Genomic DNA, 56,022 nt, shown 5'->3' on the forward strand with positions numbered 1-56,022 from the left:
AAACCATACACCGAAGCTACGGGTATCACTTAGGTGATGCGGTAGAGGAGCGTTCTGTAAGCCTGTGAAGGTGAGTTGAGAAGCTTGCTGGAGGTATCAGAAGTGCGAATGCTGACATGAGTAACGACAATGGGTGTGAAAAACACCCACGCCGAAAGACCAAGGTTTCCTGCGCAACGTTAATCGACGCAGGGTTAGTCGGTCCCTAAGGCGAGGCTGAAAAGCGTAGTCGATGGAAAACAGGTTAATATTCCTGTACTTCTGGTTATTGCGATGGAGGGACGGAGAAGGCTAGGCCAGCTTGGCGTTGGTTGTCCAAGTTTAAGGTGGTAGGCTGGAATCTTAGGTAAATCCGGGATTCCAAGGCCGAGAGCTGATGACGAGTTACCCTTTGGGTGACGAAGTGGTTGATGCCATGCTTCCAAGAAAAGCTTCTAAGCTTCAGGTAACCAGGAACCGTACCCCAAACCGACACAGGTGGTTGGGTAGAGAATACCAAGGCGCTTGAGAGAACTCGGGTGAAGGAACTAGGCAAAATGGCACCGTAACTTCGGGAGAAGGTGCGCCGGTGAGGGTGAAGCATTTACTGCGTAAGCCCATGCCGGTCGAAGATACCAGGCCGCTGCGACTGTTTATTAAAAACACAGCACTCTGCAAACACGAAAGTGGACGTATAGGGTGTGACGCCTGCCCGGTGCCGGAAGGTTAATTGATGGGGTTAGCTAACGCGAAGCTCTTGATCGAAGCCCCGGTAAACGGCGGCCGTAACTATAACGGTCCTAAGGTAGCGAAATTCCTTGTCGGGTAAGTTCCGACCTGCACGAATGGCGTAACGATGGCGGCGCTGTCTCCACCCGAGACTCAGTGAAATTGAAATCGCTGTGAAGATGCAGTGTATCCGCGGCTAGACGGAAAGACCCCGTGAACCTTTACTATAGCTTTGCACTGGACTTTGAATTTGCTTGTGTAGGATAGGTGGGAGGCTTTGAAGCGTGGACGCCAGTTCGCGTGGAGCCAACCTTGAAATACCACCCTGGCAACTTTGAGGTTCTAACTCAGGTCCGTTATCCGGATCGAGGACAGTGTATGGTGGGTAGTTTGACTGGGGCGGTCTCCTCCTAAAGAGTAACGGAGGAGTACGAAGGTGCGCTCAGACCGGTCGGAAATCGGTCGTAGAGTATAAAGGCAAAAGCGCGCTTGACTGCGAGACAGACACGTCGAGCAGGTACGAAAGTAGGTCTTAGTGATCCGGTGGTTCTGTATGGAAGGGCCATCGCTCAACGGATAAAAGGTACTCCGGGGATAACAGGCTGATACCGCCCAAGAGTTCATATCGACGGCGGTGTTTGGCACCTCGATGTCGGCTCATCACATCCTGGGGCTGAAGCCGGTCCCAAGGGTATGGCTGTTCGCCATTTAAAGTGGTACGCGAGCTGGGTTTAGAACGTCGTGAGACAGTTCGGTCCCTATCTGCCGTGGACGTTTGAGATTTGAGAGGGGCTGCTCCTAGTACGAGAGGACCGGAGTGGACGAACCTCTGGTGTTCCGGTTGTCACGCCAGTGGCATTGCCGGGTAGCTATGTTCGGAATAGATAACCGCTGAAAGCATCTAAGCGGGAAACTAGCCTCAAGATGAGATCTCACTGGGACCTTGAGTCCCCTGAAGGGCCGTCGAAGACTACGACGTTGATAGGTTGGGTGTGTAAGCGCTGTGAGGCGTTGAGCTAACCAATACTAATTGCCCGTGAGGCTTGACCATATAACACCCAAGCAATTTGTGAACTCGAAAGAGACCAGATTGCGGTGTGTGAAGACGAAACGAACCGAAAGTTCGAGATACTCACAAAACACCAGACTATCGCATACCCATTCGCTGGAGCGTGCGCCGCAAGGCAAACGACCTGGCTACCGAATTTCTTGACGACCATAGAGCATTGGAACCACCTGATCCCATCCCGAACTCAGCAGTGAAACGATGCATCGCCGATGGTAGTGTGGGGTTTCCCCATGTGAGAGTAGGTCATCGTCAAGATTAAATTCCGAAACCCCTATCTGCGTATGCAGGTAGGGGTTTTGTTTTGCCCGAAGGAAAGTGGCTTTCAGTTAAAGCACAAATTTGCACAGTTATTTTCGATCCATGACACTAGAATAGGTCCAACTTTTTCGGAGCCAGAGCCTTTATGCCAGATCCGGTTGACGCTTCAGGGCTGTCAGAATTACCGCTGGACGACTTGGTTGCGTGTCATGAGTGCGACTTGCTGATGCGCAAGCCCGAACTCGCCCATGGCGAGAAAGCGCTTTGTCCGCGCTGCGGTTACGAGCTCTACGCCCATCGGCATAACGTCGTACAGCGCAGTCTCGCCTTGGTTCTCGCCGCTCTATTGTTGTATATCCCGGCGAACTTTTTACCCATCATGCAGCTCCATCTACTTGGGCAGTCATCGCACGACACTGTCTGGACGGGCGTTGTTGGCCTGTTCGATACCGGCATGCAGGGCGTTGCAGTCGTGGTGTTTCTCTGCAGCATGGGAATCCCGCTGCTCAAGTTGCTTTGCCAACTGCTTGTACTGCTGAGTATTCGTTTTGATATCGGACGCAGTTACGGCCTGTTGCTCTACCGCATTTATCACCATTTACGCGATTGGGGGATGCTCGAGGTCTACCTCATGGGCGTACTGGTGGCGATCGTCAAACTGGCAGATATGGCAGCAATTACCGTCGGGCTTGGCCTGGCGTGCTTTATCGGTTTGTTGTTGGTCCAGGTCTGGTTGGAGGTTGTGATGTCGCCCCATCAGATCTGGCAGGCTTTATCAGGAGAGGATGCCCATGCGGGCGATTGATGCAGGCATTCTGATTTGCGCCGAATGCCATGAATTGAACAAGCAGGAAGCCGACACCGACGAACAGTTCTGCACCCGTTGCGGTGCGCTGGTTCACGCCCGTCGCCCGAACAGCGTGATGCGTACCTGGGCGTTGCTGGTTACCGCGGCGGTTCTCTACATCCCGGCCAACGTGCTGCCGATCATGACCGTCAGTTCATTGGGGCAGGGCGATCCCAGCACCATCATGTCCGGTGTAATCCAACTGGTTCAACACGGCATGATTCCAATCGCTGCCGTGGTTTTTATCGCCAGTATTCTGGTACCAACGTTCAAATTGGTGGGCATCGCACTGCTGCTGTTTTCCGTGCAGCGCCGCCAGCCACTCTCGGCTCGCCAGCGCATTTGGATGTACCGCTTTATTGAGTTCATTGGGCGCTGGTCAATGCTCGATATTTTTGTGATCGCCATCCTGGTGGCGGTTGTGAATTTCGGACGGCTTGCCAGCGTCGAAGCCAATCTTGGCGCCATCGCTTTCGCCAGTGTGGTGATTCTGACGATGCTTGCCGCAGTAACTTTCGATCCCCGACTGATTTGGGATAACACGGAGTCGGACGACGACCATGACTGATTTGCCTACCGCAAAAACCCGACCGGCCTCGAACTGGTCAGCTATTTGGGTGTTGCCCCTGATTGCCCTGATCATCGGCGGCTGGCTTGGCTGGCGTGCCTACAACGAGACCGGCATCGAGATTCAGGTGCGTTTCGAAAGTGGTGAAGGCATTCAGGCCAACAAGACCGAAGTCGTCTACAAAGGCATGTCGGTGGGTAAGGTGAAAGCCCTCAAACTCGATGACGAAGGCAACTCCAAAGGCGTGATCGCTACCATCGAAATGAACAAGGACGTGGAGCCATACCTGCGGACCAGCACCCGTTTCTGGCTGATCAAGCCGAGCGTGACGTTGGCCGGTATCACTGGCCTGGAGACACTGGTCTCGGGTAACTACGTGGCGATAAGCCCGGGCGAAGGTGAGCCGACGCGCAAGTTCAAAGCCTTGGCCGAAGAGCCGCCGCTATCGGACGCCAAGCCCGGTCTACACCTGACCATCAAGGCTGATCGTCTCGGTTCACTCAATCGCGGTAGCCCGGTGTTCTATAAGCAGATCAAGGTCGGCCAGATCAAAAGCTATCTGCTGTCCGAAGACCAAAGCACGGTTGAACTCAAAGTCTTCATCGAGCCGACTTACGCCAAACTGGTGCGCAAACACACGCGCTTCTGGAACGCCAGCGGCATCAGCATCGACGCCAACCTGTCGGGTGTGAAAGTGCGCAGCGAATCCCTGGCCAGCATCGTCGCCGGGGGTATCGCGTTTGCTACGCCGGAGAACCGTAAGGACAGCCCGCCCACCGATCCGAGTCTGCCGTTCCGTCTCTACGAAGATTTCGATGCAGCCGCCGCCGGTATTCGGGTCAAGGTCAAACTCAGCGACTTCGAAGGAATGCAAGCGGGTCGCACACCGGTTATGTACAAAGGCATCCAGGTCGGCACTCTGAAAGCGCTCAAGGTCGATCCTGATCTATCCAGTGCCACCGCCGAATTGACCCTCGATCCTCTGGCTGAAGATTACCTGGTCGAAGGCACCCAGTTCTGGGTGGTCAAACCGTCGATCTCGCTTGCCGGTATCACCGGGCTCGAAGCGTTGGTCAAAGGTAACTACATCGCCGTGCGTCCCGGAGACAAAGGCGCCGCACCGCAGCGCGAGTTTGTGGCACGGCCGAAGGCACCGCCGCTCGACTTGCGTGCGCCAGGATTGCACCTGGTGCTGTTCACTGAAAACCTCGGTTCGCTGGAGGTCGGCAGCCCGATTCTCTACAAGCAGGTCAAGGTCGGTTCGGTCCAGAGCTATCAGTTTTCACGCAAAAAAAAGCAGTTGGTGATTGGTGTACACATCGAGAAGGAATACGAAGGGCTGGTTAACGCCTCGACACGGTTCTGGAATGCCAGCGGCATTACGCTGACGGGTGGGCTGACCGGTGGAATCCAGGTCAAAAGCGAGTCGCTGCAAAGCCTGATGGCCGGCGGTATTGCCTTTGAAACCCCGGAAGCCAAGGCGCCGCTGCAGAAGCGGATTCCACGTTTTCGTCTGTTTGCCAGCCATGACGAGGCAAACCAGAAAGGTGCCGTGGTAACGATCAAGGTCGATCGCGCCGATGGTCTACGCACTGGGACACCGATCCGCTTCAAAGGTCTGGATGTCGGCAAAATTGAAGATGTAGACCTCACGGATGACCTGCAATCGGTGATGCTGACCGCAAGAATCACCGAAGTACCGGAGCGTATCGCTCGGGTGGGCAGTCAATTCTGGGTGGTCAAACCGGAACTGGGACTGATCAAGACATCCAACCTCGAAACGCTGGTCACTGGCCAATACATCGAAGTGCAACCGGCCGCGAAAAACCTCGGCCCGCAGAAGAACTTCGTGGCCCTGGCCAATCCGCCGGAAACCGCTAAACAGGAAGCCGGTTTGAGTCTGGTGTTGAGCGCTGCCCGCCGTGGTTCGCTGAAAACCGGTGTGCCGGTCACTTATCGCGAAATCACCGTGGGCAAGGTGACAGGCTATGAACTCGGCCAGACGGCGGACCGTGTGTTGGTGCATATCCTGATCGAGCCGAAGTACGCGCCGTTGGTGCGCAGCGGTACGCGTTTCTGGAACTCCAGTGGTTTTGGATTTGATTACGGCTTGTTCAAAGGTGCGACGATGCGTACCGAATCGCTGGAGACGCTGATTCAGGGCGGCATCGCTTTTGCCACACCGGACGGCGAGCGCATGGGCAGTCCGGCGCTGGCTGAGCAAACGTTCCCGCTGTTCGATAAGTTCGAAGACGAATGGCTGACCTGGGCGCCGAAGATTTCAATCGGCAAGTAAGCCCAAAACAGCAGGCATGAAAAAGGCCGCGATCCATTGGATCGCGGCCTTTTTTATGGCTGTCGATTAACGCAAATCAGACCGCATCCAGCTCCGGCTCATCCGCTTCAACGATAACGGCAGCCTTCACCTCATCGTGACGACGGATGTACTTCCAGTCCGCCTCGTCGATGTAGATCCCGTTCGGGCCGCTGCCGCCTTCCAGGTCGATGGCGACACTGGCGCAGACCTGCGGTTTCACACTCGCCAGGATCGGTACGAAGCCCAGTTGCAGGCTGGTTTCCAGCAACGCTGCCTGGTTCTTCTCATCGATGTCCGCTGCCTCGTCGAGGTAGTACGGCAGGCGCACGCGACCGGCCTGGTCGCGGTCCATCAAGTGCAGCAACAAGTACATGTTGGTCAGCGCCTTGATGGTCATGGTGGTGCCGTTGGATGCCGCGCCGTCGATGTCGGTGTGGATCACCGGCGATCCGTTGACCTTGGTGATCTCGAACGCCAGCTCGAACAAATCCTTGAGGCCGAGCTGGTTGTGGTTCGCCGCCACCAACCGCGCCAGATACTCCTTGGCTTCTTCGTTCTTGTTGTCCTGATCAGCGCTTTGGCTCAGGTCGAAGACCGAAAGGGTTTCGCCTTCTTCGTACTGACCGGCGCTGTGGATGATCTGGTCGATGTGCTTGAGCGCTTCCTTGTTCGGCGCGAGCACGATGCGGAAGCTTTGCAAGTTGGAGACCTGACGCTTGTTGATCTCGCGGTTGAACAACGCCAGTTGATGCTCGAGGCTGTCGTAGTCGCTGCGGATGTTGCGCAGGGTCCGGGCAATGTCGGTAACGGCCGCACGACGCGCCTTGCCGAGGGTCAGGGCTTCGTCGGTACGGTGCGCGTAAGCGTTGATCAGCAGTTGCAGGCGACGCTCCATATCGTCTTCGCTGTCGAACTTGGCCACACCCTTGAGGCGGACCTGAGCGTACAGCGCCTCGATCTGACCATCGCTGCGCTGCAAACCTTGCCAGCTGTCCTGATAGTCATTGAGCAGCGGTAGCAAGTTGTCCATGGAATCGTCGATCGGGTCCATGAATGGCGTGCCAAACGGCAAGTCTGCCGGCAACAGCTGACGGCGGCGCAGGGCATCGTCGAGGGTGCGTTGCTTGGCTTCCATATCACCGATCTGCCGGCCGACCAGTTGCAGTTTGGCCGACAGTTGCTGGACGCGCTCGGTGAAGGCGTCGCTGGAACGCTTCAACTCGTCCTGCGCCGCTTCCATCTGCGCCAGCTGTTCCAGCTTGTCGCCTTCCTCGGCGCTCAGGGTTTGCGCGCGGCGGAAATCTTCCAGCGCTTTCTGCGCATCCAGCACTTGCTGGTACAACGCTTCGGTCTGGGTTTTGCTCGCGGCGCGGTCGGCGGCCACGGCAGCTTGAGTTTTCAGTTGCTTGAGTTCTTTGTCCAGACGCTCTTTCTGATCGCGCAATGCCGCGCGGTCAGCCAGGGCTTGCAGGGCCGGCGGCTCGATGTGCGAGATGTCGATGGACAGGCCCGGCACTTCGAAGCGCTCGCCCTTGAAACCGTCGAGGATCAGTTCCATGGATTTGACCCACTGACCGTCCTCGTCCAGCGTAATGCCATGCTCGCCCAGCGGCAGACTGAACAGCGCGCTGTTGAACAAGCGCATCAGGCGCTCGACATCCTGTTGCGAGAATTCCTCGCGCAGACGGGCGTAGCTGTTGTTGTCGGCGTGATCGAGTTGCTGCTTGACCGACTTCAGGCGTTTTTCCAGATCCCGCAGACGCTCTTCCAGATCTTCGGCGCTGAACTGCCGCGACTGCGCCAGCGCACCGGCCAGTTCATCGTGCGCATCCTTGGCCGCGAGCAGTTGCTGCTCAAGCACTTTGACGTCATCGACCAGCGCGAAGCGATGCTTGAGCACCGACAGCTCGCCGAGCCAGCGCTGGATGCCGGAAATTTCCCGCTCCAGGCGCATCAGTTCCTGAGTGCCGCCGCGCTGATCGTTTTGCAGCGCGTCTTGCTCGTTGCGGTAGTGCTCGGCCTGAATCGTCAGTTCTTCCTTGCGCGCACTGGCGTAGTCCGACCAGGTGCCAAGCAGAGAGTCGAGCAACGGCGAAATGCGGTGCAGTTTGCCGCGCAGGATATTGCGCTGGGTCACGCCTGCCGCAAGGGCTTCAACCAATGGACCGGCAGTGACCAGCGAGTTGTAGTCCTGTTCCATGCGTCGTACATCGCGGAAGGCTTCTTCGCACGCGGCGATGTAGTCGACGCTGCCAGAACGCAGGCTGTGTTCGAACGCATCGAGGAACAACTGCTTGAGCTTGGCCGCGGTGATTTCGCGCATGTGCAGCAGGTTGATGAACAGGGCGCGGAAGGTCTTCAGGCTTTGCTCGCTGGTGGAGCGCAGCGGGATCAGCGTCAGGTCCAGCGGAATCGAGGTGTGACCGCCGACCAGCAAACGACGCAGCTCATCCGGCTTGAGCTCATAGGCTTTCAGGCCTTCGCGCTCAAGGTTGGTGAACAGTTCTTTCTGACGCAGGCAGGTGTCGTTTTTCTGGTAATGGGCCAGATCCAGCTTGCCGGCGTAGGCAAAGAACTGGTGACCGAAACCACCGCCCGGGCCGCGTCCGACCACGCCAATCACATGAGGACCGTGGGGCAGGGACACTTCGACCAGGATGTAACTGGTGTCCGAGGCGAAGTAGAAACGCCGGGATTGTTCCAGGCTGTACTTGCCGAAACTCATGTCCGACATGCGTGCCAGAATCGGGAACTGCAAGGCGTTGATCGAGGCGGATTTGCCGAGGTTGTTCGCGCCGTAGACCGACAACGGCTCTTCCAGCGGAAACAGGCCGAGGCTGTAACCAGCGGTGTTCAAAAGGGCAAAGCGGCGAATGCCGTAGCGTTCCTTGCTCATGCGTCGGTCTCCTGTTCTTCGGCAATGGCGCGGGCCATGGCGTCTTCTTCGCTTTCTTCAGCGAAGTCGCTGAGATCGAGCGGGTCATCGGTTTCCAAAAGCTTTTCGTCGCTGTCGTCATCGATCAGCACTGGCACCGGCAGAGGCAAGACGCTGTGCAAACTGGCCGCCAGATCGCGGTCTTGCTGGACCGACAAGCAAACATCGAGGAAGCGGTGCATCGGCGGCAGGAAACGGTAGATGCCGTTTTCTTCGCCGGCGAAACCGAGCTGGGTCATGCGGCGCATGATTTTTTCTTCGAGTTCTTCGACGGTCTGCACTTCGGCCTGGATAAACAGGTCGCGGTACTTTTCCAGCAGCGACGGCAATTCATCACGGCCGAGGCTGCCACCGTCGAGCACGGCGACCGGGTCGCGGCCCTGATCGGCCAGATGCTCGACGAGGATGAAGGTGAACAGCGCCAGACGTTGTGCGGTCTTGTTCACTGCCGCGGCGGCCAGGTCTGGGACGAAGTAGTAGAAACCACGGGTATCGCAGACCAGTTCAAAGCCCAATGCCTTGAACAGCGTGCGGTACTGGTCCTGGAAGTTCGACAGTTGCGCGTACAGCTCAGGGTCGCGGCGGCTGACGTGATAGCCCTTGAATAGCTCGCGAAAGATCGGCGCCAGCTGAGACAGTTCGTTTAGATCAAGATGCATGTGGGGTGCTCGCAGAATCCTCGGCGGCGGTGTCGCGGGCCGAGAGCAGGGCGAAGGAGCGCAGGCTGACCTGATGCTCGTGAGTGTGGTAATCGCGGCGTTCCAGACGCTCGCGGTTGAAGCGTTTCTCGCGAGACAGGCGCGAGAACCAGTAGAGCAATTCGTCGGTAGCGCCGTCCGGCTCCTGCTCCAGCAGCCAGCTCATCAGATCCGGCATCGGCAGGGCGTCTTCGCAACGTTCGAGCATTTCCCGAACCGTGCGTGGTGCGCGCGGCGCTTCGCCTTTCTGCGTTTTGTGGGCCTTGGGGAAGCGCGCCGGTTTCGGCTCGAAACGGGCCAACGCGTAAACGTAGGCTTCGACCTGACTGGCACTGCCCAAGAAGGTACTTTGCGGGCGGGTGAACATCGGCATCGCGGCTTGTGGCACCGCATCGATGCCTTTGCGACGGATGGCCGACAAGGCCAGCGCCGCGCCACGGGTCACGGCGTTGTGCCGACGGGCTTCTTCACGCAACGGCAGCAGCAGTTCGCGGGCGTGACGCAGCGTCAGCTGGGCGCTGGTCTGCATTTCGAGGATGCGCGCGTGGGTGCGCAGCAGCATGTCGTCATCGACCAGGTGGCCGAGGCGCTGCTGCTCGGTGAGCATCTTCAGCAGCACGTTCTCGACCTTGCGCACACCTTGTTCGAAGGCGCCGTCGGCGTTCACCAGCTGAATCATCGGCTCGACGTATTCGTCCCAGGTCGCCAACACTTCGGCGTAGCGCTGACGCAACGGAATCTGCCGGTCACTGGTCTTGGCGCGCTCGGCGACGGCCACCAGGGCCTGTTCGTCGTTGGCGAGTTTCTTCAATACGTCCCGTACGCGCATGTCGAGCAGGCGCAACTGGCGCGCCAGGTCGTGGCCGTCGCGGATGTCGAAGGCGTCCTGGATATAACCGGCCAGGCGCTCGAGGTGGCGCAAATAGGCTTCGATCTCCAGGCACAGGCCCAGACGGTGCTCACGGCGCAGGTAGGCGAGGAAGTCGTGGATCTGCGCGTTGAGCTCGAAACGGTTCGGGCTTTTCGCCACGGGAACCAGAATGTCGAGGCGGATCCACACGTCCAGCAGGCTGGTGATGTCCTGCGGCGTACTGTCCAGTTGCTGGGCGGCCAACTGTGAACGCAGTTCGTTGAGGCTCAAGGTGCCTTGGTCGAAGTGCTCGCACAGTGGCTCCAGAAGTGCCCAGTGTTCAGCGAGGGCGCGCAAGACGCGCTTGGGTTCGATCATCGGAATGGCCGGCTGGTTGGCGAATAAAAGTCGCGATTGTACTGCATCACGCCCGTTGCGATTCACTCTCGGGACGGACTGTTGGCTTTCTATCGATCAAGCGTGGGCGATCTTGAGCGAAGGGCGGTAGAATCACCGCACTTTAGTTATCCACAAGTGGCCGACCTTTGCTTATCGAGTCCCGTCGCCGCGCTTATTTGACCGCCATGCAGGTGGTCAACTGGCTGCCGCGCACCGAATTGCCCTTTGCTGCGCCCTCGCGCCCCGAACTGCTGGAGATGCCCGAGCCGTTGGTCGTCGCGCCGGTTGCTCCGGTTGCGCCCGCGCCTGTGGCTGATTCCCCCGTGGAACCGCTGGTCAAACCGGCCGAACGGGTGAAAATCGAGGTGCCACGGCCATCGCTGGCCAGCACGCGTACGAATGCCAAGGTTGAAGAAGAGGCCGCTCCGGTTGTGGCCAAGGCGCCAGTCGTGCCGCCACCGCGTTTCGCGCTGCAATTGCTGCGGGCCGGGCGTTGCCTGCTGCTGGTGGAGTTACCCACAGGCGAATCCTTCCAGACCCGCGACCCCGCCTATCTGTTGCTCAAAGACATGCTGCGCGCCGCCGGTCTGCCGGACAGCCCGCAGATCGTCGGCGAGCCGGTGCGGTGGCCGCTGTTGTCTCGAGGCACCATGGATCAAGGTCCGGAAGCGGCTCGCGACTTCGTGCAAGGTTTTCTCTCGGCCCGGCTGGAAGACGCACCGTGCGTCTGCGTGTGGCTGATCGGTCTGCCGGCGGTGCGTTTCGCCGGTGAGGCAAACGCCGAATCCTTCAACCGTGAACTCCAGGTCGACGGCCTGGGCTCGGTCTGGGCCCTGCCGGGCCTGGAATTATTAATGGAAGAGCCACAGCGTAAGGCTGATGTCTGGCAAGCCATGCGTCGGCTGATGGCGCGTTGGAAAGAATCGAATGAGTGACGCTGTATCGTTCCGCCCGATGACCGAGGCGGACATGGACGCTGTACTGAAAATCGAATACGCGGCTTACAGCCATCCCTGGACTCGCGGGATTTTTCTCGATGGGCTGGGTAAATATCAGATTTGGCTGATGTTTGAAGGCCAGCAGCAGGTCGGCCACGGGGTGGTGCAGATCATCCTTGATGAAGCGCATCTGCTGAACATCACCGTCAAACCGGAAAACCAGGGCCGTGGCCTGGGCTTGACGTTGCTGGAGCATTTGATGTCCCGGGCGTATGACGCCAAGGCGCGGGAGTGTTTTCTGGAAGTGCGCGACAGCAACCGTGGCGCGTTCAAGTTGTATGAGCGTTATGGGTTTAACGAGATTGGTCGGCGGCGCGATTACTACCCGGCAGTTGGCGGGCGGGAAGATGCGGTGGTGATGGCCTGCACTTTGGTCGATTGAGCCTTTTTAAAAGCTTCGCGGGCAAGCCTCGCTCCTACAAGATTAGTGGTGTTCACACATTTGTGTACGACACCAATCCTGTAGGAGCGAGGCTTGCCCGCGAAGGCGTCCTGGCTGACATCAACGATCAACGATCAACGATTACCGTCCATCGGATCCCGCCGCGCCAGTTCCTCTTCATCCAGCCCATTACCACCGCCAATGTCGTCTTCATCGACAATGCTCAAATCCCAATCGGCCTGGCCACCTTCACCCGCTTCGTGGGCGTCCCGTGCACCGTCTTCACGGATCAGGGTTTCCGGGCTCATGTCGTCGTCGGTAGACTCATGGTCCTCGGTCGAGGCCCCGGTCATACCGGCTTCCCGTACGCGTTCCCGAGGCATCAGGCGTTCACGCTCCGCTTGCGTCAGCTCGTCGCCGATTTTGGCGCTGGGTTCTTCCTCGTCGAAATCCAGCTCATGCATCGAGCCCATGCGGTCTTCGTCGTCATCGATGGGCTCGGGTTGAACCGCATCGTACGGACGTCGTGATTCAGTCATGGTAATTCCTCATACTGTAGGCCTTACTAGGGTGGACCCCCTGGGCTGCTGAGAATTCCTCCGGCATGGAAAACCGGGTATCTGCATTTGGCGCGTGACCCCGACAGATGGTTGTCTGTCATAGAAGCGCATCATTCTCGAGGCTTCATTGCATGAACGAATTACAAGATCTGATTGATAACAACGAGCGCTGGGCTGACGCGATCACCAAAGAAGATCCTGATTTCTTCGCCAAGCTGGCCCGTCAGCAAACCCCGGAATACCTGTGGATCGGTTGCTCCGACGCCCGGGTGCCGGCGAACGAGATCGTCGGCATGCTGCCCGGCGATCTGTTCGTACACCGCAACGTGGCCAACGTGGTGTTGCACACCGACCTTAACTGCCTGTCGGTGATTCAGTACGCGGTCGACGTGCTGAAGGTCAAACACATCCTCGTTACCGGCCACTATGGCTGCGGCGGTGTGCGCGCCTCGATGCAGGACCGTCAGTTGGGCCTGATCGACGGCTGGCTGCGCTCGATTCGCGATCTCTATTATGAAAAACGCGAAGAACTTGCCAAATTGCCCACTGAAGAAGAGCGGGTCGACCGCCTCTGCGAATACAACGTGATCCAGCAAGTGGCCAACGTCGGGCACACCAGCATTGTGCAAAATGCCTGGCACCGCGGGCAGAGCCTGTCTGTTCACGGCTGCATCTATGGCATCAAGGACGGTCGCTGGAAAAGCCTGAACGCCACCATCAGCGGTTTCGAGCAATTGCCGCCGCAATACCGTCTGCGTCCGGTCGAGACGTTGTAACGCCCTTCAGCATAGACTTCGCCGGCGCCAGTGCTGCAGAAACAACTGGCCGTCGGCGTTCGGCGGTTCATCGTAGCCGGTGATCCAGCCTCGGCAGTCGAACGAGCCGCACTGGCAGGCGAACTGACGCAGGAGTTTGTCTTCGGTGGAAGCGTAGTCCATCGTCAGTCGGTCGCCTTTTTTGATGTCCTTCAGCGCCCACAACCACAGCTCGCTCATGTCGAGAAATACGTTTGGGTCGCAGGAGTGTCGCAGCAGCCCGCAGAAGCGCGGGTCGTAGACATGGATGCCACGGGCCAGTTGCCGGGTATGCCGGCACCGATAAGGCAGCAGATGCCCCGAAGCCCGACAAATTCGGCTGATGCGTGGAAATTCCCGCAGTACTGCGACGGCTGCCGCCGATCCGTTGGTGTTGTCGATAATCTCGAAGTCGGCCCTGGAGGGGAATCCAAGGCGAACGGGCAGCTCCGCAAATGGATAAATCCCGTCGGGAGGTTTTACGAGCGTCTCGTGCAGGGCGTGGGTTTTCATAACGATCCTTGTTGGCTGGGTGCTGCGACCTCCATCAGCTGACGATCCTGTCAGCTCTGCAGCACATGGGTGCGATTCAAGCCTCTCGCAAATGAAACGGCGGGTCTACTGTCAGTTATGACAGTAGACCCGCCGTTCATCGTTTTACAGGGGCGGGACAGGAATCGCAGTCTCGGGGACCGGAGCTTTCAGCTGTTTGAGCTGAGTTTTGATCGGTGCCGTCGCGCACTTGGCCACGGCTTTTTCAGGCGTCAGGTTGCGGATCGAGGTATAGAACAGCTCGCAGGTTTTATCTGCCTGGGCCACTTGCCAGTTTTGGGTGCAGCTTCTCAGTTCAATGTCGGGATTACTGTCCGGTTGGCGGCCCATGGCGGCCTGCCAGCAGGCGGCACTCAAATCCTGACCCATGACTTTAAGGCCTGCCGCATCGGCCTTGGCCTGGGCATCTTTGCCGGTATAGCTTTCCGGGTCGGCGGCGTACCAAATGTAGCTTGGGTGGTTGGAACCCAGTACTGGCACTTTCACCCCGTCGCTCGGGCTGATGCTGACCAGGCCCAGCACGTTCACGGTCGGCCCATATTGCTGCTTGATCCAGTTACGCACCGGCGCGCCGAAGGCGACCATCGGCAACGCCTCACCACTGGCGTTCTGGCTGAGTTGCTTGACCATCGTGGTCTGGTAGTCCTTGAAGTAGTCGTAGACGCCCTCCAGATCCTTGCCGGCGTTGGACGGTGCGGCAATCGGTGCGATGTCGATGATGGTCTGGTAGCCCGGAGTCTGCTCGGCCGCAATTCCGTTGACAGTCAGCAGTGTGGCCCAGCGATCGGTGGTGGCGGATCGCAGGTAGTCCTGGGCCTGGGTCAACGAATAGTCGGGTGGGAAGTGCAACAGTTCAACGCTTTTGCGGTTTTCCAGAGCCATGCCCAGTGGCAGGAACAGATACCAGCTGTAAGCCCACTTGCCATCGGCATTCAGCTTGCTGGCGCCGGTATAGGCCAGATCACCGGCATCGAGTAACGCCGCCAACGGTTTTTCATAGCCTTTGGGTACGCCGGTGATTTCGGCGTAGAGCTGATGGTTATCGGTTTTCACCAGCACTTTCGCCGCGCTGTAACCATCGCGCTGCACGCTTTGGGTCAGGTAATGCTCGACCGTTTGCTCCAGCGTCCAGTTGCGAAAGCAGATCACGTTGCAGTTGTTGGGATAGGCGAACAGACGGGTGACGCGTTCGGTACTGCCCAGCTTCAGGTCGACATCGGCATGGGCGGCGGCACTCAGGGTGAGGGCCGCGAGGGTGAATGCTGCGAATTTGAACATGCTCAGATCCTTTTCAGCGTGGTCCCGTTGATTGGGGTTCGCTTCATACTGGATCAGCGGCGTTACACAGAACAGTGTGTGCGTGTAGTTTTTTTGCGTAGAGCCTGCGGTGTGTATGCCAGGAACGCTCGATTATGGAGTCCGGCCCGGGCTTGATGTCTATGGGCCGGACGGAGGTTGAAGCGTTACAACAGCTTTAGTGCCAGATGAGTACCGGCGCGCAAGTACTCGACCTGTGCCGATACGGCATCCTTGACGATGGCCTCTCCTGTATCGGTCAGTTTGGCTTTTTTGGCATCGATGATGGACGTTTGTGTTAATTGCATCACTACATCCATCGCTTTTTGAAGGGCGGTCAAATTGTTGTGCTGGCCGAATTCACGGACGACAGCGTCCATACGACGATCGGCATCATCACGCAGCTTTTTATACTCAACGACTGAAACCCTACCGTCCTGGTAAATCTCGTTAATCATCTCTTCCAGCGTTTTCGATATTAAAGACATGTGCTTGTTCATCCTTGGTCAGTGCGGTCTTGCTTTAAAAAGTTTGTGAGCTGTCGGAGTTTACTCAGCGATTTATAGGTTGGAGATAAGACCTCTCCGGGTTTCATGTCAGGCGCAATCGAGCCTGTATGTAGGATAAATCCAGGCGTTTGTTTCAGGCTCAAGCTGGGTGAACGGATTGCACCTGCCTGCAGCAGGTGCAATCAGTTACGTGTTACGGCATGACCGGTGCCGTATACGTCAGCGTCGTCCCCAGCGCCCACAGCAGAAACAGCACCAGCGGCGTGTGCACCAGCAGTTGCACGAACGAAAACCCGATCAAGTCCCGCGCCTTCAACCCGAGCACGCCCAGCAGCGGCAGCATGTAGAACGGGTTGATCAGGTTCGGCAGGGCTTCGGCGGCGTTGTAGATCTGTACGGCCCAGCCCAGGTGGTAGTTCAGGTCGGTGGCCACTTGCATGACGTACGGCGCTTCGATGATCCATTTACCTCCGCCGGACGGGATGAAGAAACCGAGGATCGCCGAGTACACGCCCATCAGCAGCGCGTAGGTGTCGTGGGACGCGATTTGTACGAAAAAGGTCGAGATATGGTGAGCCAGCGTCTGAGCGTCAGTCCCTTTGACGGTGGTCATCAGTGCCGCGATCGAGCCGTACAGCGGGAACTGAATCAGTACGCCCGTGGTGGTCGGTACCGCGCGGGACACCGCGTCAAGGAAGCTGCGCGGGCGCCAGTGCAGCAGGGCACCAAGCATGATGAACAGGAAGTTGTAGGTGTTCAGCCCGGAAATCGCGCTGATCGCCGGTTTGGTCGAAAACTCATGGAACAGCCATCCGGCCGCCAGCAGCACCAGCAAAATCGTCAGCAGCGGGCTGTGCTCCAGCCATTCGCCGGGGCGGGTGCGCGGTTGCAATGGCGGCAGGTTAAAGCTCGGATCGATGCCGCAGGCTTTGGCGTCACGGGCCGAGTTCGGGCCGGGTGCAGTGGCGTAGGCAATGATCAGCGAGATCACGATCAGCGCCAGCAACATCACGCCGGACTGCCAGAGAAAGATGGTTTGCGTGAAAGGAATCACCCCGGTGATCGACAGAATCGACGGCGGCAGGCTGGCCGGGTTGGCCTGCAATTGTGCGGCGGACGAGGACAGGCCCAAGGCCCACACCGCGCCAAGGCCGAGATAGGCGGCGGCACCGGCAGCGCGGTAGTCCATTTTCAGATCGGTACGGCGGGCGAGGGCGCGCACCAGCAAACCGCCAAACACCAGCGACAGCCCCCAGTTCAGCAGCGAAGCGACCATGGAGATCAACGCCACCCAGGCCACGGCTGAGCGGCCGTTTTTCGGGATTCGCGCCAGTCGGTCGATTAGTTTCACCGCCGGTGGCGAGCTGGCAACCACATAGCCGCCGATCACCACGAAAGCCATCTGCATGGTGAACGGGATCAGGCTCCAGAAGCCGTCACCGAAGGCCATGGCGGCGTCGGTGGGTTTGGCGCCCATGAACAGGGTGGCCACGGCAACGATAATCACCGCCAGTGCGGCAAACACCCAGGAGTCGGGGAACCAGCGTTCGGCAAAACTTGAGCAGCGCAGGGCAAAGCGGGCGGAGCGGGTATCTTCGATATCAGCAGCCACGGGTATACCTCGAATTTTTATGTTTATTGTGGTCTTCAGGACCGCAAGGGCCCGTCTAGACAGGTGGCAACAGTAAAACAATCGGTTCTATTTTGTGACGAAGTTTTACGCGTCTAGGACTTTGGTCTAACGGGTTGTCCGTTGGCGCGTTTGCGTAGACCATGGGCGCCTTGGTTTTTTGCCTATGCCAGAGTGCTTTTCATGACTGCCAACACCCACTCGCGCCCGGTGCCGTTCACTCGCTCGGATTACAAGACCCTCGGCCTTGCGGCCCTTGGCGGCGCGCTGGAAATCTACGATTTCATCATTTTCGTATTTTTCGCCCTGACCCTCAGCCAGCTGTTTTTCCCGCCGGAAATGCCTGAGTGGTTGCGACTGCTGCAAAGCTTCGGGATCTTCGCTACCGGTTATTTGGCGCGGCCGTTGGGCGGGATTCTGATGGCGCATTTCGCCGACCGATTGGGCCGCAAGAAGGTCTTCAGCCTGAGCATCCTGATGATGGCGCTGCCGTGCCTGTTGATCGGCATCATGCCGACCTACGCCCAAATCGGTTATTTCGCACCGCTGTTGCTGTTGGCCCTGCGAATCCTCCAGGGCGCGGCGGTGGGCGGCGAAGTGCCGAGCGCCTGGGTATTCGTCGCCGAGCATGCGCCCGTCGGGCATCGCGGTTATGCCCTCGGTTTCCTGCAGGCCGGGCTGACGTTTGGTTACCTGATCGGCGCACTGACGGCGACGTTTCTGGCTCAGGCGTTCACCCCGGCAGAAATCCTTGATTACGCCTGGCGTTACCCGTTCCTGCTGGGCGGCGTGTTTGGCGTAATCGGCGTCTGGCTACGCCGCTGGCTCAGCGAAACCCCGGTGTTCATGGCCATGCAGGCCCAACGTGATGCGGCCGTCGAATTGCCGCTGCGCACGGTTTTGCGTGAACACCGTCTGGCCATGTTGCCGGCGATGATCCTCACCTGCGTACTCACCTCGGCGGTGGTGGTGTTTGTGGTGATCACCCCGACCATGATGCAGAAAACCTTCGGTATGACCGCTAGTCACACCTTCGCCCTGAGTGCCTTGGGCATTGTTTTTCTGAATATCGGCTGCGTACTCGCCGGGCTGCTGGTCGACCGCATTGGCGCCTGGCGCACGGTGATGCTCTATAGCCTGCTCCTGCCATTGGGCATCGGCGTGCTCTATACCTGCCTGATCATCGGTGGCAGCTGGATCGGCCTGGCGTACGCGGTGGCCGGCCTTGGTTGTGGGGTGGTCGGCGCGGTGCCGTCGGTGATGGTCAGCCTGTTTCCGGCGCGGATTCGTGTCTCGGGGATTTCCTTCACCTACAACATTGCCTACGCCGTCTGGGCGAGTCTCACACCGTTGTTGCTGATCGGTCTGATGCCGTGGAGCCCATGGATCTGCGTGATGTTCTGCGCGGTGATGGGGGCTGTGGGTGTTAGCTGTGCCGCGTATTTTGGAGCGCGGATGCCTAATGTCGGGAGTCGCAGCGTGGCTTCAAGCCAGGGCAAATCGTTGAAAGACTGCGTTAATCCGTAACAGGCCTCCATATCCCGCGTAGCGGGGAGCGGAAAAAAGAATGGGCACGCCAACCAGGTTGGGTGCCCATTTTTTTATGGGGGTGGCGGATTAGATGACGCGGCTTTGTTGCTTGGCGAAAATCGCCGCTATCTCGGGTTCATCCAGATGATCCAGCATTCGCTCCACCAACAAATGCACCCCGTCAGCCATGCGGCTGAGCGCCAGGGCTACGGATCGGCGTGAGCCGTCTACATCGTCGGCGAGGTTGGCGGCGATGGCGCTGATGGACAGCAAATCTTCCGAGGCATTGGCGAGAAGGGTTTCAGGGTTGATACCCGGGCAGACGCTGAAGAGCTGGCCGTTGCGTTTCGGTGGTTTGGGGTCGGCTGGCGGAAAGTGATGGTCGAGGGCGCGCTCGGCGGCTTCGTTGAGTTTGTTTGAGTCAGGGCTTTCGTAGGGAGAGACCGGATTGGTGTCGGGTGGGTTGGGTGTGACCTTGAACATGATCTTCAATTCCTTGAATGATGCTGACAACACTTCGCCGACTAAACGAAGGGGTGGCAGCTGTACGCAGGTTAGTCGGACCGGGGAATTGAAGAAGCCGGCGCACCCGAAGGTGCCCTACGCACAGCCACCATCAAATGCAGGTAGGAAATACCTGTCTGACAGAAGCTTGTGCCACTTCAATTACCAGCGAGCGACTAAACCCGATCACTGATGGGCAGTGACAGGAACCAAGTTACCGACCGCCCCCAAGGCGCACAAGCCGGCGGATTCTGGCGTAGCCGTAGGCAACGACGCAAGGTGTTGTAGCTTGCAGGAAGTAACTTTGAGCCGTTTTCAACACGTGCTGTCGAGCGGTGTTTAATTTCCGGAAATGTTGGGAAGAAACGATGTTTCGACAACCATTCGGCTTCTGGCGACAAGACGCGTATCAAGATGCCTAACTATTTTTGTAGGACAACCCTGAAACACTCTTCAGAAATTATCCCCAAAGCCGATGGTTAGGCTACATGCCGCTTTCTATCACTGTCCATCGGTGCATCCCCATGTTCAACAAACGCTTGAAGCAAGAGCTGTCGGCTCTTCGCGAAGAACTCTCCAGCCTCCAGCAAGTGAAGGAGCGTCTGGAAAGCGAGATGCTGGTCCTGACCCTCGAAGCCGATGGGCGCATTCAGTCGGTCAACCAGATCTTCCTCGGCGAGATGCACTACAAAAGCAACGACCTGATGGGGCGACACATCGAAGACATCGTCCCGGCTCATGTGAAGTCGGACCAATTTCACCAGCGCTTCAAGGTCGCGTTGACCCGTGGCGAGCACTTTGCCGGCACGGTGCGTTTGTTGCGCGGCAATGGCCAGGAAGCCTGGCTGCGCTCGATTGTGCAGCCGGTTCGGTCCGCGGACGGCCGGATCAAATACTTCTCGATTTACTCCAGTGACCTGACCCGCACCATCGAGGCGTCTCGTGAACATGAGAACCTGATCGGCGCGCTCGTACGCTCCACGGCTGTGATCGAGTTCGACCTCAATGGCAATGTGCTGACTGCCAACGAGCGGTTCCTCAGTGGCATGGGTTACAGCCTGGCGCAGATCAAGGGCAAACATCACCGCACCTTTTGCGAGCCGGAGGAATACAACAGCACCCAGTACCAGGACTTCTGGCGCCGTTTGAATGCAGGCGAGTTCGTCGCCGGCCGTTTCAAACGCATCGACAGCCACGGCCGCATGGTCTGGCTGGAAGCGTCCTACAACCCGGTGGTCGATGCCAACAACAAGCTCTACAAAGTGGTGAAGTTCGCCACGGTGATCACCGATCAAGTCAATCAGGAGCAAGCCGTCGCCGAAGCGGCCAACATTGCCTATAGCACCTCGCAGCAAACCGACAGCAGCGCTCAGCGCGGTAACGCGGTGGTGACTCAGGCGGTCAACGTGATGCGTGACCTTGCCAAGCACATGCAGACCGCCAGCGAAGGCATCGAAGCGCTGAACGAGCAGTCGCTGGTGATCGGCACCATCGTTAAAACCATCAGCGGGATTGCCGAACAGACCAACCTGCTGGCGCTCAACGCAGCCATCGAGGCGGCTCGTGCCGGGGAGCAGGGGCGTGGTTTCGCGGTGGTGGCGGATGAGGTCCGGCAATTGGCGTCGCGTACCAGCCAGGCAACCGATGAGATTGTCGGCGTAGTGCGTCAGAACCAGGACATGGCGCGCAATGCCGTGGCCCTGATGACCGAGGGCAAATTCCAGGCTGAACAGGGGCTGGCGCTGGCGGCAGAGGCGGGGACGGTGATTGTCGAGATTCAGGACGGCGCACAGAAAGTGGTGAACGCGGTCGGGCAGTTTGCCAATCAGTTGACGACTTGATGCCTGCCATCCCGGTGGAAATCGCTACAATCGGCGTTTTCCCCAGGAGCAGCCAACATGAGCGTTTCTCACCGCCGTCCGGTTCCCTTGGCCAAGGCTTATCGTCTGCTCAATCACGGCCCGACCGTGTTGGTCAGCGCGGCCCATGACGGTCAGCGCAACATCATGGCGGCGGCCTGGGCGATGCCGCTGGATTTCGAGCCGCCGAAAATTGCCGTGGTGCTGGACAAGTCCACCTGGACACGGCAATTGCTGGAGGCTTCGGGCACGTTTGTGCTGAATGTTCCCTGCGCCGCCCAGGCCGATATCGTCCAGACCGTGGGTTCGACGTCCGGCCTGGAATTGACCCGGGACCAAGGCCGGGACAAGTTCCAGGTCTATGGCTTGCCGACCTTCAACGCTGAACTGATCGATGCGCCGATGCTCGAAGGCTGCGTCGCCTGGCTGGAGTGCCGACTGCTGCCGGAACCCGGCAATCACCAGCAGTACGATCTGTTCCTGGCCGAAGTGATTGCCGCTCAGTCAGACGAGCGGGTGTTCAGTGACGGTCGCTGGCACTTCGAAGGGCAAGACGCGTTGCGCACCTTGCACCATGTGGCTGGCGGGCATTTCCTGAAAATCGGCGATCCAGTGGACGGCAAGACCTTGCAGCCGTAAGCCGCCAGCCGTTCACACCCAGACGTCATTCTGCGCCGTGCGCTCGCCACCTTCGTTACCCGTGTTCAACACACCCTTGGGTTCGATCAGCAGGAGTTTCACCTCCTGCTCGGCGAACGGTTTGTGCTCGACACCTTTTGACACCACATACATTTCGCCGGCGTTCACCAGCACGTGGCCATCGCGAAAGTCGATGCGCAGTTGCCCTTCGAGGACGATGAACGTTTCGTCGGTATCAGGATGATCGTGCCAAATGAAATCCCCCAGCAGCTTCACCACCTTGAACTGGTAGTCGTTCATTTCAGCGATGACCCGAGGCGTCCAGTACGGGTCGATCCTGGCGATTTTTTCAGCGAAGTTCAGGCTTTCGTAAGCTTTCATGAAGCAGCTCTCGTGGTTGATCGTGCCTCCACGATAGCGGGCGCATCGGCGTGCTTCTTGAACGATTGTGCGTGGCTCAGCGGCGGTGCATTTTCATCCAGCGCGCTGGCGACAAGCCGTAGGTTTTACTGAACTGGCGGGTCATGTGGCTCTGATCGGTGAAGCCGGCGATCAGCGCAGCGCTGACCAATGACTGGCCCTGAATCAGCAGCGAGCGGACCAGGTCGAGGCGGCGCATGGTCAGGTATCGATAAGGGCTGGTGCCGAACAACAGGCGAAAATCCCGCGACAGACTCCAGCGGTCGCGACCGCTGTGTTGCGCCAGTTCTTCCAGCGTCACGGTACGATCCAGTGCGCTGTGGATGAATTCCCGCGCGCGTTCGGCGGCCACGTAGTCGAAGCTCTGGCGGGTGGCAGGCACGCCGGAAACGTTGTTCAAGGCTTGCGCCAGATCGAACAGTGCGTCCTGCTCTTCAAGAGGCTCGAGGGGGCAATCGAGGCTTCGCAGCAGCACGGCGGTGGCGGCGAACAAACGAGGGTCGTTCGACAGGCCGGTCTTTATAAACGGCAACGGCTGGCCGCCGAGCATCTGCTGGATCAGTGCCGGTTCGATGTACATCATTCGGTACTGGAAACCGGTCTCGGTGCCGGCTTCGCCATCGTGAACTTCGTCCGGGTGCAGCACCATGGTCCCGCCCGGCAGACTGTGGCGCCAGCCACCGCGGTACTGAAAACTCTGCACCCCGGCCAGGGTATGGCCGATGGCGTAGGTGTCGTGGCGGTGAAGGTCGTAGCCGTGGCCTGCAAAAAACGCCTCGAAACGCTGAAGCCCGCCGACGTCGGGCGCGCGGTGGAACCAGTCGATGGGGGGCGTGTGCTTGGCCATGGTGTGTTGCCTTGAACTCGATGCTGAACACGTTACCCCACTGACCAACCGCCTGTCTGCTGCCGTTCGAATCACCCGGCTGGTAGAAAATCCCGGACTAATGTTGCAAGGTGTTGCATATTTTTTAAGCCAAGAAGGCGCCCCCACATCATGGAAATATCCCACCTGAGCTATGCCACTCCGTTGTTGTCGTTAGCGCTGTTGTGGACGGTTGCGGTGGTGACGCCGGGGCCGAACTTCTTCAACACCGCACAACTGGCTGCCAGTTGCTCCAGGCGCCACGGTGTCGTCGCCGCACTCGGCGTGGCCACGGGTACGGTGCTTTGGGGGTTGGCGGGTGGCTTGGGTATCAAGTCGCTGTTCAGCGCTGCGCCGACGCTCTATTTGAGTTTCAAGATTGCCGGCGGTTGTTACTTGATCTATCTGGGGTTGAAGCAGTTCAAGCGCAAACCACCGAGTGTGCCGGGCGATAGCGGCTCGCTGAATGGGGCCGGTCGCACGCTGCTATCGGCTTATGGCCGGGGCTTTGTGGGCAACATGACCAATCCCAAGGCCGCGCTATTTGTCGCGACGATTTTCGCCACGGCCATGCCGGCTTCACCGCCACCGATGTTGCTGGCGCTGGCCGTGCTGACCATGGCGACCTTGTCATTCAGTTGGTATTGCAGCGTGGCACTGCTGTTTGCCAGCCGGCGGGTCGCGGGTGCTTATGATCGTTCGCGTAAATGGCTGGATCGCTTCGCCGGCAGTTGCTACCTGCTGTTCGGCGCACATCTGGTGGCCAATCGTTGAGGAGTTCTGAATGAGCAAACTGCGGATAGGCATTATTTTTGGCGGTCGTTCGGCTGAACATGAAGTGTCGTTGCAATCGGCGAAAAACATCGTCGATGCGCTGGATCGTTCGCGCTTTGAACCGGTGCTGATCGGCATCGATAAACAAGGCCACTGGCATCTGAACGACCCTTCGAACTTCCTGCTCAACCAGGAAAACCCGGCACTGATTGCCCTAAACCAGTCCAACCGTGAACTGGCCGTCGTGCCGGGCAAGGTCAGTCAGCAATTGGTGGAAACCTCCAGTCAGGAAATGCTGGGGCACGTCGATGTGATCTTCCCGATCGTCCACGGCACCCTGGGTGAGGACGGTTGCCTGCAAGGCTTGCTGCGCATGGCTGATCTGCCGTTTGTCGGTTCCGACGTGCTCGGTTCGGCCGTCTGCATGGACAAGGACATCAGCAAGCGGTTGCTTCGGGACGCCGGGTTGGCGGTCACGCCGTTCGTCACCCTGACCCGCGCCACCGGGTTCGCCGAAGTGCAAGGCAAACTCGGTCTGCCACTGTTCGTCAAACCGGCTAACCAGGGATCTTCCGTGGGCGTCAGCAAGGTAAATGACGAAGCCGAGTACGCGGCGGCGGTGGAGCTGGCCTTGGGTTTCGATGAAAAAGTCCTGGTCGAGTCCGCCGTCAGCGGCCGCGAGATTGAATGCGCGGTGCTCGGCAACGAAGATGCCATCGCCAGCGGTTGCGGCGAGATCGTGGTGCACAGCGGGTTCTATTCCTACGACAGCAAATACATCGACGCACAGGCAGCGGAAGTTGTGGTCCCGGCTAACATCAGCCTCGAGGCCAGTGAACGCATCCGTGCCTTGGCCGTCGAGGCGTTTCAGGTGTTGGGCTGTTCCGGGCTGGCGCGGGTCGACGTGTTCCTGACCGAAAGTGGCGAAGTGCTGATCAATGAGATCAACTCGTTGCCCGGTTTTACCCGCATCAGCATGTACCCCAAGTTATGGCAGGCCACCGGTATGACCTACAGCGAGCTGGTCAGCCGTTTGATCGAGCTGGCGCAGGAGAAGCATCAGGCGCGACAGGCGCTGAAGATCTCTCGCTAGGTTCAATACAACAATAATTATTCGAGGAGGCACGTCATGAAAGTCAGCGCACGTAACGTCTTCAAAGGCACCATCAGTCAATTACAGCCCGGTGCGGTCAACGCCGAAGTCTCACTGAAACTGTCGGGCGGCAATGAGCTGGTGGCCGTGGTGACCATGGAAAGTGTGAAGAACCTCGGCCTGGCGGTCGGCAAGGAAGCGGTCGCGCTGGTGAAAGCACCGTGGGTCATGTTGATGACCGAATCCAGCGACATTCGCCTGTCGGCACGCAATTGCCTGGAAGGCAAAGTCACCAGTGTCATCGACGGTGCGGTGAACTCCGAAGTGGTCATCCAGCTCGACGGCGGCACCGAGGTCTATTCGATCGTGACACGCCAGGCTGTGGCAGAACTGGGCCTGGCGCCGGGCGTGAGTGCGACGGCGGTGATCAAGGCATCGCATATCATTTTGGGTGTGCCGGCCTGATTTCAGGAGTCTACTGACACCTGATCAAGCCTGCTTAATCGGCTTGATCAGGCTTTGCGCGGGTATACCGAACAAATCGTGAAGTTTCCAGATCATCGGAAGCGTCAACGCACGTTTGCCATTGAGCACCTCATACACTCGGTTTGTGCGCCCAATCGCGGGTGCGAGGTCAGCAGCAGACAGCCCGGACTGCTCCATACGAAACTTGATTGCATCGATCGGATTGGGTAGGTCCACGGGAAACTGCTTCGATTCATAGGCTTCGATCAGCGTGATCATAATGTCGAAGTAATCACCCTCAGGAGTGCCAGGCTCTGGTTCGTTGTCGAACAACGCTGACACGTTTTTGAGGGCTGCGCGGTAGTCCTCGTCGGTGTGAATGGGGCGAATGTTCATGGGTTACTCCATCTCGACGGTATTAGCGTCGATCGCGTCGTACTGCTTGTGAGTGCCGACAAATTTTATGTATACGGCGCCGAAGCGATAGGCCACAGCGACTACCAGCCGAAAGTCATTGCCCTTGATGTTGAACACGACCCTACGGCTTTTGAGAATACTGGCGGTAGCAAAGTGCGCCTTTATGTCCGTTGGTGCTTTCCACTCAGCATTCTTTGCCTCATCAATCCAGGCCAGAAAGGATTGCTCCGAATCCGGGTGTTTCTCCCAAAATCTTTTCAGCTGACTGATAGCGATGATTCTCATGGAGTGATCCTAGTCCCGTGGTGGGACTGATGCAAGTCTGTGGAGGCGCATCCGATGTGCGGAGGGGCAAGTTCGACTTCTGTAATCAAGCACTGCCGACAGCTGATTTGATGAGCTGGGGCTGACGCGGAATTGGGAAAAACTGATCTTCAAACTTTATCCAAGAAGCAGTCATTTGCGGGTAGGAAAAGGCTGCGTGAAGCGAGCGATCAGGATTAGTCAGGCATAAAAAAGGGCCTACCTCCCGGTAAACCCTTGCTCATTCCCACGTACGACTCAATCCCCCAACGCTGCCCCCTCACGCCGCGGATCGGCCCCGCCCGCCAACGACGTTTTCCCCTGTGCATCCTTGACCCGGACAATTGCCTGAGTCCCGCTGGTCATATCGATCTCGTTCACGCTGTGCCCTTTGTCCTTCAGCGCCTGAATCAGTCCCGAGCTGAACTGCCCCTGTTCCAGTTCGGTCGGGCCGTTGCGGCTGCCGAAGTTGGGCAGGCTGATGGCGGCTTGTGGGTCGAGGTTCCAGTCGAGCAGGCCGATGGTGGATTTGGCGACGTACTCGATGATTTGCGAGCCGCCGGGGGAACCGATGGTGGCGAGGAATTCGCCGCTCTGGCGGTCGAAGATCAGGGTCGGTGCCATGGACGAGCGTGGGCGTTTGCCGGGTTCGACGCGGTTGGCAACCTTCTGGCCGTTTTCTTCCGGGATGAACGAGAAGTCGGTCATCTGGTTGTTCAGCAGGAAACCCTGAACCATCAGGTGCGAGCCAAACGCGGACTCCACGGTGGTGGTCATCGACACGGCGCCGCCTTCGTCATCCACCGCCACCACTTGCGAGGTGGAGATGCGCAGCGGCGAGCGGTCCGGTGCGTAGGCGACCTGGATGCCTGGCGGGGTGCCGGGTTTGGCCGTGCCCATGCTGCGATCGCCGATCAGCGCCGCGCGGTCGGCCAGATAAGCAGGGTCCACCAGACCTTTGACGGGGACGGGCACGAAATCTGCGTCGGCCACATACAGCGCGCGGTCGGCGTAGGCCAGGCGCTCGGCCTCGGAGATCAGGTGCACGGCTTCAGGCGCTGGTTCGATGCCCGCAGGTTTGTTTGTCTTGACCGGTTTGAGCGGCGCCAGGGCAAAGCGTGGGTCGCGGGTTTCCAGGGCCTGCAAGGTGCCGAGAATCTGCGCCACGGCGATCCCGCCTGATGACGGTGGCGGCATGCCGCAGACCTGCCAGCGTTTGTAGTCGGTGCACAGCGGCGCGCGCTCCTTGGCGCTGTAGCCTTTGAGATCGTTCAGCGACAGGCTGCCGGGGTTGGCGTGGCCCTGAACCTTGGCGACGATCTCCTGCGCAACAGGGCCTTTGTACAACGCATCCGGTCCTTCCTTGGCGATGCGTTTGAACACCGCGGCCAGTGCCGGGTTTTTCAGTTGAGTGCCTGCGGCTTTCGGGCTGCCATTGGCATTCAGGAAGTAGGCCGCCATGTCCGGCGAGCGTCGAATGGACGAGTCCGAGGCGATCAATTGGTGAAGGCGTGGCGAGATGGCGAAGCCTTGCTCCGCGAGTTTGATCGCCGGTTCGAACAGTCGCGCCCACGGCAGACGACCGTGTTTCTGATGGGCCAATTCAAGCGCTCGTAACACGCCCGGTGTCCCCACCGAACGACCGCCAATCTGCGCCTGGGTGAACGGCATCGGTTTGCCGTCGGCTTGCAGGAAAAGCTTCTCGGTGGCGCCAGCTGGAGCGGTTTCGCGACCGTCATAAGTGCGTACCGCCTTACCATCCCAGAGCACGATCAACGCACCACCACCAATGCCCGAGGATTGCGGCTCGACCAGGGTCAGTACGGCCTGCATCGCAATCGCGGCATCGATTGCCGAACCGCCCTGGCGCAACATCTCCCGCCCGGCCTCGGACGCCAGCGGATTGGCCGCGGCCGCCATGTGTTTTGAGGCGTATTGGGTCTGCAGGTCGGCGCGATAACCGGACGCGACTTCTGGCGCGACAGGCAGCGTGGAAGTGGTCGGGGCGCTACAGGCTGCGAGGGTTAAAGCAGCGGCGATCAGCGAAAGGGCTGACAGGCGATAGCGGCTCAAGTGGAAGGCTGAGAACACGTGGGGGGCACTCCGTCCGTGGGAAAGATCAGGGGACTTTATCGGCCGAAACGAAGTGACGCAAACCAAGGCCTACAGCAAAGATGCTTTTGCCCTTCATGACTCCACGGATTTTCTGTAGGGTCGAGGGCAACAGACTGGCCAGAAGATCAACAAGAGGCAGACATGCAGACCGAGTTCCCCACCCAGCCAAGTTACCGCACCCAGCGTGATCAATTCCTGGCCGCCGCGACCGCGGCCGGTGCGACGTTGACCGAGTACCCGCATCCACTCAAAGGGCCGTTCGGTGAGTCGTTGAGCACCGATGTGGCCGTGCTGGGTGATCCGGGCGCCAAGCGCTTGCTGATTGCGCTCAGCGGCACCCATGGGGTCGAAGGCTTCTATGGTTCGGGATGTCAGATCAAGTGGTTGCAGGAGTTGGGCAAGCGTACGCTGCCGGCCGATGTCGCGGTGGTGATGATCCACCTGATCAATCCCTGGGGCACTGCGTGGCTGCGTCGGGTCAATGAAGACAACATCGACCTGAACCGCAATCACCTGAACTTCGACCACGCATTGCCAGATAATCAGGCCTACACAGCGCTGCATGAAATCTATGCCTGCACGCAGTTGCACGGCCCGGAGCGTGATCGCGCCGACGCCTTGCTCGACGAACAGATCAGCGAACACGGTTGGCCAGCGGTGATGTCGATTGTCGAGGGCGGCCAGCACCGGCATCCCGATGGTTTGTTTTATGGCGGACTGGCACCGAGCTGGTCGAACCGCACGTTGCATCAGATCCTTCAAAAGCATGTTTCGCATGCAGAAGTGGCCATGTGTTTCGACTTGCACACCGGCGCCGGGGAGTATGGCCATCCGATGTTGCTGACCATTACCGAAGCGGCGTATCCAGCGCTTGCGGATGCGCAGGCCATTTATGGTCCCTGGCTCTATACCTTGCACACGGGCGCCGACACGCTGAGCGAAACCGGCGTTGCAGCCACCGCCACCGGCTACACCTCACAAGCGTTGATCAACGCGCTGCCGCACGTGCGGTTGATGCCGTTTGTGATCGAGTGCGGGACGTATCCCGGCGCCGAGGTTCATCGTCACCTGCGCGATGATCACTGGCTGCATCTGTTTGGCAATCCGAGTGATGCCGTGGGGCGCGGGATCAAACTGAATCTGGTTGAGCAGTTCTATCCCGCCGACAGCGACTGGCAGGCGATGGTCTGGCTGCGCACCTGGCAGATTTGGGAGCGTGCGTTGTCAGCATTGCTGGCAATTCGTTCCTGACGTGATTGACGGGGACGTGGCCTCTCGTTGCCCGAACTCATGCGGTTCAAATCTTCCTGCAACCGCAGCATGCTTTCTTCGCCGACGCGGATGAAGCCGCTGCGGGGTTGATCCAGGTCGAGGATGAGGGTGAAGACCATGGCAATCAGGATCGCGAAGAGGGTCGTCGAACCGTGCCGTCGACGGTGGCCCAGGCCATAGCTGTAAGCGATGAAACCCAACGCACCGATGGCCACGACGAACAGCAGATTGATCACGGTTGCCGGGACATGATTGTCCAGGGCCGCGCGACGTTTTTCATTGACGTTGTAGACATCGGTCAACGACTGGATCACCAGGTTCATGGTTGTTGTCGTTTCGCTCTGGGCCTCGGCGGCGGCAGCCAGACTCCATAACTGGTCTTCAATCGTCCGGGACGATTCGCTGGCCGCCTTCAGCAGTTTCTCGTCCGTGCCGGCGCGCATGAATTCAATCCGCGCCGAGACATAATCCTTGAGCAGCGCCGACATCTTCCCGCGCAGATCGGACGGCAACAACTTCGTTCGAAGATAGGTTGCGCCGATCACCGTGACTTCCTCTTGAATCAGTGTCTTGCGCGCTTCGAAACGTGAGGTGGCCATGGCGAAGTTGAAACCCAGCAACAGCGCGAGCAGACCGAGGAGGGCGGTTTGCAAAACGGTGAGGTGGGATCGGGTCGAATCGTTGCTGTGGGCCCGGTGATGACGGCCGAGACGAAAAGCGAGCTCCAGCACCACGCAGAAGATGGCGACCACGATGAAAAACACAATGATTTCGTCCAGGCCCCAGTGCATAGGGTGGTCTCTCTGCGTTAAAGCGTTGGCATTAACTGTAGGAGAGAACCGCAAAGAGTGGGCAGTAACCTCCCTGTGGGCCGGGAGCACTTTTCTCGAGGCATAAAAAAACGGCCTACCTTTCGGTAAGCCGTTTTTAGTACTTGGTGGCTACACAGGGACTTGAACCCCGGACCCCAGCATTATGAATGCTATGCTCTAACCAACTGAGCTATGTAGCCAAGTGGCGCGCATTATTGGCTCGTAACAGAGATGTGTCAAGCGTAAATCTAAAATATTTCTCTACGCTTTCAACCGCTTATCCGCCTGACCCAAAAAAACGGGCCAGGGGAGGGTGTCAACTGAGCTGAAATCTCCCGGTATTGGCGCTCAAGGCCTTGCTGCCCTGGCTCAAGGTGTCCGCTGCCAGGTTCACCGCCCGCGCGCCTTCGAGCAAGCGTACCGCCGCCTGATCGACTTGCTGGATATTGCCGCTGACCTCGTCGGCGGTGGTTGCTTGCTCGTCGACCGCTGTGGCGATCTGCGCCAGGGTGTCGGTGACGCCCTGCACGGCACTGGCAATTTCCCCCAGGCGTTCGCCGAGGCCAGTGACGGCCAGGGCGTCGGACTGAGCCTGGCCGCAAGCGGCTTCCATCAGGCTCACCGCTTCGTTTACGGTGCTGCGCAGGCTGTCGACAGTGCCGGCAATCTGCGCGGTGGAGGACTGGGTGCGTTGCGACAGGCTGCGCACTTCATCGGCCACCACTGCAAAGCCACGACCTTGTTCACCCGCGCGCGCGGCCTCGATGGCGGCGTTAAGTGCCAATAGATTCGTCTGTTCGGCAACCCCGCGAATGGTGTCCACCACCAATTGAATCTGCTGCCCTTGCTCACTGACCCGGCCCAGTGCCGCAGCGGTGTCGTTCAAGCGCTGATTGAGTTGCTGAATGCTCGCCGTCGTACGCTGGCTGTCACGGCTGCTGTCGGCGGCGATGCGCTGGGTGTGCTGAGCGCTGCCAGAGGCCTGTTCGCAACTCTGGGCGACCCCTTGAGAGGTCGCGGCCAATTGCGTGGCTGCCGCGGCGATCTGGCTGATCTGCAACTGCTGGGCTTCGACTTCCCCAAGGGCGCCGCTGGAGTGATGGTTGAGGGTGCGCACCGCGTTGCTCAGCTGCAAGGTTTCATGATCGACCCCCAGCAGGCTGTTGCGCAGTTGCACCACCGCGACGTTGAGGGAGGTGCTGATGGCGGCCAGTTCGTCGCGGCCATGCACCGGTACTTGCAGACTCAGATTGCCGTCGCGCAAGGCTTCGGCCAGTAGGGTAATGCCGCTGGCGCTGCGATGGATCGAGGCCTGCAAGCAGATGAACAGGTACAGCGCGGCCAGCAGCAGGCAGCCAAAAATGGTCGCTACCAGGATGAACTGACGGATGGCAGAGCCGTGGTAATAGTCCAGACGCTGATCCAGCGACACCAACGACTGCTGACGCAGCGAAGAGAGGTCGGTGAGCAGGGCGTCGAGGCTGCGTTCGAACTCTTCCGGCTTGAGCTTGATGCTGCCGCCGAACACGCCGTCATCGAGGACTTTCAGCTCGGCGTCCAGGTGCTTGAGGCTGTCATGGTATTGCCCGGCCCAGGCTTGCAACGCGCTGGGCAGTCGCGCTTCCAGCAGGCTTGCGGTTTTGACCAGTTGCTCCCGGGCATCGCCGATGCGGCTGCGCAAGTCGCGCAATTGCAGACGGCTTTGCAGGGTGAACTGTCCGGATACCACTGATGCCTGGCCGACGCTGGCGAGACGGCCGACTCGTTCAATCAGGTCTGGTGCGTGCTGCGTGGAGATCTGGGTCAGCAGATAGGTTTCCAGCCACGGCGCCAGCGTCAGGCGATTGTCCATGGCGATCTGCTCGCGCAAGGCTTGCAGGGCACTCAAGGCATTGGTGAAACGATCGTAACCGTCCGGCCACCAACCGACGCTGCTCAGGCTTTTCGAGTCCAGGCCGTTGAGGGCGGTTTGCAGGGCTTGATAACGGGCCAGGGTTTCGCTCTCGGCGCCTTCGGTTTGCAGTGCGTTGCCGAGGTCCGAGGTGGCTTGGGCGACGGCTGGCTGAACCGTATCGAAAGCAGCCATCGCCGCGATCGTCGCGGGGGTCGGCTGACGATTGGTTTCCGTGGCGCGCCAGCGAGCCGCGCGGTCACGCTGGGCGGCGAGCAGGTTATCCAGAGCATCCAGGGCGAGCAGTTGCCGAACCCCGGCCCGTTCGCCGGAGATCAGGTTCAGTTTGTCGCGATAGTCCTGACCGATCATCCACAGACTGCCCGCTAGCGGCAGGATAAACAGCAGAAACAACAGCTGAAATTTGCGTGCGAAGCCAAAACGCCCCAGCAACCCGATCCCCGGTGATAAAAAAGCCTGCATGCCCCACTCCTCTGGACACCACGCGCCATTGGCGTGCGTCGCAACCGTTGCGGCCGCGACCTGTGCCCTTTTAAAAGGCCTCGAAAGTTCACCCTCGCCAGCTCTGTAGGCCGGCTCTGTAGCGAAACTTCCCATTCTCGGTCCCCTTTGTAAGGGGCCGCGTTGAAGCGGATTACCAAGGCAAGATTCAGACCATGGCGTTGCGCTATCACCTTTTCATCGATGAAAACCGAGGTCGTTAGCAGGCTAAGGGGATGGCGCTGCTGCACCGAAAAATGGCACATTGACGCACCTGCCCGTGTGCACCCATCTGTTGTACGGAAACTCTTATGGCTATCAGCAATGTCCAGACCGGCGCGCAGCCGGCATCCGCGACTTCACAAAGCAGCCCTTTGGTCATGCGCATCATCGGCGCCGTGGCGCTGGCGCATTTGATCAACGACTTGATCCAGTCGGTGCTGCCGTCGATCTATCCGATGCTTAAGGCCAACTATGGCCTGACCTTCACCCAGGTTGGCCTGATCACGTTGACGTTCCAGCTGACGGCTTCGCTGTTGCAGCCGTGGGTTGGTTACTACACCGATCGGCACCCCAAACCCTGGCTGCTACCCGCCGGGACGGTTTGCACATTGATCGGCATTTTGATGATGTCGGTGGTCGGCAGTTTTCCGATGATTTTGCTGGCGGCAGGGTTGATCGGTATCGGCTCCTCGACTTTTCACCCGGAAGCTTCTCGCGTGGCACGACTGGCCTCGGGCGGGCGATTCGGCCTGGCGCAATCGACCTTTCAGGTCGGCGGTAATGCCGGGTCGGCCTTCGGTCCGTTGCTGGCTGCGGCGATCATTATTCCTTTCGGCCAGGGCCATGTGGCCTGGTTCGGATTATTCGCGGTGTTTGCGCTGTTCGTTCTCTATCGGATCAGCCGCTGGTACGCCAACCACCTGAGTCTGTTCAAACTCAAGCAAGGCCAGGCGGCGACGCATGGCTTGTCAAAGAACCGCGTGATCAGTGCACTGGTGGTCCTCGGGCTGCTGGTGTTCTCCAAGTATTTCTACATGGCCAGCTTCACCAGTTACTTCACGTTCTATCTGATCGAGAAGTTCGACCTGTCGGTGGCGAGTTCACAGTTGCACCTGTTCCTGTTTCTCGGAGCGGTAGCGGCGGGGACCTTCTTCGGTGGGCCGATCGGCGACAAGATCGGGCGTAAGGCGGTGATCTGGTTCTCGATCCTTGGCGTCGCGCCGTTCACCCTGATCCTGCCTCACGTTGATCTGTTCTGGACCAGCATCCTCAGCGTCGTGATCGGCTTCATCCTGGCTTCGGCATTCTCGGCGATCGTGGTGTATGCGCAAGAATTGGTGCCGGGCAATGTCGGGATGATTGCCGGGGTGTTCTTCGGATTGATGTTCGGCTTTGGCGGGATTGGTGCGGCGTTGCTTGGGCATCTGGCGGATATACACGGCATCGAGTACGTGTACTTGCTGTGTTCGTTCCTGCCGTTGTTCGGTGTGCTGGCGATCTTCCTGCCAAGAACCAAAAAAGCCTGAGCCCACATCAATCCCCCTGTAGGAGTGAGCCTGCTCGCGATGGCGGTCTAACCTTCAGCGAAGGTGGTGACTGATACACCGCTATCGCGAGCAGGCTCACTCCTACAGTAGATTGTTGGTGTAGCGAGAGATTATTTCAGGCACAAAAAAGCCGCGTATCAAACGCGGCTTTTTTGTGTGTGGCTGCTTCGTCTTGAAAACTTAGACGTTGAAACGGAAGTGCATCACGTCGCCGTCTTTAACGATGTAGTCCTTGCCTTCCAGGCGCCATTTACCGGCTTCTTTAGTGCCGGCTTCGCCCTTGTACTGGATGAAGTCGTCGTAGGCGATGACTTCGGCGCGGATGAAGCCTTTTTCGAAGTCGGTATGGATCACACCGGCGGCTTGTGGTGCGGTAGCACCGACGCGTACGGTCCAGGCACGGACTTCTTCGACACCGGCGGTGAAGTAGGTCTGCAGGTGCAGCATTTCGTAGCCAGCGCGGATTACGCGATTCAGGCCAGGTTCTTCGAGGCCTAGGGCTTCGAGGAACATGTCTTTCTCTTCGCCGTCTTCCAACTCGGCGATTTCGGCTTCGATCTTGTTGCAGACCGGAACCACCATGGCGCCTTCTTCTTCGGCGATGGCTTTGACGATGTCCAGCAGCGGGTTGTTCTCGAAACCGTCTTCAGCGACGTTGGCGATGTACATGACCGGCTTGGTGGTCAGCAGGTGGAAACCACGAATTACCGCTTTGTCGTCGGCGCCCATGGTCTTCATCAGCGTGCGCGCAGGCTTGCCGAGGGTGAAGTGAGCGATCAATTGCTCCAGCAGGCCTTTCTGGACCACGGCGTCCTTGTCACCACCCTTGGCGTTTCGGGCGACTTTCTGCAGTTGCTTCTCGCAGCTGTCGAGGTCGGCGAAGATCAGTTCCAGGTCGATGATTTCGATGTCGCGTTTCGGGTCGACGCTGTTGGAGACGTGAATCACGTTCTCGTCTTCGAAGCAGCGGACTACGTGGGCGATGGCATCGGTTTCACGGATGTTGGCGAGGAACTTGTTGCCCAGGCCTTCACCTTTCGAGGCGCCAGCTACCAGGCCTGCGATGTCGACGAATTCCATGGTGGTCGGCAGGATGCGCTTGGGATTGACGATGGCCGCCAGGGCTTCCAGACGCGGATCCGGCATCGGCACGATACCGGTGTTCGGTTCGATGGTGCAGAAGGGGAAGTTCTCGGCCGCGATCCCGGATTTGGTCAGGGCGTTGAATAGGGTGGACTTGCCGACGTTAGGCAGGCCGACGATGCCGCAATTGAATCCCATGGTGTTTTCCCCGAGGAGTGAGTCAGGCCTTCTGGCTGTGCAGGTTTTTCATCGCGCGGTTCCATTCACCGGCGAGGATATCCGGCAGCACGCCGAGGGCAAAGTCGATGCTGGCATCGAGTTTTTCCTGTTCGGCGCGTGGCGCACGACCCAGGACGAAATTTGAAACCATACTGGCAACGCCCGGGTGGCCAATGCCAAGCCGCAAGCGGTAAAAGGTATTCTGATTGCCCAGTTGCGCAATGATGTCGCGCAACCCGTTGTGACCGCCGTGGCCGCCGCCCTGTTTGAGTTTGGCAACGCCCGGTGGCAGGTCGAGTTCGTCGTGCGCCACCAGAATCTCTTCCGGCTTTATCCGAAAGAAGCCGGCAAGTGCCGCGACGGCCTGGCCGCTGCGGTTCATGTAGGTGGTGGGAATCAGCAGACGAACATCCTGACCCTGATGCGAATAGCGCCCGGTCAGGCCGAAATATTTGCGATCGGCCACAAGGTTTACGCCTTGTGCGTTCGCGATGCGCTCAACAAAAAGGGCCCCTGCGTTATGCCGGGTCTGTTCGTATTCAGCGCCTGGATTTCCCAGGCCAACGATCAGTTTGATGGCAGTCACGATAGGGGCCCTTCCTTGGAGTGGTGGATAACATCGCCGCGACAGGTGCGTGCGGCGAAAGTGGACGACAAGTGCTCATTTACCATTATGTAAACTCCGCGTTCTCGCCCGCTTTCTCGCTACGCTCTAGTCCGCGATGTTTCCGGTCACTCCGACGAACAGAGTGAAATTACTCTGCTGCGCCTTCTTCAGTAGTAGCTTCTGGAGCAACACGTGGAGCGTGGACGTTGGCAACAGCCTTGTCATCGCCGTGTGCCAGAGCAACAAACTCAACGCCTTTAGGGGCTTTGAGGTCAGACAGGTGAATGATCGAACCGATTTCGGCGTTAGCCAGGTCGACTTCGATGAATTCAGGCAGGTCTTTTGGCAGGCACGAAACTTCGATTTCAGCAACAACGTGCGAAACTTCGCCGCCTTTCTTGATCGGAGCTTCTTCACCAACAAAGTGTACAGGCACGATAGCGGTCAGTTTCTGGCCAGCTACAACGCGTACGAAGTCAGCGTGCATCACGTGGCCTTTGGCCGGGTGACGCTGCAGAGCTTTGATGATTACGTTTTGCTTGGTGCCGCCAACGTTCAGCTCGATGATGTGGCTGTAAGCCGCTTCGTTTTCGAGCAGTTTGGCAACTTCTTTAGCCAGCATGCTGATGGATTCAGGGGCTTTTTCGCCACCGTAAACTACAGCTGGTACCAGGCTTGCGAGACGACGCAGGCGGCGGCTCGCACCTTTCCCCAGGTCGGAACGCACTTCAGCATTCAGAGTAAAATCGTTCATGTTGTATCTCCAAAATAACCACATTCGCCCCAGCGTTTGCGACCAGCGCTAAAGGCGATATGGGCAAAAAAGCCCCGCCCCGACAGGAATGCCGGGGCGGGGCGCTTTTCGTCAACGAGATAGTCGAGAAGGGCAGGGCCCTTAACGGAACATCGCGCTGATCGATTCTTCGTTGCTGATGCGGCGAACCGCTTCGGCAACTACCGGCGCGATATCCAGTTGACGGATACGCGAGCAGGCTTGAGCAGCAGCGGACAACGGGATGGTGTTAGTCACCACCAGTTCGTCCAGCATTGAATTTTCGATGTTTTCGATCGCCCGACCGGACAGCACAGGGTGTGTGCAGTAGGCGAAAACCTTGGCAGCGCCATGCTCTTTCAGGGCCTTGGCCGCGTGGCACAGAGTGCCGGCGGTATCGACCATGTCATCGACCAGAATACAGGTACGCCCTTCGACATCACCGATGATATGCATCACTTCAGAGTGATTGGCTTTCTCACGGCGTTTGTCGATGATCCCGAGATCCACGCCCAGGGATTTGGCAACAGCACGTGCACGCACGACGCCACCAATGTCCGGGGACACGATCATCAGGTTTTCGAAGCGCTGATCTTCAATGTCATCCACCAATACCGGGGAGCCGTAGATGTTATCTACTGGAATATCGAAGAAACCCTGGATTTGGTCAGCATGCAGATCAACCGTGAGAACACGGTCGATGCCGACTACGGTAAGCATGTCAGCAACGACTTTCGCGCTGATAGCCACACGTGCGGAACGCGGACGGCGATCCTGACGGGCATAACCAAAGTAAGGAATAACAGCAGTGATACGAGTAGCCGAGGAGCGGCGGAAGGCATCAGCCATCACTACCAGTTCCATCAGGTTATCGTTTGTCGGAGCGCAAGTCGGCTGAATAATGAAGACATCTTTACCGCGGACGTTTTCATTGATCTCGGCAGTAATTTCACCGTCGGAGAACTTACCGACAGAGATGTCACCGAGAGGGATATGCAGCTGACGTACAACACGCCGAGCCAGATCGGGGTTAGCGTTCCCCGTAAAGACCATCATCTTGGACACGCGCAGTACCTAGAGGCTGAGGGTAACCTGGATGAGTATAGAAAATGGCAGGGGCGGCTGGATTCGAACCAACGCATGGCAGGATCAAAACCTGCTGCCTTACCGCTTGGCGACGCCCCTGTATCTGTTGCAACGAGTACCCAGTACTCGGTTCCTTTTAGAGCAGACTTTGCAGCTTGCGATGCAACATCGAAACGTTGCTTCCCTTTGCTACAAACCCTGTAAGGGTCTCTGTAAGAAGGGCCGAGACTTTATCAGCTTCAGCTTTGCTTGGGAAGCCCCCAAACACACAACTTCCAGTTCCGGTGAGTTTTGCTTCGGTAAATTTACCTAACAAATTCAATGCGTTACGTACATCTGGGTAACGCCTTGCTACCACCGGTAAGCAGTCATTTCGACTGTTTCCCTTGGGAACGGGGCGCACTTTAATGGGAGAAGAGTTACGTGTCAACAACGGATCTGAAAAAATTTCTGCTGTACTTACAGAGACTTGCGGCACAAGCACGAGATACCACGGTTCTTCGGGGTCTACAGGGGTCAGTTTCTCCCCCACGCCTTCGGCAAAAGCGGCGTGTCCACGCACGAAAACCGGGACGTCGGCGCCAAGCGTCAGGCCCAGCACGGCCAGTCGATCCTCATCCCAACCCAATTTCCAAAGATGATTGAGGCCGAGCAAAGTCGTCGCGGCATTTGAACTGCCGCCACCGATTCCACCGCCCATGGGCAGAATTTTTTCGATCCAGATGTCGATACCGAGCGAACAACCGGATTGCTCCTGAAGTTTTTTTGCAGCTCGAACAATCAGATTGCTGTCGTGAGGAACGCCATCGAATTCGGTGTGCAGTCGAATCACACCATCGTCACGAACGGCGAACGTGATTTCATCGCCGTAATCGAGAAACTGAAAAATAGTCTGCAACTCGTGATAACCGTCTTCACGGCGACCGAGGATGTGCAGCATCAGATTGAGTTTGGCTGGGGAGGGCAGCGTCAAGCGCGGAGCGGTCATGTTCACTGCCCCAATTTGCGAGGTTGCCATTCCTTGATCACCAGCGTGATATCAAGGTCGGTGCCGTGCAGTTTGATCCGCTCGGGCAGCCAATAGCCGTTTTGCTCGGCGTAACTGAGGTATTCGACCTGCCAGCCATCCTGTTCGAGATTGGCCAGGCGGCTATCGGCATCCAGCGTCAGGCGACTTTTGCTGTCCGGCGCCGGGAGCCCGCGAACCCACCAGGCCAGGTTGGAAACGGGTAACTTCCAGCCGAGCTGTTCTTCGACCAGTGCCTCGGGTGTCGTTGCGTCATAACGGCCCTGATTGGCCACTTCGAGCGAGACTTTGCCCGGGTGACCCGTCAAGCGAGCCGCGCCACGCCCCAGGGGGCCGGAGAGGCGGATGTCGTAGTAATCCTGTCGCTGCAGCCAGAACAGCGTGCCGCTGCCTGAATCTTTTGGCGCGCGAATGCCGATCTTGCCGTTGATCTGCCAGCCATCGAGGCTGGTCAGTTGCTGTTTGTAGTCCCGCCATTGGGCCGCGTTGCCTTGACCCTGGACCGATTCGCGGGCACCGAAGCCCGCGCAACCGGCGAGCAGGGCGATGAAGCTGAAAACAATGAGGTGGCGCAAAAACATAATTTTAAAGAGTCTCTGATCCGGTCAGGCGCTTGATGGTGCCGCGCAGGGTGGGGCTGTCGGGCTGCTCCTTGAGGAACTTGCTCCAGATTTGTTTGGCTTCCCGCTGTTTGCCATTGGCCCACAGGACTTCGCCAAGGTGCGCGGCGACTTCCTGATCGGGGAAGCGTTCCAGCGCCTGGCGCAGCAGGCGTTCGGCTTCGTCGAGATTGCCCATGCGGAAGTTCACCCAGCCGAGACTGTCGAGTACCGCCGGGTCTTCCGGATTGATCTTGTGCGCCTGTTCGATCAAGGCCTTGGCTTCGGCGTAGCGCGTCGTACGGTCGGACAGGGTGTAACCGAGGGCGTTCAGCGCCATCGCGTTGTCCGGGTCGCGTTTGATGATCAGGCGCAGGTCTTTTTCCATCTGCGCCAGGTCATTGCGTTTTTCCGCCTGCATGGCGCGGGTGTACAGCAGGTTCAGATCGTCCGGGTATTGCTGCAAGGCTTGCTTCAATACATTCCAGGCCTTGTCGGGCTGTTTATTGGCGGACAAGGTTTCGGCTTCGATCAAATACAACTGAATCGCGTAATCGGGCTGCTCATCGCGCTCCGCAGCCAGGCGTTTTTGGGCTTCAGCGGTGTTGCCGTTACTCATCAGGATATCGGCCTGACGCAATTGCGCCGGCAGGTAATCGTTGCCCGGGCCGACCTGGGCGTACTCGATCAGCGCGCCTTGAGGGTCGTTGCGCTCTTCAGCGATACGACCGAGGTTTAAGTGCGCCGAATCGACGTGGCTTTCCCGGGCAATCAGGTCTTCCAGATAGCCCTTGGCCTCATTCCAGGCCTTGGCTTCCAGGCAGACCAGCGCCAGCGAATAACGCAGTTCGTCGTCTTCGGGGTACTGCTGAACCAGGCTCGAGAACTCGGCTTTGGCGTCGTCCATGCGGTCCTGTTCAACCAGCATGCGCGCGTAAGTCAGGCGCAGGCGTTTATCGTCCGGGTATTTCTTGATGCTTTTTTGCAGCAGCGGCAAGGCTTCATCGCCACGACTAAGGGTCTGCAGCAGGCGTGCGCGCAGCAGGATTGGCGCTATTTCGCCTTCATCCGGCGGATTGTCTTCCAGCAGGCCCAGCGCACCCTTGGCGTCACCGTCCTGTTGCAGCAGCAAGGCTTTGCCGAAAATCAGCTGACTGTTGTTCGGGTGGCGCTGCAATAAACGGTCAAAACTTTTCATCAAGCCGTTGCGCGTGTCCTGGTCGGTATCGGCCGCAGACAGGGCGAGGAAGTCGAAATGCGTGTCGCCCTTGCCCTGCAGGACTTTCTCCATATAGACCATGGAGTCGTCATAACGCCCGGCACGAGCCAGTTGCACGGCAGCGGCCCGTTGCGCCTCAAGGTCTTGCGGGGCGTTTTTCGCCCAGATCAACGCAGTGTCCAGGGCAGCCTGATCGGCGCCCAGGTACTCGGCGATACGGAATGCCCGCTCGGAGATGCCCGGATCCTGAGTATTGATCGCCTGGGTCACGTAGTTGTCCAGGGCAATGTCGAAACGATTGCGCTGGCCAGCCAGTTCGGCGCTCAACAGACTGAAGATGGTTTCTTCGCTGAATGAGCTGTAAACCTTGGGCTTTTCAGGGGCCGGAGTGCTGTCTTCGACCGGCGGCGTACCGTCCGACGAAACGGGTGCCAAGGCCTGGCAGCCGCTGAGGAAGACAAAAGCGAGGAGCAACGCGGAAGATCTATTCATATAGGAAGAGGACGACTAACCTGCGGTCGGATCATCATGACACAAGCCTTCAGCCAAACATAACCGAGACTCAATTGGCGCCTTTATAGAGGCAGGTCATTGGGACAATAGTCAGCGGTAGTTGTTCTGGCTCTGTCGAAGTAGGACAATTGCCGGCTTCACGTCACCATCAGCGACCTTGAATGGCCTTCCTTGCACTCGGTATTAACCACAAGACTGCTTCAGTAGACGTCCGCGAGCGCGTGGCCTTTACCCCTGAGCAGCTGGTGGAGGCTTTGCAGCAGCTCTGCCGACTCACCGACAGCCGCGAAGCTGCGATCCTCTCCACCTGCAATCGCAGTGAACTCTATATAGAACAGGATCACCTTTCGGCTGACATCATATTGCGCTGGCTGGCCGATTATCACCATTTGAGCCTCGAAGAGCTGCGCGCGAGTGCTTATGTGCATGAAGATGATGCGGCAGTTCGTCACATGATGCGGGTGGCCTCCGGGCTTGATTCGCTGGTGTTGGGCGAACCGCAGATTCTCGGTCAGATGAAATCGGCCTACGCCGTGGCCCGCGAGGCCGGCACCATCGGTCCGTTGCTCGGGCGGCTGTTCCAGGCCACGTTCAATGCGGCCAAACAGGTGCGCACCGACACTGCCATCGGCGAGAACCCGGTGTCCGTGGCGTTTGCCGCGGTCAGTCTGGCGAAACAGATTTTCAGTGACCTGCAACGCAGCCAGGCCTTGCTGATCGGCGCCGGCGAGACCATTACCCTGGTCGCCCGCCATCTGCACGAACTGGGTGTAAAGCGCATCGTCGTCGCCAACCGAACCCTGGAGCGCGCGAGCATTCTGGCCGAGCAGTTCGGCGCCCACGCGGTATTGCTCTCGGACATCCCGGCGGAATTGGTGCGCAGCGACATCGTCATCAGTTCCACCGCCAGCCAGTTGCCGATCTTGGGCAAAGGCGCGGTGGAAAGCGCCTTGAAACTGCGCAAGCACAAGCCGATCTTCATGGTAGATATCGCCGTCCCCCGGGATATCGAGCCTGAAGTCGGCGAACTGGACGACGTTTACCTCTATAGCGTCGACGATCTCCACGAAGTGGTCGCCGAGAACCTCAAGAGTCGCCAGGGCGCAGCCCAGGCGGCGGAAGAGATGGTCTCGATCGGTGCCGAAGATTTTATGGTCCGCCTGCGTGAACTGGCGGCGGTGGATGTGCTCAAGGCCTATCGCCAACAAAGCGAGCGCATGCGCGACGAAGAATTGCAGAAGGCCCAGCGAATGCTGGCCAACGGCAGCAGCGCCGAAGACGTGCTGGTGCAACTGGCGCGGGGCCTGACCAACAAACTCTTGCACGCACCGAGCGTGCAGTTGAAAAAGCTCTCTGCCGAAGGCCGCCTCGATGCGCTGGCCATGGCCCAGGAACTCTTTGCCCTGAATGAGGGCTCATCGGATAGCTTTTCGGATAAAAAACCGCAATGAAAGCGTCACTGCTCAATAAGCTGGACATCCTCCAGGACCGTTTCGAGGAATTGACCGCCTTGCTTGGCGACGGCGAAGTCATTTCCGATCAGAACAAATTCCGCACCTATTCCAAGGAATACGCGGAAGTCGAACCGATTGTCGAAACCTATAAACAGTTGCTCAAGGTACAAAGCGATCTCGAGGGCGCTCAGGCGCTGCTCAAGGACAGCGACCCGGACATGCGCGAAATGGCCGTGGAAGAAGTCCGCGAAGCCAAAGAGCAACTGATCGACATCGAAGCCAGCCTGCAACGCATGCTGCTGCCCAAGGACCCGAACGATGGGCGTAACGTGTTCCTCGAAATCCGTGCCGGCACCGGCGGTGACGAAGCGGCGATTTTCTCCGGCGACCTGTTCCGCATGTATTCGCGTTACGCCGAGCGTCGCGGCTGGCGGGTGGAAATCCTCTCGGAGAACATCGGTGAACACGGCGGCTTTAAAGAAGTCATCGCCCGCGTCGAAGGCGATAACGTCTATGGCAAGCTGAAATTCGAATCCGGTGCGCACCGCGTACAACGGGTTCCGGCTACTGAATCCCAAGGCCGCATCCACACCTCGGCCTGCACCGTAGCCGTATTGCCCGAGCCGGACGAACAGGAAGCGATCGAGATCAACCCCTCTGATTTGCGCATCGATACCTACAAATCCTCCGGTGCCGGTGGTCAGCACGTCAACAAGACGGACTCGGCGATCCGCATCACTCACCTGCCGTCCGGTATCGTCGTTGAGTGCCAGGAAGAACGTTCCCAGCACAAGAACCGCGCCCGGGCGATGTCCTGGCTGTCGGCCAAGCTCAACGATGTGCAGACCAGCGCCGCCGCGAACGCTATCGCTAGCGAGCGTAAATTGCTGGTCGGGTCGGGCGATCGTTCGGAGCGGATCCGCACGTATAACTTTGCCCAGGGGCGGGTCACCGACCACCGGGTCAACCTGACGCTGTATTCCCTCGACGAAATCCTCGCGGGTGGCGTCGATGCGGTGATCGAGCCGTTGCTCGCCGAATACCAGGCCGACCAATTGGCAGCGATAGGTGAGTAAATGACGATCATTGCCAGTTTGTTGCGCGCAGCCGACCTGCCAGATTCGCCCTCCGCACGCCTGGATGCCGAACTGTTGCTGGCCGCTGCGTTGGGCAAGTCCCGCAGTTTTCTGCACACCTGGCCCGAGCGCATCGTTCCAAGCGAAGCGGCGCTTAAATTTGCCGAGTATTTGCAACGTCGCCGTGGCGGTGAGCCAGTGGCTTACATCCTCGGTCAGCAAGGTTTCTGGAAGCTTGATCTGGAAGTGGCGCCGCATACGCTGATCCCACGTCCGGACACCGAGCTGCTGGTGGAGACTGCGCTGGAACTGCTGCCGGCCACACCTGCCTCGGTGCTCGACCTCGGTACCGGCAGCGGCGCCATTGCGTTGGCCCTGGCCAGCGAGCGTCCGGCCTGGAAGGTGACCGCCGTGGATCGCGTGCTCGAAGCCGTGGCCCTGGCCGAGCGCAATCGCCAGCGCTTGCACCTGAACAACGCCACCGTGCTAAGCAGTCATTGGTTCAGTGCGCTGGAAGGTCAACGTTTTCAGCTGATCATCAGCAATCCACCTTACATCGCCTCCGCCGACCCGCATCTGGTAGAAGGTGATGTGCGCTTCGAGCCGGCCAGTGCCTTGGTGGCCGGCATCGATGGGCTCGACGATCTGCGTCTGATCGTCGCCCAGTCGCCGGATTATCTGGAGGCGGGCGGTTGGCTGATGCTTGAACACGGTTACGATCAAGCCACTGCGGTTCGCGATTTACTGCTGACCCGCGGCTTTGAAGAAGTCCACAGCCGCACCGATCTGGGCGGTCACGAACGTATCAGCCTGGGGCGCCTGCCGTGCTGAATGATCAGGAATTGTTGCGCTACAGTCGGCAGATTCTGTTGCAACACGTCGACATCGACGGCCAGTTGCGACTGAAAGAAAGCCGCGTGTTGATCGTCGGTCTCGGCGGCCTCGGCTCGCCGGTTGCGCTGTATCTGGCCGCCGCCGGCGTCGGCGAGTTGCATCTGGCGGATTTCGACACTGTCGACCTGACCAACCTGCAACGCCAGATCGTTCACGACACTGATAGCGTCGGCCTGAGCAAGGTCGATTCGGCTATTCGCCGACTGACTGCAATCAATCCCGAGATTCAGTTGATCGCCCATCGCACCGCGCTGGACGAAGATTCCCTGGCCGCCGCTGTGGCTGCGGTGGATCTGGTGCTGGACTGTTCCGACAATTTCTCCACCCGCGAAGCGGTCAACGCTGCGTGTGTCTCCGCCTGCAAACCGCTGGTCAGTGGCGCTGCGATTCGGCTCGAAGGTCAGTTGTCGGTGTTCGACCCGCGTCGCCCGGAGAGTCCGTGCTACCACTGTTTATATGGTCACGGCAGCGAAGCCGAACTGACCTGCAGCGAAGCCGGTGTCGTCGGGCCATTGGTTGGCCTGGTTGGCAGCCTCCAGGCGCTGGAAGCCATGAAGATGCTGGTGGGTTTCGGCGAGCCGCTGGTGGGGCGTCTGTTGTTGATCGATGCCTTGGGCTCGCGCTTTCGTGAATTGCGGGTCAAGCGTGATCCGGGCTGCAGCGTCTGTGGTTCGAAGCATGCGTGAAGCGCCGATTGGCGTGTTCGACTCCGGTGTCGGTGGGCTTTCGGTGCTGGCCGAGATTCAGCGTTTGCTGCCCAACGAATCACTGCTGTACGTCGCCGATTGCGGGAATATTCCCTACGGCGAGAAAACCCCGGAATTCATCCGTCATCGCTGCAGCGTGATGGCCGGTTTTTTTCAGCAGCAGGGCGCCAAGGCCTTGGTGCTGGCCTGCAACACGGCAACGGTCGCTGGCGTTGCGGACTTGCGGCGCGATTATCCCGAGTGGCCCATCGTCGGCATGGAGCCAGCGGTCAAACCGGCCGCGGCTGCCACCCGTAGCGGTGTGGTCGGTGTGCTCGCCACCACCGGCACTTTGCAAAGTGCCAAGTTCGCCGCGTTGCTCGACCGATTCGCCACCGATGTGCGAGTCATCACCCAGCCGTGCCCCGGCCTGGTGGAGCTGATTGAAAACGGCGATCTTCACAGTGCGGCCTTGCGCCAGTTGCTGGCCAGGTATGTCGAACCGCTGCTCGGCGCCGGGTGCGACACGATAATTCTTGGCTGTACGCATTACCCTTTCCTAAAGCCGTTGCTTAAGCAGATGATCCCCGATGACATCAGTTTGATCGACACCGGCGCCGCTGTAGCGCGGCAACTTCAGCGATTATTGGCCGAGCGGGAATTGCTCGCCGAGGAGCCTGCACGTGCGGCGCAGTTCTGGACGAGTGCCGATCCGGAGCATTTCAGAAATATCTTGCCGATACTGTGGAATACCGCTGGCATTGTGCGAAGCTTCAAGGAGTAAACAAAGCTCGGGGCAAGCGAGTAATTGGGGTGAACTTCTGATTAAACGTCGACTTCTATAGCGTCAAGCAACAAAAAAACCATACGAAATCGTTCGGAAAAGGATGTTTCTAATGAAGCGACTATTCTGCTTGGCCGCGATTGCGGCCGCACTGATGGGGCACAGTTTTACCGCACAGGCGGCAGGCGTGGAGTTCGCGGTCGGCGAGACCAGCGACTCGACCATGACCTATCGACTGGGCATGCAATTCGATTGGGACAAGAGCTGGTTGCAGAGTGATGTCGGTCGGGTGACCGGTTACTGGAGCGGTGCCTACACCTATTGGGAAGGCGACAAGACCTCCAGCAACCACAGCCTGTCGTTCTCGCCAGTGTTTGTTTACGAGTTTGCCGGTCAGAACGTCAAGCCGTACCTGGAGCTCGGGATTGGCGTGGCGTTGTTCTCTCATAGCGAACTTGAAAGCAACAACCTCGGTGGTGCTTTTCAGTTTGAAGACCGATTCGGCTTTGGTCTGCGCTTTGCGGGCGGACATGAAGTCGGGATTCGTGCGACGCACTACTCCAATGCCGGTCTTAACAGTTACAACGACGGCGTAGAAAGCTACTCGCTGCACTACACGATGCCGTTGTAAGCCTGGACTCGGTCAATGTGGGATCACCGCACCGCCGCCCCCACATTTGATTTTGGGTGCCTTCTTGTTCACCGATACGCCGTGGTAATCCCTTGGCGTTCTTCGATGCATTCCGGTGCGCCCATCTCGAACTCCCGGCAGATCAGCGGGCGTTTTTCGTAGATGGTGCACATCATCGTGTTGCGATCCAGCGCGGCGCACCAGCCGTCATCCAGACGCAGCATGACTTCCCCGCCCCAGTCATCGGTATCGATAAATCGTTCGGGCACGCCCGTGTCCGTGATCAGCATGACTTCGAGCTGACAGCAGCAAGCTGCGCAGGTCGAGCAGGTGACCGCAGGCTCGGCGATTTGCGTATGGGGAATGGTTTTCATGGCGCCCAGTGTAAGGCAGTGGGCTGGTGCTGTGTGAAAGGCCTGACGGACGCTTGGTCGCCGGGTTCGAACGGGGTGAGCTCACGGCTGGTCCTTGACCGGTGGATTGCTGCGCACCATGCGTTTGCCGATCGTCAGTTTCCCTCGGTTGGGTATTCTCGATAATGGCCAGAGGTCGGCCATGAACAATGCCGGAAAGGCTATCTCCAGCGAACGACTCTTGAGTTCGGCAAAGATGTAGCGCGCGGACTTGTCCACCGGCCAGCTGAGTGGCATGGAGACGTTTTGCGCCGTTAGCGGCGTCTCGACAAACCCCGGGCTGACCACGGTGACTTCGATGCCTTCAGGTGCAAGCTCAATTCGCGACGATTCAAACAGGTAACGCAGCCCGGGCTTTGAGGCGCCATGAGCCTCGGATCGCGGCAGCGGCAGGTAGGTGACCGAGCTGGCGACGCCCACCAGATGCGGCGCGTTGCCGGCGCGCAAGAGCGGCAGGGCAGCCTGGATGCAATAGCTGCTGGCAAGCAGGTTGGTGCGCACTACGTGCTCGACGATCGACGAATCGAACTGCTGAACGTCGACATATTCGCAAGTACCGGCGTTGAGGATCACCGTGTCCAGAGCTCCCCACTCCTCGGCAATCTGCTCGCCGATTTCTCGCACGGTCTGGCTGTTGGTCAGGTCGCCGGCCACCACCAGCACTTGCCCCGGATAACGCTGGGACAAAACTTTGAGTGGCGCCACCGAGCGAGAACTCACCGCAAGATGAGCACCGGTTTTCAGTATTTCTTCGGCCAGCGAGGCGCCAATGCCGTTGCTTGCGCCAGTCAACCAGTATCGCCGTGGAGGTGTAAGTCTCATCCCATTCTCCTTTTCAGTCAGGCAATTGCCCGGCTGGTTGTCGTGATGGCAGGTTCTTGAACGCCGCCAGCGCCCGTTGGCGAGAGCTGCTCAGATTGACGATCGGCGACGGGTAATCCGCCACGCCGAACAGGCCGCTGAGGTTCGCCGGGTTGTGCACTTCTTTCTTGTTCAGCTTGGCCAGCTCCGGCAGCCAGTGCTTGATAAACAACCCTTCGCTGTCGAATTTCTCCGACTGGCTCAGCGGGTTGAAAATCCGGAAGTAGGGCGCCGAATCGGTGCCAGTGGACGAGCTCCACTGCCAGCCACCGTTGTTCGCCGCGAGGTCGCCATCGATCAGATGACGCATGAAAAAACGCTCGCCTTCGCGCCAGTCGATCAGCAGGTTCTTGGTCAGGAACATCGCCACCACCATGCGCAGGCGGTTGTGCATCCAGCCGGTTTCAAGCAATTGGCGCATGGCCGCGTCGATAATCGGCAGGCCGGTTCGGGCCTCTTGCCAGGCCAGGAGTTCATCTGGGGCATCGCGCCAGGCGAGGGCTTCGGTTTCCGGGCGGAAGGCGCGATGACGCGAGACCCGTGGGTAGCCCACCAGAATGTGTTTGTAGAACTCGCGCCACAGCAATTCGTTGATCCAGGTGACGGCGCCGACCTTGCCGCTTTCGAACTCGCCCTGATTGCTTTGCAGCGCGGCGTGCAGACACTGACGGGGGGAAATCACCCCGGCGGCGAGATAGGCCGACAGCTGACTGGTGCCCGGTTTGGCCGGAAAATCGCGTTCGTTTTTGTAGTCGTCGATCTGGGCATCGACGAAGGTGTCGAGGCGGCGCTGGGCTTCGGCTTCACCGGCAGGCCAAAGACTGCGCAAGCTGTCGCTGGGCGTTGCGAAGCCTTCAACGCTTGATGGGATTCTGTCGTTGCTGATCGCCAGCGGCACCTGTACGGCGGGTGCTGGGACCCGTGTCGGTAACGACCTGCGCAGGCGGTCGTAACACACCTTGCGGAACTGGCTGAAAACCTGAAAGTAAGTGCCCGTCTTGGTCAGTACGGTGCCCGGTTTTAACAGCAGTTGATCAAGGTAACTGTAAAAGTCGATGGCATTGGCGTTCAGTATTTTGGCCACGGCTGCGTCACGACGGCTTTCATGGATGCCGTACTCCTCGTTGACGTGCACCGCGTCAATCTTCAACTGTTGGCAAAGATCGAGCAGCACCTTGGGGGCCTCATCCCAACGAGATGCCTTGCGGATCAACAAGGGAATGTTCAGCTCCCCCAGCGCGCTGCTTAACTCGCTCAGGTTGCGCAACCAGAAATCCACTTTGCACGGCGCGTCATCGTGCTCCAGCCATTGCTCCGGGCTCAGCAGATACACGGCCACAGTCGGACCGCGGGCTGCGGCGGCCGAGAGGGCGGTGTTGTCATGTAAGCGCAAGTCGCTGCGCAACCAGATCAATTGCAGAGAGGAGTCCGCACGATTCATTAAAAAATTCGCCATTAAATGAGCCCACGCTGAACCAGGCCCTGATGCGCTGCTAACGGATCTTCAGCCAGGAACAAATCAGTAATCTTGAACGTTCGTGCGGACAACTCGGCGTGGTGGATGCAAACCGTGGGGCCGGCAATCATTTTTGGGCAACTGACACCATTCAAAAGTTTCGGCAGCTGTGAAAGGTTGATGGTTTTGCTGGAGTACAGCAGTACGCCGCGGGCTTGCAGATGATCGACCGCCAGCGCGAGTTCGCCGGCGGGGAGTGGCCAGTCGAACACCTCCACCGGGCAATCGGCGCTGCTGATCAACCAGGCGGTCAGCCACAGGTGAGGTTCCAGAGGCAGGTCCGATTGATTGATCAACAACAGTGGCGCGGTGCGCAACTGACGGTTGTTATGGTAGATGCGTGCGCCAAATTTGCTGCGTAACCAGGAGAAAAAAAACACTCGCTCCATCTGCGCGCCGAACTGGCCTTGCCAGCGTTGCTCCAGTTCAGCCAGCAACGGCATCAGCAGTTGTGCGCACAAGGTCCGTGGTGGGTACAACGCCATGGCCTGATTGACGGTGTCATCAAGGGTGCGTTCGTTCAGTTGAGTGACTGCTTGCAGCAGCGTATGGCGCATCACTTGCCAATCGTTTTCGACGGATTCGGTAAAGGCCTGCGGGGTGTCGAGCAGTTGCTTGACCTGGCTGACGGCCACGCCACGGTTGAGCCAGGTGAGGATCGTCAGGATGCGTTGAACGTGTTCGGCAGAGAACAGCCGATGACCCTTGGGCGTGCGTTGCGGCACGATCAAGCCATAACGCCGCTCCCAGGCCCGCAGGGTGACGGCGTTGACGCCGGTCTGCCGCGCGACCTCACGGATCGGCAGCCAGCCTTCGTCGAGGGCTTTCTTGAAGTCGTCGCCGAGGTCTTCGCTGGCGCTGGTGTCGAGTGGGCTTTTCATTGGATTGTCATTAGATCGCGTTTCGCAGACTGAGGTTTTCCGGGTGCGGTTGCAGGTAAACCTGTTGCGCAATGTAGGGATCCGGGTGTTGACGGAAGTAGTGTTTGAGCAGCGTCAGCGGCACCACCAATGGCACGATGCCGTGGCGGTACTGACCGATGACGTGCTGCACTTCCTGTTTGTCTTCAGGGCTGATCGTCTGTTTGAGATAGCCACTGATGTGTTGCAGGACGTTGGTGTGGGTGCGGCGTGTGGCGCATTTTTTCAAGGCCGCCATCAGCTCGCTGAAATAGCGTGGACCGAGTTCGTTCGGGTCGGTCTGACCCATGTTGCCCAGCAGGTTGCCCAGGGTTTTGTATTGCACCGGGTTGTGGGCCATCAGCAGGTATTTGTAGCGCGAGTGAAAGTCCGTGAGGCCACGGCGAGTCAGGCCTTCGCGCAGCAACTGCTGCCAGGCACTGTAGGCGAATACGCGGGTGAGGAAGTTTTCTCGCAGCACCGGGTCGTTGAGTCGGCCGTCTTCTTCCACCGGTAAATCCGGATGCCGCGCGCAGAACGCCTGGGCATAGATGCCACGGCCACCACCGTCCACCGGCGCCCCGTTGGCGTGGTAGACCTTGACCCGATCCAGGCCGCATGACGGGGATTTCTGCATGAAGATGTAGCCGCAGATGTCACCCAGTTCCGCGGCCATTTTCTGACCGTACTCGGCCAGCGGCCGGGTGACATTGAGTGTCGGGTTAACGGTACCGATAGCTTCTGGATGTTCGGGATCGCCAACCAGACGGATCGGTTCACGGGGAATACCGAGGCCAATGGCAACTTCGGGGCAAACCGGGATGAAATCGAAATAGTCCGTGAGGGTGCGACTGCACAGTCGCGACGCCTTGTGCCCGCCGTTGTAACGCACTTCTGCGCCCATCAGGCAGGCGCTGATGGCGATCTTCGGTTTCACGGTGACGTGGGGCATCGGAGCACCTCGAATCTAAACCTGTACAGACTGTCCGGTCTGTACAACATAACTTCATCATAGATTCAAAGGTGTACAAGTCAAATTATTTGTATAGGTTTTGCCGTCGGACCTCCTCTCGGATCGATGCGGTTCACTGCAGATGCGCATGCAAGCGGCGGGCGGCTTCCTGGCCGCTGAGCCAAGCGCCTTCGACACGACCGGACAAGCACCAGTCGCCACACACATACAAGCCTAGATCGGCATCGGCCAGGGCGCCCCATTCATGGCTGTTGGCGGGGCGGGCGTAGAGCCAGCGGTGGGCGAGGCTGAAGGTCGGGGCGGGCATGGAGTCGTGCAGCAACTCGGCAAATGCGCCGTGCAATTGCTCGATCACCGCTTCCTTGGACAGGTCGATATGTTGCCGGCTCCAGGCGCTGGTCGCATGCAGCACCCACGTATCGAGGGTGTTATCGCGCCCGGGTTTGCTGCGGTTGCGAGCCAGCCAGTCGAGCGGGCTGTCCTGTACGAAGCAGCCTTCCATGGGCGTATCCAGCGGTGTCTCGAACGCCAGCGCGACAGCCCAGGTCGGGTCCATTTTCACCCCGGCGGCGGCACCGGCGAGTTTCGGCGCGGAGGCCAGCAGTGCAGTCGCCTGAGGTGCCGGCGTGGCGATAATCACATGGCTGAACGGGCCGTGGGTGAAGCCTTCGGCGTCCTGCAGATGCCAGTGCTCTTCGCCGCGATAGACCTCGGTAATGCGGCAGGCGAAATGCACTTCCAGGTCGCCGAGCAGACCGCGGGTAATGGCGCTCATGCGCGGCGTGCCGACCCAGCGCGTCTGTTCGTCCGGCGACAGGTTGAGCTGGCCGCCATGGTAGGTGTAGAGCTGCGGCATCCATTCAGCAACCCAGCCGTTGCCTTGCCAGCGCTGGACTTCAGTGACGAAGCGGCGATCGCGGGCGGTGAAATATTGCGCGCCCAAGTCCAGAGCACCCGCATCACTGCGCTTGCTTGACATGCGTCCGCCACTGCCGCGGCTTTTATCGAAAAGTTGAACGACATGCCCGACCTCTGTCAGGGCCTGGGCGGCGGAGAGCCCGGCGATGCCGGTGCCGATGATTGCGATAGGTACAGTCATAGGGGCCTCGTTTACCTTTCTGTACAGACTACGCCGTGGTTTAAACCTGTACAATATTGTTTTTTGGTATAACTTTTAGCGTTCTCGTTCTGACAGCTTGGCCTATTGTTAATCACAGAGCCTGCCCGATACCAAAGATCCCTGCTTATAAAAATAGACTAGTGATCAGGGTAAAACGCTACGCGAGGAAGTAGTCATGCACATATTGCTGACCGGCGGTACTGGTTTGATAGGACGTCAACTCTGCCGCCTCTGGTTGAGTCAGGGTCATCGCCTGACGGTCTGGAGTCGCAAACCTGAAAAAGTCGCGAAAATCTGCGGTGCCCAAGTGCATGGAGTGGCCCGCCTCGAGGACATCGGTCAGGAGCCAGTGGATGCGATTATCAACCTCGCGGGTGCACCGATTGCCGATCGCCCCTGGACAACCAGACGCAAAGCGCTGTTGTGGAGCAGTCGCATCACCCTGACTGAAACCCTGCTGGCCTGGCTCGAAACCCGTGAACAAAAACCGCAGGTGTTGATTTCGGGGTCTGCGGTCGGTTGGTACGGTGACGGGGGCGAGCGGGAATTGACCGAGAAGTCTCCACCGGTGATCGATGATTTCGCCAGCCAGTTGTGCATCGCCTGGGAAGAAACCGCCCAGCGTGCCGAAGGCTTGGGCATTCGCGTGATCTTCATTCGTACCGGGCTGGTGTTGTCGGCCGAGGGCGGCTTTTTGTCGCGGCTGTTGCTGCCGTTCAAAATGGGGCTGGGCGGGCCTATCGGCAGTGGCCGGCAGTGGATGCCGTGGATCCATATCAACGATCAAATCGGCCTGATTGATTTTCTTCTGCATCAGGAAGACACCAGTGGTCCTTATAATGCCTGCGCGCCCAAGCCGGTGCGCAACCGCGAGTTTGCCAAGACGTTGGGCAGCGTGCTGCACCGCCCGACGTTCATGCCCATGCCGGCCCTGGCGTTGAAGGTGTGTCTGGGCGAATTGTCATTGCTGTTGCTGGGCGGCCAGAAGGCCGTACCGGCTCGCTTGCTGGAAGCGGGTTTCACTTTCCGGTTCACTGATTTGCGCGCGGCTCTGGACGACCTTTCCAGCCGCCTTTGAAATAGGACGTTGCATGACCGATCACGCATTGCTTCTGGTCAATCTGGGCTCACCGGCCTCCACCTCGGTGGCGGATGTGCGCAGTTACCTCAATCAATTTCTGATGGACCCGTATGTGATCGACCTGCCCTGGCCGGTTCGACGTTTGCTGGTGTCGCTGATCCTGTTCAAGCGCCCGGAGCAGTCTGCCCATGCCTACGCCTCGATCTGGTGGGAGGAGGGCTCGCCGTTGGTGGTGCTCAGCCGTCGCCTGCAACAGGCCATGACGGCCCAGTGGACCCACGGTCCGGTGGAGCTGGCGATGCGTTACGGTGAGCCGTCTATTGAATCGACGCTGGTGAGCCTGGCGGCTCAGGGTCACAAGAGGATCACGATCGCGCCGCTCTATCCACAGTTCGCCGACAGCACCGTGACCACGGTGATCGAAGAAGCCAAGCGGGTCGTGCGGGAAAAGAATCTTGATGTGCAGTTTTCGATTCTCCAGCCGTTCTACGATCAACCGGAATACCTCGATGCGCTGGTGGCCAGTGCCAAACCGCATCTGCAGCAGGATTACGATCACCTCCTGCTCAGCTTTCACGGCTTGCCGGAGCGGCACCTGAAGAAGCTCAATCCTGGCCACAGTTTTGAGGGTGGCGGCGATTGCTGCGCGGGTGCACCACCGGAAGTGGTCGCGACCTGTTATCGCGGGCAATGCTTGCGTACGGCGGCAGAGTTTGCCAAACGCATGGGTTTGCCGGACGGCAAGTGGTCGGTGTCATTCCAGTCGCGTCTGGGACGAGCCAAATGGATCGAACCCTACACCGAAGCGCGCCTTGATGAGTTGGCTGGAATGGGCGTGAAGAAAGTACTGGTGATGTGCCCGGCGTTCGTCGCCGATTGCATCGAGACGCTGGAAGAGATCGGTGATCGCGGTAAAGAGCTGTTCCTCGAGGCGGGGGGAGAGGAGTTGGTGTTGGTGCCGTGCCTCAACGACGATCCGCAGTGGGCGCGGGCGTTGAGCACCTTGTGTGAAAGAGCCCCGTTGGCCCTCTAAAAGCTTCGCGGGCAAGCCTCGCTCCTACAGGATTGCGTCGTTTGAATAGTCGACATAAAACCTGTAGGAGCGAGGCTTGCCCGCGAAGACAATCTAAAGGCTGGCTTACAACAACGATTCACTCGCCTTTTTGTGCTTCCAGCTGTCATTACCCGGCAGCAACAGGTTCAGCGCAATCGCCGTCACCGCACACAGCGCGATGCCTTTGAGGCCGAAGTCGTCTGGCCCTGTGCCGGTGCCGACCAGGACGCCGCCAATCCCGAACACCAGGGTCACCGAGACAATCACCAGATTGCGCGCTTCGCTCAGGTCGATCTTGTGGCGAATCAGCGTGTTCATGCCCACCGCCGCGATCGAACCGAACAACAGGCACAGAATCCCGCCCATCACCGGCACCGGAATGCTTTGCAGCAGCGCGCCGAACTTGCCGATGAACGCCAGGCTGATGGCGAAAATCGCCGCCCAGGTCATGATCTTAGGGTTGTAGTTCTTGGTCAGCATCACCGCGCCCGTCACTTCGGCGTAAGTTGTGTTGGGTGGACCGCCGAACAGGCCGGCTGCGGTGGTGGCAATGCCATCGCCGAGCAGGGTGCGATGCAGGCCGGGTTTCTTCAGGTAATCGCGACCGGTCACGCTACCGACTGCGATCACGCCGCCGATGTGCTCGATGGCCGGGGCCAGGGCCACCGGAACGATGAACAGAATCGCCTGCCAGTTGAATTCCGGCGCGGTGAAGTGCGGGATTGCAAACCACGGTGCAGCGGCAATTTTCGCGGTATCAACGACGCCGAAGTAGAACGCCATCGCAAAACCCACCAGCACACCGGAGATGATCGGTACCAGGCGGAAAATGCCTTTGCCGAACACCGCGACGATCAGGGTGGTCAGCAGTGCTGGCATCGAGATCAGCATCGCCGTCTGATAATGAATCAGCTCAGTGCCATCGCCAGCCTTGCCCATCGCCATGTTGGCGGCGATCGGCGCCATGGCCAGGCCGATGGAGATGATCACCGGGCCAATCACCACCGGTGGCAGCAGACGGTCAATGAAACCGGTGCCTTTGATCTTCACCGCAAGGCCGAGGAAGGTGTAGACG

Annotated in this window: 51 protein-coding genes, 2 tRNA genes, 2 rRNA genes and 2 pseudogenes (2 of these 57 cut by a window edge); 25 read left to right on the top strand and 32 right to left on the bottom strand. The window is 58.9% G+C overall.

Annotated features, from left to right (window positions below):
- The 5 genes from ABH912_RS25200 to ABH912_RS25220 all read left to right on the top strand — a co-directional run.
- Window positions 1-1,759 (top strand): 23S ribosomal RNA (locus ABH912_RS25200) (it extends 1,133 nt beyond the left edge of the window).
- Window positions 1,760-1,916: 157 nt separating this feature from the next.
- Window positions 1,917-2,032: ribosomal RNA gene (gene rrf, locus ABH912_RS25205) — 5S ribosomal RNA — on the top strand.
- A 148-nt stretch (window positions 2,033-2,180) separates the two neighbouring features.
- Window positions 2,181-2,840, top strand: coding sequence for a paraquat-inducible protein A (locus ABH912_RS25210; protein WP_429511899.1), 660 nt, complete (start codon window positions 2,181-2,183; stop codon window positions 2,838-2,840).
- Window positions 2,827-3,450: a paraquat-inducible protein A gene (locus ABH912_RS25215; RefSeq protein WP_033061204.1), complete on the top strand. Its 624-nt coding sequence runs from the start codon at window positions 2,827-2,829 to the stop codon at window positions 3,448-3,450. Before ABH912_RS25210 ends, ABH912_RS25215 begins: the two co-directional genes overlap by 14 nt.
- Entirely contained in the window at window positions 3,443-5,746 is a 2,304-nt protein-coding gene (locus ABH912_RS25220; protein WP_429511900.1) for an intermembrane transport protein PqiB, read from the top strand. The genes ABH912_RS25215 and ABH912_RS25220 overlap by 8 nt, the downstream gene beginning before the upstream one ends.
- A 76-nt stretch (window positions 5,747-5,822) precedes the next feature.
- Here ABH912_RS25220 and mksF read toward each other — a convergent pair whose 3' ends face one another.
- The 3 genes from mksF to mksB are packed head-to-tail and all read right to left on the bottom strand — an operon-like array spanning window position 5,823 to window position 10,628.
- Window positions 5,823-8,663, bottom strand: a complete 2,841-nt coding sequence (gene mksF, locus ABH912_RS25225) for an Mks condensin complex protein MksF (RefSeq protein WP_046053477.1) — start codon at window positions 8,661-8,663, stop codon at window positions 5,823-5,825.
- The gene (mksE, locus tag ABH912_RS25230; RefSeq protein WP_008145537.1) at window positions 8,660-9,361 is read right to left on the bottom strand and encodes an Mks condensin complex protein MksE; all 702 of its coding nucleotides are present in this window, start codon (window positions 9,359-9,361) and stop codon (window positions 8,660-8,662) included. Before mksE ends, mksF begins: the two co-directional genes overlap by 4 nt.
- Window positions 9,351-10,628: an Mks condensin complex protein MksB gene (gene mksB / locus ABH912_RS25235; protein WP_033061347.1), complete on the bottom strand. Its 1,278-nt coding sequence runs from the start codon at window positions 10,626-10,628 to the stop codon at window positions 9,351-9,353. The genes mksE and mksB overlap by 11 nt, the downstream gene beginning before the upstream one ends.
- A 206-nt stretch (window positions 10,629-10,834) precedes the next feature.
- On the opposite strand from mksB, the gene ABH912_RS25240 reads away from it, so the two are divergent.
- Window positions 10,835-11,584, top strand: a complete 750-nt coding sequence (locus ABH912_RS25240) for an energy transducer TonB (protein ID WP_429513158.1) — start codon at window positions 10,835-10,837, stop codon at window positions 11,582-11,584.
- On the top strand, window positions 11,577-12,029 hold the full coding sequence (gene rimI, locus ABH912_RS25245; protein ID WP_149420305.1) for a ribosomal protein S18-alanine N-acetyltransferase: 453 nt from the start codon (window positions 11,577-11,579) through the stop codon (window positions 12,027-12,029). The genes ABH912_RS25240 and rimI overlap by 8 nt, the downstream gene beginning before the upstream one ends.
- A 134-nt stretch (window positions 12,030-12,163) precedes the next feature.
- On the opposite strand, the gene ABH912_RS25250 is transcribed toward rimI, so the two are convergent.
- Window positions 12,164-12,568 (bottom strand): hypothetical protein, encoded by a 405-nt coding sequence (locus tag ABH912_RS25250; RefSeq protein WP_033061211.1) that lies wholly within the window; start codon window positions 12,566-12,568, stop codon window positions 12,164-12,166.
- A gap of 152 nt (window positions 12,569-12,720) precedes the next feature.
- Between ABH912_RS25250 and can the strand changes: the two genes are divergently transcribed.
- Complete coding sequence (gene can, locus ABH912_RS25255) at window positions 12,721-13,365, top strand: carbonate dehydratase (protein ID WP_033061212.1); 645 nt, start codon at window positions 12,721-12,723, stop codon at window positions 13,363-13,365.
- Window positions 13,366-13,371: 6 nt separating this feature from the next.
- Here can and ABH912_RS25260 read toward each other — a convergent pair whose 3' ends face one another.
- The 4 genes from ABH912_RS25260 to ABH912_RS25275 all read right to left on the bottom strand — a co-directional run bounded on the left by ABH912_RS25260 (window position 13,372) and on the right by ABH912_RS25275 (window position 17,352).
- On the bottom strand, window positions 13,372-13,896 hold the full coding sequence (locus tag ABH912_RS25260; RefSeq protein WP_429511901.1) for an SET domain-containing protein-lysine N-methyltransferase: 525 nt from the start codon (window positions 13,894-13,896) through the stop codon (window positions 13,372-13,374).
- 144 nt (window positions 13,897-14,040) lie between these two features.
- On the bottom strand, window positions 14,041-15,213 hold the full coding sequence (locus tag ABH912_RS25265) for a hypothetical protein (RefSeq protein ID WP_033061215.1): 1,173 nt from the start codon (window positions 15,211-15,213) through the stop codon (window positions 14,041-14,043).
- Between the two features lie 185 nt (window positions 15,214-15,398).
- A complete protein-coding gene (locus ABH912_RS25270; RefSeq protein ID WP_033061217.1) occupies window positions 15,399-15,719 on the bottom strand; it encodes a hypothetical protein in 321 nt (106 codons plus the stop codon).
- 214 nt (window positions 15,720-15,933) lie between these two features.
- A complete protein-coding gene (locus tag ABH912_RS25275) occupies window positions 15,934-17,352 on the bottom strand; it encodes a short-chain fatty acid transporter (protein ID WP_033061219.1) in 1,419 nt (472 codons plus the stop codon).
- A 201-nt stretch (window positions 17,353-17,553) separates the two neighbouring features.
- Here ABH912_RS25275 and ABH912_RS25280 point away from each other — a divergent pair, with 201 nt between their 5' ends.
- A complete protein-coding gene (locus ABH912_RS25280; RefSeq protein WP_429511902.1) occupies window positions 17,554-18,897 on the top strand; it encodes an MFS transporter in 1,344 nt (447 codons plus the stop codon).
- A gap of 90 nt (window positions 18,898-18,987) precedes the next feature.
- On the opposite strand, the gene ABH912_RS25285 is transcribed toward ABH912_RS25280, so the two are convergent.
- The gene (locus tag ABH912_RS25285; protein ID WP_033061222.1) at window positions 18,988-19,383 is read right to left on the bottom strand and encodes a DUF6124 family protein; all 396 of its coding nucleotides are present in this window, start codon (window positions 19,381-19,383) and stop codon (window positions 18,988-18,990) included.
- A gap of 635 nt (window positions 19,384-20,018) precedes the next feature.
- Between ABH912_RS25285 and ABH912_RS25290 the strand changes: the two are divergent.
- From ABH912_RS25290 to ABH912_RS25300, 3 genes and pseudogenes are all read left to right on the top strand, one after another.
- Window positions 20,019-20,657: pseudogene (locus ABH912_RS25290) on the top strand (PAS domain-containing protein); the annotation flags it as partial.
- A 150-nt stretch (window positions 20,658-20,807) separates the two neighbouring features.
- Window positions 20,808-21,245 (top strand): annotated as a pseudogene (locus tag ABH912_RS25295) (methyl-accepting chemotaxis protein); the annotation flags it as partial.
- A 57-nt stretch (window positions 21,246-21,302) separates the two neighbouring features.
- A complete protein-coding gene (locus tag ABH912_RS25300) occupies window positions 21,303-21,902 on the top strand; it encodes a flavin reductase family protein (RefSeq protein ID WP_429511903.1) in 600 nt (199 codons plus the stop codon).
- Between the two features lie 12 nt (window positions 21,903-21,914).
- On the opposite strand, the gene ABH912_RS25305 is transcribed toward ABH912_RS25300, so the two are convergent.
- The gene (locus ABH912_RS25305; RefSeq protein WP_033061227.1) at window positions 21,915-22,283 is read right to left on the bottom strand and encodes a cupin domain-containing protein; all 369 of its coding nucleotides are present in this window, start codon (window positions 22,281-22,283) and stop codon (window positions 21,915-21,917) included.
- Between the two features lie 76 nt (window positions 22,284-22,359).
- A complete protein-coding gene (locus tag ABH912_RS25310) occupies window positions 22,360-23,169 on the bottom strand; it encodes an AraC family transcriptional regulator (protein WP_033061229.1) in 810 nt (269 codons plus the stop codon).
- 150 nt (window positions 23,170-23,319) lie between these two features.
- On the opposite strand from ABH912_RS25310, the gene ABH912_RS25315 reads away from it, so the two are divergent.
- From ABH912_RS25315 to ABH912_RS25325, 3 genes are read left to right on the top strand one after another with little or no spacing between them, the layout of a single operon-like run.
- Window positions 23,320-23,961: a LysE family translocator gene (locus ABH912_RS25315; RefSeq protein ID WP_429511904.1), complete on the top strand. Its 642-nt coding sequence runs from the start codon at window positions 23,320-23,322 to the stop codon at window positions 23,959-23,961.
- Window positions 23,962-23,971: 10 nt separating this feature from the next.
- The gene (gene ddlA / locus ABH912_RS25320) at window positions 23,972-25,054 is read left to right on the top strand and encodes a D-alanine--D-alanine ligase (protein WP_429511905.1); all 1,083 of its coding nucleotides are present in this window, start codon (window positions 23,972-23,974) and stop codon (window positions 25,052-25,054) included.
- Window positions 25,055-25,090: 36 nt separating this feature from the next.
- On the top strand, window positions 25,091-25,519 hold the full coding sequence (locus tag ABH912_RS25325) for a TOBE domain-containing protein (RefSeq protein WP_033061233.1): 429 nt from the start codon (window positions 25,091-25,093) through the stop codon (window positions 25,517-25,519).
- Between the two features lie 24 nt (window positions 25,520-25,543).
- Here the strand turns inward: ABH912_RS25325 and ABH912_RS25330 are convergent, their stop codons facing one another.
- The 3 genes from ABH912_RS25330 to ggt all read right to left on the bottom strand — a co-directional run bounded on the left by ABH912_RS25330 (window position 25,544) and on the right by ggt (window position 28,330).
- Entirely contained in the window at window positions 25,544-25,915 is a 372-nt protein-coding gene (locus ABH912_RS25330) for a helix-turn-helix domain-containing protein (protein ID WP_033061235.1), read from the bottom strand.
- 3 nt (window positions 25,916-25,918) lie between these two features.
- On the bottom strand, window positions 25,919-26,221 hold the full coding sequence (locus tag ABH912_RS25335; protein ID WP_033061237.1) for a type II toxin-antitoxin system HigB family toxin: 303 nt from the start codon (window positions 26,219-26,221) through the stop codon (window positions 25,919-25,921).
- Window positions 26,222-26,497: 276 nt separating this feature from the next.
- Window positions 26,498-28,330: a gamma-glutamyltransferase gene (gene ggt / locus ABH912_RS25340; RefSeq protein ID WP_429511906.1), complete on the bottom strand. Its 1,833-nt coding sequence runs from the start codon at window positions 28,328-28,330 to the stop codon at window positions 26,498-26,500.
- A 165-nt stretch (window positions 28,331-28,495) separates the two neighbouring features.
- Between ggt and ABH912_RS25345 the strand changes: the two genes are divergently transcribed.
- Window positions 28,496-29,605, top strand: coding sequence for a DUF2817 domain-containing protein (locus ABH912_RS25345; RefSeq protein ID WP_429511907.1), 1,110 nt, complete (start codon window positions 28,496-28,498; stop codon window positions 29,603-29,605).
- Here the strand turns inward: ABH912_RS25345 and ABH912_RS25350 are convergent.
- The 3 genes from ABH912_RS25350 to ABH912_RS25360 form a co-directional block, all read right to left on the bottom strand.
- Window positions 29,509-30,417: a hypothetical protein gene (locus ABH912_RS25350; protein ID WP_429511908.1), complete on the bottom strand. Its 909-nt coding sequence runs from the start codon at window positions 30,415-30,417 to the stop codon at window positions 29,509-29,511. The genes ABH912_RS25345 and ABH912_RS25350 overlap by 97 nt on opposite strands.
- Window positions 30,418-30,561: 144 nt before the next feature.
- A tRNA-Met gene (locus ABH912_RS25355) sits at window positions 30,562-30,638 on the bottom strand.
- 116 nt (window positions 30,639-30,754) lie between these two features.
- Window positions 30,755-32,812: a methyl-accepting chemotaxis protein gene (locus tag ABH912_RS25360; RefSeq protein ID WP_033061241.1), complete on the bottom strand. Its 2,058-nt coding sequence runs from the start codon at window positions 32,810-32,812 to the stop codon at window positions 30,755-30,757.
- A gap of 329 nt (window positions 32,813-33,141) precedes the next feature.
- Here ABH912_RS25360 and ABH912_RS25365 point away from each other — a divergent pair, with 329 nt between their 5' ends.
- The gene (locus tag ABH912_RS25365) at window positions 33,142-34,359 is read left to right on the top strand and encodes an MFS transporter (RefSeq protein WP_123365631.1); all 1,218 of its coding nucleotides are present in this window, start codon (window positions 33,142-33,144) and stop codon (window positions 34,357-34,359) included.
- A gap of 201 nt (window positions 34,360-34,560) precedes the next feature.
- On the opposite strand, the gene ychF is transcribed toward ABH912_RS25365, so the two are convergent.
- The 8 genes from ychF to ABH912_RS25405 all read right to left on the bottom strand — a co-directional run bounded on the left by ychF (window position 34,561) and on the right by ABH912_RS25405 (window position 41,484).
- Window positions 34,561-35,661: a redox-regulated ATPase YchF gene (gene ychF / locus ABH912_RS25370; protein ID WP_008153431.1), complete on the bottom strand. Its 1,101-nt coding sequence runs from the start codon at window positions 35,659-35,661 to the stop codon at window positions 34,561-34,563.
- Window positions 35,662-35,683: 22 nt separating this feature from the next.
- Window positions 35,684-36,268, bottom strand: a complete 585-nt coding sequence (gene pth / locus ABH912_RS25375) for an aminoacyl-tRNA hydrolase (RefSeq protein WP_008037207.1) — start codon at window positions 36,266-36,268, stop codon at window positions 35,684-35,686.
- A gap of 169 nt (window positions 36,269-36,437) precedes the next feature.
- Window positions 36,438-37,043 carry a 50S ribosomal protein L25/general stress protein Ctc gene (locus ABH912_RS25380; RefSeq protein WP_033061244.1) on the bottom strand — a complete coding sequence of 202 codons (606 nt, stop codon included), beginning with the start codon at window positions 37,041-37,043 and terminating at the stop codon, window positions 36,438-36,440.
- Between the two features lie 141 nt (window positions 37,044-37,184).
- Window positions 37,185-38,126, bottom strand: a complete 942-nt coding sequence (locus ABH912_RS25385; RefSeq protein ID WP_003208392.1) for a ribose-phosphate pyrophosphokinase — start codon at window positions 38,124-38,126, stop codon at window positions 37,185-37,187.
- A gap of 45 nt (window positions 38,127-38,171) precedes the next feature.
- Window positions 38,172-38,246, bottom strand: a tRNA-Gln gene (locus ABH912_RS25390).
- 37 nt (window positions 38,247-38,283) lie between these two features.
- The gene (ispE, locus tag ABH912_RS25395; RefSeq protein WP_033061246.1) at window positions 38,284-39,135 is read right to left on the bottom strand and encodes a 4-(cytidine 5'-diphospho)-2-C-methyl-D-erythritol kinase; all 852 of its coding nucleotides are present in this window, start codon (window positions 39,133-39,135) and stop codon (window positions 38,284-38,286) included.
- Between the two features lie 2 nt (window positions 39,136-39,137).
- The gene (gene lolB, locus ABH912_RS25400; RefSeq protein ID WP_033061248.1) at window positions 39,138-39,755 is read right to left on the bottom strand and encodes a lipoprotein insertase outer membrane protein LolB; all 618 of its coding nucleotides are present in this window, start codon (window positions 39,753-39,755) and stop codon (window positions 39,138-39,140) included.
- Window positions 39,756-39,759: 4 nt separating this feature from the next.
- Window positions 39,760-41,484: a tetratricopeptide repeat protein gene (locus tag ABH912_RS25405; protein ID WP_033061249.1), complete on the bottom strand. Its 1,725-nt coding sequence runs from the start codon at window positions 41,482-41,484 to the stop codon at window positions 39,760-39,762.
- A gap of 182 nt (window positions 41,485-41,666) precedes the next feature.
- Between ABH912_RS25405 and hemA the strand changes: the two genes are divergently transcribed.
- The 6 genes from hemA to ABH912_RS25435 all read left to right on the top strand — a co-directional run bounded on the left by hemA (window position 41,667) and on the right by ABH912_RS25435 (window position 47,030).
- Entirely contained in the window at window positions 41,667-42,956 is a 1,290-nt protein-coding gene (gene hemA, locus ABH912_RS25410; RefSeq protein WP_033061251.1) for a glutamyl-tRNA reductase, read from the top strand.
- Window positions 42,953-44,035 (top strand): peptide chain release factor 1, encoded by a 1,083-nt coding sequence (gene prfA / locus ABH912_RS25415; RefSeq protein ID WP_033061252.1) that lies wholly within the window; start codon window positions 42,953-42,955, stop codon window positions 44,033-44,035. Before hemA ends, prfA begins: the two co-directional genes overlap by 4 nt.
- Entirely contained in the window at window positions 44,036-44,866 is an 831-nt protein-coding gene (gene prmC, locus ABH912_RS25420) for a peptide chain release factor N(5)-glutamine methyltransferase (RefSeq protein WP_033061254.1), read from the top strand.
- The gene (locus ABH912_RS25425; protein WP_033061256.1) at window positions 44,860-45,615 is read left to right on the top strand and encodes a molybdopterin-synthase adenylyltransferase MoeB; all 756 of its coding nucleotides are present in this window, start codon (window positions 44,860-44,862) and stop codon (window positions 45,613-45,615) included. The genes prmC and ABH912_RS25425 overlap by 7 nt, the downstream gene beginning before the upstream one ends.
- Entirely contained in the window at window positions 45,608-46,399 is a 792-nt protein-coding gene (gene murI, locus ABH912_RS25430) for a glutamate racemase (protein WP_429511909.1), read from the top strand. Before ABH912_RS25425 ends, murI begins: the two co-directional genes overlap by 8 nt.
- A 112-nt stretch (window positions 46,400-46,511) precedes the next feature.
- On the top strand, window positions 46,512-47,030 hold the full coding sequence (locus tag ABH912_RS25435) for an acyloxyacyl hydrolase (protein WP_429511910.1): 519 nt from the start codon (window positions 46,512-46,514) through the stop codon (window positions 47,028-47,030).
- A 68-nt stretch (window positions 47,031-47,098) separates the two neighbouring features.
- Here ABH912_RS25435 and ABH912_RS25440 read toward each other — a convergent pair whose 3' ends face one another.
- The 6 genes from ABH912_RS25440 to ABH912_RS25465 all read right to left on the bottom strand — a co-directional run bounded on the left by ABH912_RS25440 (window position 47,099) and on the right by ABH912_RS25465 (window position 52,791).
- Entirely contained in the window at window positions 47,099-47,404 is a 306-nt protein-coding gene (locus ABH912_RS25440; protein ID WP_074880229.1) for a YkgJ family cysteine cluster protein, read from the bottom strand.
- 81 nt (window positions 47,405-47,485) lie between these two features.
- Window positions 47,486-48,265, bottom strand: a complete 780-nt coding sequence (locus tag ABH912_RS25445; protein ID WP_033061260.1) for an SDR family NAD(P)-dependent oxidoreductase — start codon at window positions 48,263-48,265, stop codon at window positions 47,486-47,488.
- A 13-nt stretch (window positions 48,266-48,278) separates the two neighbouring features.
- Window positions 48,279-49,724 (bottom strand): deoxyribodipyrimidine photo-lyase, encoded by a 1,446-nt coding sequence (phrB, locus tag ABH912_RS25450; protein ID WP_429513159.1) that lies wholly within the window; start codon window positions 49,722-49,724, stop codon window positions 48,279-48,281.
- Between the two features lie 35 nt (window positions 49,725-49,759).
- On the bottom strand, window positions 49,760-50,701 hold the full coding sequence (locus ABH912_RS25455; protein WP_429511911.1) for a MerR family transcriptional regulator: 942 nt from the start codon (window positions 50,699-50,701) through the stop codon (window positions 49,760-49,762).
- 10 nt (window positions 50,702-50,711) lie between these two features.
- A complete protein-coding gene (locus tag ABH912_RS25460) occupies window positions 50,712-51,671 on the bottom strand; it encodes a YbgA family protein (protein ID WP_429511912.1) in 960 nt (319 codons plus the stop codon).
- Between the two features lie 133 nt (window positions 51,672-51,804).
- A complete protein-coding gene (locus ABH912_RS25465) occupies window positions 51,805-52,791 on the bottom strand; it encodes an NAD(P)/FAD-dependent oxidoreductase (protein WP_033061266.1) in 987 nt (328 codons plus the stop codon).
- Between the two features lie 196 nt (window positions 52,792-52,987).
- On the opposite strand from ABH912_RS25465, the gene ABH912_RS25470 reads away from it, so the two are divergent.
- Together ABH912_RS25470 and hemH are read left to right on the top strand one after the other, a co-directional pair.
- Window positions 52,988-53,890 carry a TIGR01777 family oxidoreductase gene (locus tag ABH912_RS25470; protein WP_429511913.1) on the top strand — a complete coding sequence of 301 codons (903 nt, stop codon included), beginning with the start codon at window positions 52,988-52,990 and terminating at the stop codon, window positions 53,888-53,890.
- Between the two features lie 13 nt (window positions 53,891-53,903).
- Entirely contained in the window at window positions 53,904-54,926 is a 1,023-nt protein-coding gene (hemH, locus tag ABH912_RS25475; RefSeq protein ID WP_033061270.1) for a ferrochelatase, read from the top strand.
- A gap of 105 nt (window positions 54,927-55,031) precedes the next feature.
- On the opposite strand, the gene ABH912_RS25480 is transcribed toward hemH, so the two are convergent.
- Window positions 55,032-56,022, bottom strand: the 3' portion of a protein-coding gene (locus tag ABH912_RS25480; RefSeq protein ID WP_033061271.1) for a uracil-xanthine permease family protein. Its footprint extends 284 nt past the window's final position; the window shows 991 of its 1,275 coding nt (coding positions 285-1,275); its start codon lies beyond the right edge, outside the window; the stop codon is at window positions 55,032-55,034.

Origin of the sequence: Pseudomonas sp. BT76 TE3572 (assembly GCF_050435365.1) — a bacterium.
Lineage (GTDB): Bacteria > Pseudomonadota > Gammaproteobacteria > Pseudomonadales > Pseudomonadaceae > Aquipseudomonas > Aquipseudomonas fluorescens_W.

Excerpts from the sequence above, each read along its gene's own strand:
- ABH912_RS25445 (WP_033061260.1), bottom strand. The coding sequence starts at position 48,265 with ATGAGACTTACACCTCCACGGCGATACTGGTTGACTGGCGCAAGCAAC.
- ABH912_RS25350 (WP_429511908.1), bottom strand. The coding sequence starts at position 30,417 with ATGCACTGGGGCCTGGACGAAATCATTGTGTTTTTCATCGTGGTCGCC.
- hemH (WP_033061270.1), top strand. The coding sequence starts at position 53,904 with ATGACCGATCACGCATTGCTTCTGGTCAATCTGGGCTCACCGGCCTCC.
- mksE (WP_008145537.1), bottom strand. The coding sequence starts at position 9,361 with ATGCATCTTGATCTAAACGAACTGTCTCAGCTGGCGCCGATCTTTCGC.
- ABH912_RS25435 (WP_429511910.1), top strand. The coding sequence starts at position 46,512 with ATGAAGCGACTATTCTGCTTGGCCGCGATTGCGGCCGCACTGATGGGG.
- ABH912_RS25240 (WP_429513158.1), top strand. The coding sequence starts at position 10,835 with ATGCAGGTGGTCAACTGGCTGCCGCGCACCGAATTGCCCTTTGCTGCG.
- ABH912_RS25465 (WP_033061266.1), bottom strand. The coding sequence starts at position 52,791 with ATGACTGTACCTATCGCAATCATCGGCACCGGCATCGCCGGGCTCTCC.
- prfA (WP_033061252.1), top strand. The coding sequence starts at position 42,953 with ATGAAAGCGTCACTGCTCAATAAGCTGGACATCCTCCAGGACCGTTTC.
- lolB (WP_033061248.1), bottom strand. The coding sequence starts at position 39,755 with ATGTTTTTGCGCCACCTCATTGTTTTCAGCTTCATCGCCCTGCTCGCC.
- ABH912_RS25365 (WP_123365631.1), top strand. The coding sequence starts at position 33,142 with ATGGCTATCAGCAATGTCCAGACCGGCGCGCAGCCGGCATCCGCGACT.
- ABH912_RS25330 (WP_033061235.1), bottom strand. The coding sequence starts at position 25,915 with ATGAACATTCGCCCCATTCACACCGACGAGGACTACCGCGCAGCCCTC.
- ABH912_RS25280 (WP_429511902.1), top strand. The coding sequence starts at position 17,554 with ATGACTGCCAACACCCACTCGCGCCCGGTGCCGTTCACTCGCTCGGAT.
- ABH912_RS25285 (WP_033061222.1), bottom strand. The coding sequence starts at position 19,383 with ATGTTCAAGGTCACACCCAACCCACCCGACACCAATCCGGTCTCTCCC.
- ABH912_RS25405 (WP_033061249.1), bottom strand. The coding sequence starts at position 41,484 with ATGAATAGATCTTCCGCGTTGCTCCTCGCTTTTGTCTTCCTCAGCGGC.
- rimI (WP_149420305.1), top strand. The coding sequence starts at position 11,577 with ATGAGTGACGCTGTATCGTTCCGCCCGATGACCGAGGCGGACATGGAC.
- ABH912_RS25335 (WP_033061237.1), bottom strand. The coding sequence starts at position 26,221 with ATGAGAATCATCGCTATCAGTCAGCTGAAAAGATTTTGGGAGAAACAC.
- ABH912_RS25265 (WP_033061215.1), bottom strand. The coding sequence starts at position 15,213 with ATGTTCAAATTCGCAGCATTCACCCTCGCGGCCCTCACCCTGAGTGCC.
- ABH912_RS25380 (WP_033061244.1), bottom strand. The coding sequence starts at position 37,043 with ATGAACGATTTTACTCTGAATGCTGAAGTGCGTTCCGACCTGGGGAAA.
- mksF (WP_046053477.1), bottom strand. The coding sequence starts at position 8,663 with ATGAGCAAGGAACGCTACGGCATTCGCCGCTTTGCCCTTTTGAACACC.
- can (WP_033061212.1), top strand. The coding sequence starts at position 12,721 with ATGAACGAATTACAAGATCTGATTGATAACAACGAGCGCTGGGCTGAC.
- ABH912_RS25300 (WP_429511903.1), top strand. The coding sequence starts at position 21,303 with ATGAGCGTTTCTCACCGCCGTCCGGTTCCCTTGGCCAAGGCTTATCGT.
- ABH912_RS25360 (WP_033061241.1), bottom strand. The coding sequence starts at position 32,812 with ATGCAGGCTTTTTTATCACCGGGGATCGGGTTGCTGGGGCGTTTTGGC.
- ABH912_RS25270 (WP_033061217.1), bottom strand. The coding sequence starts at position 15,719 with ATGTCTTTAATATCGAAAACGCTGGAAGAGATGATTAACGAGATTTAC.
- ABH912_RS25215 (WP_033061204.1), top strand. The coding sequence starts at position 2,827 with ATGCGGGCGATTGATGCAGGCATTCTGATTTGCGCCGAATGCCATGAA.
- prmC (WP_033061254.1), top strand. The coding sequence starts at position 44,036 with ATGACGATCATTGCCAGTTTGTTGCGCGCAGCCGACCTGCCAGATTCG.
- ABH912_RS25460 (WP_429511912.1), bottom strand. The coding sequence starts at position 51,671 with ATGCCCCACGTCACCGTGAAACCGAAGATCGCCATCAGCGCCTGCCTG.
- ABH912_RS25345 (WP_429511907.1), top strand. The coding sequence starts at position 28,496 with ATGCAGACCGAGTTCCCCACCCAGCCAAGTTACCGCACCCAGCGTGAT.
- ABH912_RS25440 (WP_074880229.1), bottom strand. The coding sequence starts at position 47,404 with ATGAAAACCATTCCCCATACGCAAATCGCCGAGCCTGCGGTCACCTGC.
- ABH912_RS25305 (WP_033061227.1), bottom strand. The coding sequence starts at position 22,283 with ATGAAAGCTTACGAAAGCCTGAACTTCGCTGAAAAAATCGCCAGGATC.
- ABH912_RS25260 (WP_429511901.1), bottom strand. The coding sequence starts at position 13,896 with ATGAAAACCCACGCCCTGCACGAGACGCTCGTAAAACCTCCCGACGGG.
- ychF (WP_008153431.1), bottom strand. The coding sequence starts at position 35,661 with ATGGGATTCAATTGCGGCATCGTCGGCCTGCCTAACGTCGGCAAGTCC.
- ABH912_RS25220 (WP_429511900.1), top strand. The coding sequence starts at position 3,443 with ATGACTGATTTGCCTACCGCAAAAACCCGACCGGCCTCGAACTGGTCA.
- mksB (WP_033061347.1), bottom strand. The coding sequence starts at position 10,628 with ATGATCGAACCCAAGCGCGTCTTGCGCGCCCTCGCTGAACACTGGGCA.
- murI (WP_429511909.1), top strand. The coding sequence starts at position 45,608 with ATGCGTGAAGCGCCGATTGGCGTGTTCGACTCCGGTGTCGGTGGGCTT.
- hemA (WP_033061251.1), top strand. The coding sequence starts at position 41,667 with ATGGCCTTCCTTGCACTCGGTATTAACCACAAGACTGCTTCAGTAGAC.
- ddlA (WP_429511905.1), top strand. The coding sequence starts at position 23,972 with ATGAGCAAACTGCGGATAGGCATTATTTTTGGCGGTCGTTCGGCTGAA.
- ABH912_RS25315 (WP_429511904.1), top strand. The coding sequence starts at position 23,320 with ATGGAAATATCCCACCTGAGCTATGCCACTCCGTTGTTGTCGTTAGCG.
- ABH912_RS25470 (WP_429511913.1), top strand. The coding sequence starts at position 52,988 with ATGCACATATTGCTGACCGGCGGTACTGGTTTGATAGGACGTCAACTC.
- ABH912_RS25325 (WP_033061233.1), top strand. The coding sequence starts at position 25,091 with ATGAAAGTCAGCGCACGTAACGTCTTCAAAGGCACCATCAGTCAATTA.
- ABH912_RS25310 (WP_033061229.1), bottom strand. The coding sequence starts at position 23,169 with ATGGCCAAGCACACGCCCCCCATCGACTGGTTCCACCGCGCGCCCGAC.
- ABH912_RS25455 (WP_429511911.1), bottom strand. The coding sequence starts at position 50,701 with ATGAAAAGCCCACTCGACACCAGCGCCAGCGAAGACCTCGGCGACGAC.
- ABH912_RS25210 (WP_429511899.1), top strand. The coding sequence starts at position 2,181 with ATGCCAGATCCGGTTGACGCTTCAGGGCTGTCAGAATTACCGCTGGAC.
- ABH912_RS25250 (WP_033061211.1), bottom strand. The coding sequence starts at position 12,568 with ATGACTGAATCACGACGTCCGTACGATGCGGTTCAACCCGAGCCCATC.
- ispE (WP_033061246.1), bottom strand. The coding sequence starts at position 39,135 with ATGACCGCTCCGCGCTTGACGCTGCCCTCCCCAGCCAAACTCAATCTG.